At 71.4% G+C, this 55,127-nt stretch carries 54 protein-coding genes (2 of these 54 only partly in view); 30 read left to right on the forward strand and 24 right to left on the reverse strand.

The genetic code is table 11. The annotated features are described in order from the left end of the window. The 6 genes in view from A37W_RS0117510 to A37W_RS0117535 are tightly spaced (at most 32 nt apart) and all read left to right on the forward strand, a layout consistent with a single transcriptional unit that may run on beyond the window. Positions 1 to 963, forward strand: the 3' portion of a protein-coding gene (locus tag A37W_RS0117510) for an HlyD family type I secretion periplasmic adaptor subunit (RefSeq protein WP_018304348.1). 369 nt of this gene lie to the left of the window's left edge; 963 of the gene's 1,332 nt are visible here — the last part of the coding sequence; its start codon lies off the left edge, out of view; its stop codon occupies positions 961 to 963. Positions 964 to 994: 31 nt separating this feature from the next. Beyond that, the gene (locus A37W_RS0117515) at positions 995 to 1,459 is read left to right on the forward strand and encodes a RidA family protein (RefSeq protein WP_018304349.1); all 465 of its coding nucleotides are present in this window, start codon (positions 995 to 997) and stop codon (positions 1,457 to 1,459) included. After that, complete coding sequence (locus A37W_RS0117520) at positions 1,456 to 2,220, forward strand: glycerophosphodiester phosphodiesterase family protein (RefSeq protein ID WP_018304350.1); 765 nt, start codon at positions 1,456 to 1,458, stop codon at positions 2,218 to 2,220. Before A37W_RS0117515 ends, A37W_RS0117520 begins: the two co-directional genes overlap by 4 nt. A 32-nt stretch (positions 2,221 to 2,252) precedes the next feature. Beyond that, positions 2,253 to 3,440 (forward strand): GNAT family N-acetyltransferase, encoded by a 1,188-nt coding sequence (locus tag A37W_RS0117525; RefSeq protein WP_018304351.1) that lies wholly within the window; start codon positions 2,253 to 2,255, stop codon positions 3,438 to 3,440. 12 nt (positions 3,441 to 3,452) lie between these two features. After that, positions 3,453 to 3,752: a 4a-hydroxytetrahydrobiopterin dehydratase gene (locus A37W_RS0117530; RefSeq protein ID WP_018304352.1), complete on the forward strand. Its 300-nt coding sequence runs from the start codon at positions 3,453 to 3,455 to the stop codon at positions 3,750 to 3,752. After that, positions 3,752 to 4,702 (forward strand): mechanosensitive ion channel family protein, encoded by a 951-nt coding sequence (locus A37W_RS0117535; protein ID WP_018304353.1) that lies wholly within the window; start codon positions 3,752 to 3,754, stop codon positions 4,700 to 4,702. Before A37W_RS0117530 ends, A37W_RS0117535 begins: the two co-directional genes overlap by 1 nt. On the opposite strand, the gene rsmD is transcribed toward A37W_RS0117535, so the two are convergent. Continuing rightward, on the reverse strand, positions 4,699 to 5,262 hold the full coding sequence (rsmD, locus tag A37W_RS0117540) for a 16S rRNA (guanine(966)-N(2))-methyltransferase RsmD (RefSeq protein ID WP_018304354.1): 564 nt from the start codon (positions 5,260 to 5,262) through the stop codon (positions 4,699 to 4,701). The two genes, A37W_RS0117535 and rsmD, sit on opposite strands and share 4 nt — an antisense overlap. Before the next feature lie 5 nt (positions 5,263 to 5,267). Further along, positions 5,268 to 6,485, reverse strand: a complete 1,218-nt coding sequence (locus tag A37W_RS0117545; RefSeq protein WP_018304355.1) for an NAD(P)/FAD-dependent oxidoreductase — start codon at positions 6,483 to 6,485, stop codon at positions 5,268 to 5,270. Positions 6,486 to 6,566: 81 nt separating this feature from the next. On the opposite strand from A37W_RS0117545, the gene A37W_RS0117550 reads away from it, so the two are divergent. Next, positions 6,567 to 7,055: a peroxiredoxin gene (locus A37W_RS0117550; RefSeq protein ID WP_018304356.1), complete on the forward strand. Its 489-nt coding sequence runs from the start codon at positions 6,567 to 6,569 to the stop codon at positions 7,053 to 7,055. A gap of 34 nt (positions 7,056 to 7,089) precedes the next feature. On the opposite strand, the gene map is transcribed toward A37W_RS0117550, so the two are convergent. Continuing rightward, the gene (gene map / locus A37W_RS0117555; protein ID WP_018304357.1) at positions 7,090 to 7,920 is read right to left on the reverse strand and encodes a type I methionyl aminopeptidase; all 831 of its coding nucleotides are present in this window, start codon (positions 7,918 to 7,920) and stop codon (positions 7,090 to 7,092) included. Positions 7,921 to 7,999: 79 nt separating this feature from the next. Continuing rightward, entirely contained in the window at positions 8,000 to 8,704 is a 705-nt protein-coding gene (gene sfsA, locus A37W_RS0117560) for a DNA/RNA nuclease SfsA (protein ID WP_018304358.1), read from the reverse strand. Positions 8,705 to 9,126: 422 nt separating this feature from the next. On the opposite strand from sfsA, the gene A37W_RS0117565 reads away from it, so the two are divergent. From A37W_RS0117565 to A37W_RS22365, 5 genes are all read left to right on the forward strand, one after another. Beyond that, positions 9,127 to 9,858 (forward strand): competence/damage-inducible protein A, encoded by a 732-nt coding sequence (locus A37W_RS0117565; RefSeq protein ID WP_018304359.1) that lies wholly within the window; start codon positions 9,127 to 9,129, stop codon positions 9,856 to 9,858. Beyond that, positions 9,845 to 10,573, forward strand: a complete 729-nt coding sequence (locus A37W_RS0117570) for a GNAT family N-acetyltransferase (protein WP_018304360.1) — start codon at positions 9,845 to 9,847, stop codon at positions 10,571 to 10,573. Before A37W_RS0117565 ends, A37W_RS0117570 begins: the two co-directional genes overlap by 14 nt. Next, positions 10,570 to 11,136, forward strand: a complete 567-nt coding sequence (locus A37W_RS0117575) for a peroxidase-related enzyme (protein ID WP_018304361.1) — start codon at positions 10,570 to 10,572, stop codon at positions 11,134 to 11,136. Before A37W_RS0117570 ends, A37W_RS0117575 begins: the two co-directional genes overlap by 4 nt. Next, entirely contained in the window at positions 11,133 to 12,068 is a 936-nt protein-coding gene (locus tag A37W_RS0117580) for an OmpA family protein (RefSeq protein ID WP_018304362.1), read from the forward strand. The genes A37W_RS0117575 and A37W_RS0117580 overlap by 4 nt, the downstream gene beginning before the upstream one ends. Before the next feature lie 170 nt (positions 12,069 to 12,238). Then, entirely contained in the window at positions 12,239 to 12,649 is a 411-nt protein-coding gene (locus A37W_RS22365; protein WP_018304363.1) for a DUF4168 domain-containing protein, read from the forward strand. Between the two features lie 19 nt (positions 12,650 to 12,668). Here the strand turns inward: A37W_RS22365 and A37W_RS0117590 are convergent, their stop codons facing one another. The 6 genes from A37W_RS0117590 to A37W_RS0117615 form a co-directional block, all read right to left on the reverse strand. Further along, on the reverse strand, positions 12,669 to 13,574 hold the full coding sequence (locus A37W_RS0117590) for a LysR family transcriptional regulator (protein WP_018304364.1): 906 nt from the start codon (positions 13,572 to 13,574) through the stop codon (positions 12,669 to 12,671). Between the two features lie 122 nt (positions 13,575 to 13,696). After that, a complete protein-coding gene (locus A37W_RS0117595; protein WP_018304365.1) occupies positions 13,697 to 14,407 on the reverse strand; it encodes an SGNH/GDSL hydrolase family protein in 711 nt (236 codons plus the stop codon). Beyond that, positions 14,404 to 16,419: an FAD-dependent oxidoreductase gene (locus A37W_RS0117600; RefSeq protein ID WP_018304366.1), complete on the reverse strand. Its 2,016-nt coding sequence runs from the start codon at positions 16,417 to 16,419 to the stop codon at positions 14,404 to 14,406. Before A37W_RS0117600 ends, A37W_RS0117595 begins: the two co-directional genes overlap by 4 nt. A gap of 159 nt (positions 16,420 to 16,578) precedes the next feature. Then, positions 16,579 to 16,746, reverse strand: a complete 168-nt coding sequence (locus tag A37W_RS23470) for a YdcH family protein (protein ID WP_018304367.1) — start codon at positions 16,744 to 16,746, stop codon at positions 16,579 to 16,581. A 120-nt stretch (positions 16,747 to 16,866) separates the two neighbouring features. Beyond that, positions 16,867 to 17,652 carry a tRNA1(Val) (adenine(37)-N6)-methyltransferase gene (locus tag A37W_RS0117610; protein ID WP_018304368.1) on the reverse strand — a complete coding sequence of 262 codons (786 nt, stop codon included), beginning with the start codon at positions 17,650 to 17,652 and terminating at the stop codon, positions 16,867 to 16,869. Then, entirely contained in the window at positions 17,630 to 17,845 is a 216-nt protein-coding gene (locus tag A37W_RS0117615) for a putative signal transducing protein (RefSeq protein ID WP_026198576.1), read from the reverse strand. Before A37W_RS0117615 ends, A37W_RS0117610 begins: the two co-directional genes overlap by 23 nt. A gap of 48 nt (positions 17,846 to 17,893) precedes the next feature. Here A37W_RS0117615 and A37W_RS0117620 point away from each other — a divergent pair, with 48 nt between their 5' ends. After that, on the forward strand, positions 17,894 to 18,892 hold the full coding sequence (locus tag A37W_RS0117620; RefSeq protein ID WP_018304370.1) for a polyprenyl synthetase family protein: 999 nt from the start codon (positions 17,894 to 17,896) through the stop codon (positions 18,890 to 18,892). A 21-nt stretch (positions 18,893 to 18,913) separates the two neighbouring features. Here the strand turns inward: A37W_RS0117620 and A37W_RS0117625 are convergent, their stop codons facing one another. From A37W_RS0117625 to A37W_RS0117635, 3 genes are all read right to left on the reverse strand, one after another. Further along, complete coding sequence (locus tag A37W_RS0117625) at positions 18,914 to 19,768, reverse strand: 4-(cytidine 5'-diphospho)-2-C-methyl-D-erythritol kinase (protein WP_373286032.1); 855 nt, start codon at positions 19,766 to 19,768, stop codon at positions 18,914 to 18,916. 12 nt (positions 19,769 to 19,780) lie between these two features. Next, positions 19,781 to 21,478, reverse strand: coding sequence for a tetratricopeptide repeat protein (locus tag A37W_RS0117630; protein ID WP_229665985.1), 1,698 nt, complete (start codon positions 21,476 to 21,478; stop codon positions 19,781 to 19,783). A 176-nt stretch (positions 21,479 to 21,654) separates the two neighbouring features. After that, positions 21,655 to 23,298 carry an electron transfer flavoprotein-ubiquinone oxidoreductase gene (locus A37W_RS0117635; protein ID WP_018304373.1) on the reverse strand — a complete coding sequence of 548 codons (1,644 nt, stop codon included), beginning with the start codon at positions 23,296 to 23,298 and terminating at the stop codon, positions 21,655 to 21,657. Positions 23,299 to 23,463: 165 nt separating this feature from the next. On the opposite strand from A37W_RS0117635, the gene greA reads away from it, so the two are divergent. Together greA and A37W_RS0117645 are read left to right on the forward strand one after the other, a co-directional pair. Continuing rightward, positions 23,464 to 23,934 carry a transcription elongation factor GreA gene (greA, locus tag A37W_RS0117640; RefSeq protein ID WP_018304374.1) on the forward strand — a complete coding sequence of 157 codons (471 nt, stop codon included), beginning with the start codon at positions 23,464 to 23,466 and terminating at the stop codon, positions 23,932 to 23,934. Positions 23,935 to 23,981: 47 nt separating this feature from the next. Next, positions 23,982 to 25,025: a hypothetical protein gene (locus A37W_RS0117645; RefSeq protein ID WP_018304375.1), complete on the forward strand. Its 1,044-nt coding sequence runs from the start codon at positions 23,982 to 23,984 to the stop codon at positions 25,023 to 25,025. Positions 25,026 to 25,246: 221 nt separating this feature from the next. Here the strand turns inward: A37W_RS0117645 and A37W_RS0117650 are convergent, their stop codons facing one another. Genes A37W_RS0117650 through A37W_RS0117660 form a run of 3 tightly spaced genes read right to left on the reverse strand, consistent with a single transcriptional unit; the run spans position 25,247 to position 28,491 of the window. Next, positions 25,247 to 26,338, reverse strand: coding sequence for a Gfo/Idh/MocA family protein (locus tag A37W_RS0117650; RefSeq protein WP_018304376.1), 1,092 nt, complete (start codon positions 26,336 to 26,338; stop codon positions 25,247 to 25,249). A 17-nt stretch (positions 26,339 to 26,355) separates the two neighbouring features. Next, on the reverse strand, positions 26,356 to 27,417 hold the full coding sequence (locus A37W_RS0117655) for a sugar phosphate isomerase/epimerase family protein (RefSeq protein WP_018304377.1): 1,062 nt from the start codon (positions 27,415 to 27,417) through the stop codon (positions 26,356 to 26,358). 27 nt (positions 27,418 to 27,444) lie between these two features. Further along, positions 27,445 to 28,491 (reverse strand): LacI family transcriptional regulator, encoded by a 1,047-nt coding sequence (locus A37W_RS0117660; RefSeq protein ID WP_018304378.1) that lies wholly within the window; start codon positions 28,489 to 28,491, stop codon positions 27,445 to 27,447. Positions 28,492 to 28,659: 168 nt separating this feature from the next. Between A37W_RS0117660 and A37W_RS0117665 the strand changes: the two genes are divergently transcribed. The 7 genes from A37W_RS0117665 (at position 28,660) to A37W_RS0117695 (ending at position 37,312) form a co-directional block, all read left to right on the forward strand. Next, complete coding sequence (locus A37W_RS0117665; protein ID WP_018304379.1) at positions 28,660 to 29,889, forward strand: ABC transporter substrate-binding protein; 1,230 nt, start codon at positions 28,660 to 28,662, stop codon at positions 29,887 to 29,889. A gap of 124 nt (positions 29,890 to 30,013) precedes the next feature. After that, the gene (locus tag A37W_RS0117670) at positions 30,014 to 30,949 is read left to right on the forward strand and encodes a carbohydrate ABC transporter permease (RefSeq protein ID WP_018304380.1); all 936 of its coding nucleotides are present in this window, start codon (positions 30,014 to 30,016) and stop codon (positions 30,947 to 30,949) included. Between the two features lie 7 nt (positions 30,950 to 30,956). Beyond that, on the forward strand, positions 30,957 to 31,901 hold the full coding sequence (locus A37W_RS0117675) for a carbohydrate ABC transporter permease (protein ID WP_018304381.1): 945 nt from the start codon (positions 30,957 to 30,959) through the stop codon (positions 31,899 to 31,901). Between the two features lie 4 nt (positions 31,902 to 31,905). Further along, on the forward strand, positions 31,906 to 33,039 hold the full coding sequence (locus A37W_RS0117680; RefSeq protein WP_018304382.1) for an ABC transporter ATP-binding protein: 1,134 nt from the start codon (positions 31,906 to 31,908) through the stop codon (positions 33,037 to 33,039). Beyond that, entirely contained in the window at positions 33,036 to 35,438 is a 2,403-nt protein-coding gene (locus A37W_RS22370) for a glycoside hydrolase family 2 protein (protein WP_018304383.1), read from the forward strand. Before A37W_RS0117680 ends, A37W_RS22370 begins: the two co-directional genes overlap by 4 nt. Next, a complete protein-coding gene (locus A37W_RS0117690; RefSeq protein WP_018304384.1) occupies positions 35,435 to 36,166 on the forward strand; it encodes a sugar phosphate isomerase/epimerase family protein in 732 nt (243 codons plus the stop codon). The genes A37W_RS22370 and A37W_RS0117690 overlap by 4 nt, the downstream gene beginning before the upstream one ends. A gap of 12 nt (positions 36,167 to 36,178) precedes the next feature. Then, on the forward strand, positions 36,179 to 37,312 hold the full coding sequence (locus A37W_RS0117695; RefSeq protein ID WP_018304385.1) for a Gfo/Idh/MocA family protein: 1,134 nt from the start codon (positions 36,179 to 36,181) through the stop codon (positions 37,310 to 37,312). 19 nt (positions 37,313 to 37,331) lie between these two features. Here A37W_RS0117695 and A37W_RS0117700 read toward each other — a convergent pair whose 3' ends face one another. From A37W_RS0117700 to A37W_RS0117720, 5 genes are all read right to left on the reverse strand, one after another. Next, on the reverse strand, positions 37,332 to 37,547 hold the full coding sequence (locus A37W_RS0117700) for a hypervirulence associated TUDOR domain-containing protein (RefSeq protein WP_018304386.1): 216 nt from the start codon (positions 37,545 to 37,547) through the stop codon (positions 37,332 to 37,334). Positions 37,548 to 37,622: 75 nt separating this feature from the next. Continuing rightward, on the reverse strand, positions 37,623 to 38,405 hold the full coding sequence (locus tag A37W_RS0117705; protein ID WP_018304387.1) for a hypothetical protein: 783 nt from the start codon (positions 38,403 to 38,405) through the stop codon (positions 37,623 to 37,625). Positions 38,406 to 38,467: 62 nt separating this feature from the next. Continuing rightward, a complete protein-coding gene (rlmN, locus tag A37W_RS0117710) occupies positions 38,468 to 39,649 on the reverse strand; it encodes a dual-specificity RNA methyltransferase RlmN (RefSeq protein ID WP_018304388.1) in 1,182 nt (393 codons plus the stop codon). A gap of 472 nt (positions 39,650 to 40,121) precedes the next feature. Beyond that, on the reverse strand, positions 40,122 to 40,613 hold the full coding sequence (locus A37W_RS0117715) for an invasion associated locus B family protein (protein ID WP_157236504.1): 492 nt from the start codon (positions 40,611 to 40,613) through the stop codon (positions 40,122 to 40,124). Beyond that, positions 40,610 to 41,149, reverse strand: coding sequence for an invasion associated locus B family protein (locus tag A37W_RS0117720; RefSeq protein ID WP_018304390.1), 540 nt, complete (start codon positions 41,147 to 41,149; stop codon positions 40,610 to 40,612). Before A37W_RS0117720 ends, A37W_RS0117715 begins: the two co-directional genes overlap by 4 nt. A gap of 161 nt (positions 41,150 to 41,310) precedes the next feature. On the opposite strand from A37W_RS0117720, the gene A37W_RS0117725 reads away from it, so the two are divergent. Further along, positions 41,311 to 42,309, forward strand: a complete 999-nt coding sequence (locus A37W_RS0117725; protein ID WP_026198582.1) for an asparaginase — start codon at positions 41,311 to 41,313, stop codon at positions 42,307 to 42,309. Between the two features lie 37 nt (positions 42,310 to 42,346). Here the strand turns inward: A37W_RS0117725 and A37W_RS0117730 are convergent, their stop codons facing one another. Both A37W_RS0117730 and A37W_RS0117735 read right to left on the reverse strand, forming a co-directional pair. Beyond that, positions 42,347 to 43,678 (reverse strand): M16 family metallopeptidase, encoded by a 1,332-nt coding sequence (locus A37W_RS0117730; protein ID WP_018304392.1) that lies wholly within the window; start codon positions 43,676 to 43,678, stop codon positions 42,347 to 42,349. After that, complete coding sequence (locus A37W_RS0117735; protein ID WP_018304393.1) at positions 43,675 to 45,144, reverse strand: M16 family metallopeptidase; 1,470 nt, start codon at positions 45,142 to 45,144, stop codon at positions 43,675 to 43,677. The genes A37W_RS0117730 and A37W_RS0117735 overlap by 4 nt, the downstream gene beginning before the upstream one ends. A gap of 286 nt (positions 45,145 to 45,430) precedes the next feature. Between A37W_RS0117735 and A37W_RS0117740 the strand changes: the two genes are divergently transcribed. From A37W_RS0117740 to A37W_RS0117760, 5 genes are all read left to right on the forward strand, one after another. Continuing rightward, positions 45,431 to 46,225: a uracil-DNA glycosylase gene (locus tag A37W_RS0117740; protein WP_018304394.1), complete on the forward strand. Its 795-nt coding sequence runs from the start codon at positions 45,431 to 45,433 to the stop codon at positions 46,223 to 46,225. Next, positions 46,222 to 46,839, forward strand: coding sequence for a LysE family translocator (locus A37W_RS0117745; RefSeq protein WP_018304395.1), 618 nt, complete (start codon positions 46,222 to 46,224; stop codon positions 46,837 to 46,839). The genes A37W_RS0117740 and A37W_RS0117745 overlap by 4 nt, the downstream gene beginning before the upstream one ends. Continuing rightward, complete coding sequence (gene moaB / locus A37W_RS0117750) at positions 46,836 to 47,366, forward strand: molybdenum cofactor biosynthesis protein B (protein ID WP_018304396.1); 531 nt, start codon at positions 46,836 to 46,838, stop codon at positions 47,364 to 47,366. Before A37W_RS0117745 ends, moaB begins: the two co-directional genes overlap by 4 nt. Positions 47,367 to 47,830: 464 nt before the next feature. Beyond that, on the forward strand, positions 47,831 to 49,297 hold the full coding sequence (locus A37W_RS0117755; protein WP_018304397.1) for an efflux RND transporter periplasmic adaptor subunit: 1,467 nt from the start codon (positions 47,831 to 47,833) through the stop codon (positions 49,295 to 49,297). Positions 49,298 to 49,300: 3 nt separating this feature from the next. After that, complete coding sequence (locus A37W_RS0117760) at positions 49,301 to 52,681, forward strand: efflux RND transporter permease subunit (RefSeq protein ID WP_018304398.1); 3,381 nt, start codon at positions 49,301 to 49,303, stop codon at positions 52,679 to 52,681. A gap of 150 nt (positions 52,682 to 52,831) precedes the next feature. On the opposite strand, the gene A37W_RS0117765 is transcribed toward A37W_RS0117760, so the two are convergent. Beyond that, positions 52,832 to 53,620, reverse strand: coding sequence for a protein-disulfide reductase DsbD domain-containing protein (locus A37W_RS0117765; RefSeq protein ID WP_018304399.1), 789 nt, complete (start codon positions 53,618 to 53,620; stop codon positions 52,832 to 52,834). Between the two features lie 97 nt (positions 53,621 to 53,717). On the opposite strand from A37W_RS0117765, the gene A37W_RS0117770 reads away from it, so the two are divergent. Then, positions 53,718 to 54,287, forward strand: coding sequence for a YqgE/AlgH family protein (locus tag A37W_RS0117770; protein ID WP_018304400.1), 570 nt, complete (start codon positions 53,718 to 53,720; stop codon positions 54,285 to 54,287). Positions 54,288 to 54,728: 441 nt separating this feature from the next. After that, positions 54,729 to 55,127: the start of an acyltransferase family protein gene (locus A37W_RS0117775; RefSeq protein ID WP_018304401.1), read on the forward strand. The gene runs 1,707 nt beyond the window's last position; only the first 399 of its 2,106 coding nucleotides appear in the window; it begins with the start codon at positions 54,729 to 54,731; its stop codon lies beyond the right edge, outside the window.

Genomic DNA, 55,127 nt, shown 5'->3' on the forward strand with positions numbered 1-55,127 from the left:
CGGGACGATGCCGAAAGCATCACGTTCGACGAGCTTCTTCTCGAGACCGACAATCCGGTCGCGGCCGAGCTGATGGAGGGGCAGGCCCGCCTGTTCGAGGCCCGCCGCGACACCTATGCCTCCCAGGCCGAGCAGCTGACCCGGCGGCGCGAACAGATCGATTCGCAGATCGAGGGGATCCGCGCGCAGCAGGCGGCCCTGAACGAGCAGCTCTCCCTCATCGACGAGGAACTGACGGACCAGCAGGGGCTTCTCGACCGCGGCCTCGCCCAGGCGAGCCGCGTCCTGGCCCTGCGGCGCGAGGCCGCCAGCCTCGCCGGCCGCGTCGGCGAGCTGACCGCCGCCATCGCGCAGGCCGAGGGGCGGATCACCGAGACCGACATCGAGATCATCCGTCTCGGCGTCGATCGCCGGGAGGAGTCGATCACCCGCCTCCGCGACCTGCAGTTCAACCAGATCGAGCTGAGCGAGCGGCGCCGCACCCTCACCCGGCAGCTCGAGCGGCTGGAAATCCGCGCGCCCGTGGCGGGTACGGTGTACGGCCTGCAGGTGTTCGGGCCGGGCGCTGTCATCCGTCCGGCCGAGCCGATCCTGTCCATCGTGCCGTCCGACCGCCCGCTGATCATCGCGTCTCAGGTTTCGCCCAACGACATCGACCAGGTGTTCCCCGGCCAGCAGGTGCTGCTGCGCTTCCCCGCGCTCGACAGCCGCCGCACGCCGGAGCTGTTCGGCGAGCTGATCCGCGTCTCGCCCGACGCCTTCACCGACGAGGCGTCGCGCCGGTCCTACTACCGCGCCGAAATCTCTCTCAGCGAGGGCGAGCTCGACAAGCTGCCTGAGGACATCAACCTGATCCCGGGCATGCCGGTCGAGGCCTTCCTCGCCACCGCGAACCGCTCGCCGCTCGATTTCATCATGAAGCCGATGTACGACTACTTCGCGAAAGCGTTCCGCGAGAGCTGAGCGCGCGTGTATCGACGGCGAAGGGGACGGCATGGCCGACACGATCGAAGACAGGCTGGGCGCGATGGGGCTGTCGCTGCCGGACGCTCCGGCGCCGGCGGCGAATTACGTGCCGTTCGTCGTCACCGGCGACCTGGTGTGGGTGTCGGGCCAGATCTCGGCCGGGCCGGAGGGGCCGCTGCGCGGCAAGCTTGGCGCCGACATGGACGTGGCGGCCGGCGCGGACGCGGCGCGCAGCTGTGCGCTGTCGCTGCTGGCGCAGGTGCGCCGGGCCTGCGAGGGCGACCTGTCGCGGCTGAAGCGGGTGGTGAAGCTGACCGGCTTCGTCAATTCCACCGCCGACTTCACCGACCAGCCCAAGGTGGTGAACGGCGCCTCGGACCTGCTGGTCGAGCTGCTGGGCGACGCCGGCCGGCACGCCCGGTCCGCCGTCTCGGCCGCCTCGCTGCCGCTCGGCGTCGCGGTCGAGATCGAGGGCGTGTTCCAGATCGCATGAGCCGCGTGCCCCTGCCGCAGGCGTTCCTGCGGCGTCCGATCGCGCACCGCGCGTACCATGACCGCGCCGCCGGCCGGCCCGAAAACTCGGCCGAGGCGATCCGCGCGGCGGTGGAGGCGGGCTACGGGATCGAGGTGGACGTGCAACTGACCGAAGACGGCGCGGCGGTGGTGTTCCACGATGACGACCTGAAGCGCCTGACCGGCGTCGCCGGACCCGTCCGGGGCAGGACCGCGAGCGCGCTCGCGGATCTGCCCCTGCTCGGCGGCACGACGGGGGCGCCGACGCTGGTCGAGGCCCTGGGCCTCGTGCAGGGTCGGGTGCCGCTGCTGGTCGAGATCAAGGACCAGGACGGCGCCATGAGCGCGGGAGGCGTCGGTCCGCTGGAGGAGGCGACGGCGCGGGCGCTGCACGGCTACGAGGGCGAGGTGGCTGTCATGTCGTTCAATCCGCACAGCGTCGCCGCGATGGCCGACCTTGCGCCGGACGTTCCCCGCGGCCTGACCACCTCCGCCTACGACCCGGACGGCTGGCCGACGCTGCCGGCGGGGGTGCGGGACCGTCTCCGCGGCATACCGGACTACGACGGCACCGGCGCCTCCTTCATCAGCCACGAGGCCGCCGACCTGTCCCGCCCGCGGGTGGCGGAGCTGAAGGCGGCGGGCGCCGCGATCCTCACCTGGACCATCCGCTCGGCCGCGGCGGAGCGGGCGGCGCGGGCGGTCGCGGACAATGTCACGTTCGAGGGATACCCCGCTTGACCCCGCGCCGTGGCGGGCCACCCTTGGCCGCCATGGATCAGCCCGTGATCGAGATCACCGCCCATTCGAGCCTCGCCGAAATCGGCCCCGCCGACTGGGACGCCTGCGCCTGCCCCGAGGCGGCGGACGGCGGCCGGCCGCGCGATCCGTTCACGACCTACCGCTTCCTGTCGGCGCTGGAGGACAGCGGATCCGTCGGGACCGGGACCGGCTGGCAGCCGCGCTACCTCGCCGCGCGCACCACCGAGGGCGAGACGATCGCCGTCGCGCCGCTGTACGCCAAGGCGCACAGCCAGGGCGAATACATGTTCGACCACAACTGGGCGCACGCCTACGAGCAGGCGGGCGGGCGCTATTACCCCAAGCTGCAGATCGCGGTGCCCTTCACCCCCGCCACCGGCCGCCGGTTCCTCACCCGGCCGGGCCACGAGGCGGACGGGATGGCGGCGCTGGTCCAAGGCGCAGTTCAGATCGCCGCGGACAACCGGCTGAGCAGCGTCCACGCGACCTTCTGCACCGAGGCCGAGGCGCTGGCGGGTGCGCAGATGGGCCTGCTGCACCGCACCTCGCAGCAGTTCCACTGGGAGAACCGGGGCTACGCGACCTTCGACGACTTCCTCGGGCAGCTCTCGTCCCGCAAGCGCAAGGCGATCCGGCGCGAGCGGCGGGACGCGCAGGCCTTCGGGGGCGAGATCGTCAGCCTCACCGGCGACGACATCCGCGAAGAGCACTGGGACGCGTTCTGGCGATTCTACCAGGACACCGGCGCGCGCAAATGGGGATCGCCCTACCTGACCCGCCGCTTCTTCCACCTCGCGCATGAACGGCTGCGGGACGACCTGCTGCTGGTCCTCGCGATCCGCGACGGCCGCCCGGTCGCCGGCGCGCTGAACGCCATCGGCCGCGACACCCTGTTCGGCCGCTACTGGGGCTGCACCGAGCATCATCCGTTCCTGCATTTCGAGCTGTGCTACTACCAGGCGATCGACTTCGCGATCGCCCACGGCCTCAGGGTCGAGGCCGGCGCGCAGGGCGAGCACAAGCTGGCGCGGGGCTACATGCCCCACGTCACCCATTCGCTGCACTGGATCGGCGACCCCGGCTTCCGCGACGCGGTGGAACGGTATCTGCAGGCCGAGCGCGAGGCGGTGACCGAGGAGATCGGCATCCTCGCCAGCTATGGCCCGTTCAAGCGGATGACGATCGAGGAACAGGACTGACGGAGACCCGACATGGCCGACCTGCTGCCCGAGTCCGAGCGCGACGCCGCGCTCGCCCCCCTTCTGGAGTCCGGCTGGACCGTCGCGGACGGCCGCGACGCGCTGACCCGGTCGTACCAGTTCCGCAACTTCATCGACGCATTCGGCTTCATGACGCGGGCGGCGATCTGGGCCGAGAAGTGGAAGCACCACCCCGAGTGGTCCAACGTCTACAACCGTGTGGACGTGACCCTGACGACCCATGACGCGGGTGGACTGACCGAGCTCGACGTGAAACTCGCGAAGAAGATGAACCAACTGGCAGACGACTGATGCAGAACCTCCTCGACACCGCCATCTGGAACGGACGGACCCTCGGCGACCTCCTGACGCTGGAATTCCTGATCTCGATCTTCGGCAACCTCGTCGCCGCGATCCTGATCCTGATCGCCGGCTTCATCCTGGCCAGCTGGATCAAGAACCGGATCCAGGGCCTCGCCGAGAAGCACGCCCGTCTGGACCAGACGCTGTTCGACTTCCTCGGAAACGTCGCGCGCTACGTGGTGATCGGGTTCGCGTTCCTGTTCGTGCTGAACACGTTCGGGGTGCAGACGACGTCGCTGATCGCGGTGATCGGTGCCGCCGGCCTCGCCATCGGCCTCGCCCTGCAGGGGACGCTGTCGAACGTGGCGGCCGGGATCATGATCATCTTCTTCCGGCCCTTCAAGCTGGGCGACTTCGTCGACCTGAACGGCAAGCTGGGAACCGTGAAGTCGATCAACCTCAACTTCACCGAGCTCGCCTCGATCGGGAACGTGCAGATCATCGTGCCGAACGCCGAGATCTGGGGGAACACGATGCAGAACTACTCCGCCTACCCGCTGCGCCGGGCGGAGTGGACGTTCGGCGTCGGCTACGGCGCCAACCTGGCCGAGGCGGAGCGGGTGATCCGCGAGACGATCATGGCCGACGAGCGCTCTCTGGCGGAGCCGGAGCCGTTCCTGCAGGTGAACGAGCTGAACGCCAGCTCGGTCGATTTCCTGTGCCGGGTCTGGGTGCCGAGCGCGGACTTCTTCCAGTACCAGGCCGACATGAAGCGCAAGGTGAAGGAGGCGCTGGACGCGAACGGCGTGCCGATCCCGTTCCCGACCCGGACGCTGCACATCGCGCGCGACGAGGACGACGACGAGGAGGGCGGCACGGACATGGCCGCCCCCGGCTTCGAGAGCGCGCCGCAGCCCCGCCCCGCCGGGCGCGACGCCGCGGGCGACGTCGCGGGCTAGCCGTCCGCCGCCATCAGCGCGACCCAGCTGTCGCCGTAGCGCCGCGCGTCCAGACGGGCGAAGCCCGGCGGCGGCGGCGGCTCTGCCGCCTCCTCCCAGACGATCACGGCGCCGGGGGCGATCCAGCCGCCGGCCAGCGCGGCGGCGAGGGCGGGGGCGCCGAGGTTCCGACTATAGGGCGGGTCGAGGAAGACCAGCGACGCAGGCTCGCCGGGGTTCGGCCCGATCCGGGCCGCGGGGCGGGCGATCAGGGCGGCGTCGTCCTGCCGCCGGGCGCGGGACAGGTTCTCGCGGATCAGCTTTCCCGCCGGGCGGCCGTCGTCGACGAAGGTGGCGAAGGCGGCGCCGCGGGACAGCGCCTCCAGCCCCAGCGCGCCGGTGCCGGCGAAGAGGTCGAGGACGCGGGCGTCCGTCACCGGATCGCCGAAGCGGCCGCCCTGCAGCAGGTTGAAGATCGCCTCGCGCACCCGGTCCGTCGTCGGCCGCAGGTGGGCGCCTGGATCGCCCTTGCCGACGCCCGCCAGCGCCAGTCCCCGGTGCGCGCCGCCGACGATCCGCATGTCCCTCAGCCCCTCAGCAGCGCCTTGAGGTCCGTCGCCGGATCGGTCGCGACCGCCGGATCGGGAGACCGGCCCGCCTCGATCAGCCGCTTGCCGACCATGTAGGCGCGGCTGTCGTTCATCGCGTCGACGGCGATGAGTGCGCCGTCCGCGTAGTACCAATGCGAGGCGGACCGCTCGCCCGCGCCGGGGCGGACATGGACGTCGGTCCAGCCGCGGTTGAGGCCGGCGATCTGCAGGTGCACGTCGTACTGGTCGGACCAGAACCACGGGCGCGGGTGATACTCGGTCTCGCGCCCGAGGATGTTCAGCGCCGCCGCCTCGGCCATGTCGATGGCACCGCCGACGCTTTCCAGCCGGATCCGCTCGCCCCGGTACAGGTGCGAGGCGCAGTCGCCGGCGGCCCAGATGTGCGGATCGGACGTGCGGCAGTGCAGGTCGGTGGCGATGCCGTTGTCGATGGCCAGACCGGCCGTGTCGGCGAGGATCGTCGCGGGCTGGATGCCGACGCCGACGATGGCGAGGTCGATCTCCAGCTCGGTTCCGTCTTTGAGACGGGCGCCGGTGACGCGGTCGTCGGCGTCGCCGATCAGCGTCTCCAGCCCCACGCCCTCGCGGATATCGACGCCGTGGGCGCTATGCAGGGCACGGAACCAGTCGGAGGTGACGGGCGCCGCGATGCGCTGCAGGATGCGTTCCGCCGCCTCGACCAGCGTCACCTGCAGGCCGGACTTCGCCGCGACCGCCGCCGCCTCCAGCCCGATGTAGCCCCCGCCGACCACCAGCACGCGCCGCCCCTTCACCAGCTCGGGGCGCAGCGTGTCGGCGTCGCGCAGGTCGCGCATGGTGAAGACGCCGTCCAGGTGCCCGCCCACCGCCTCGGGCAGGGTCCGGGGGTAGGAGCCGGTGCAGAGGGCGAGCGCGTCGTAGGGCAGCGCCTCGTCGCCCTCCAGCGTCACGACCTTCGCCGCCGGGTCGAGGGCGACGGCGCGGGTGCCGAGGCGCAGGGTCACGTCCTGCTCGCCGTACCAGGCGGCGGGGCGGAGGTAGAGCCGCTCCTCCTCCATCTCGCCAAGCAGGTACGCCTTGGACAGCGGCGGGCGCTGGTAGGGCGGCACCGGCTCGGCCCCGACCAGCGTGATCGGGCCGTCGAAGCCCTCTGCCCGGAGCTTGCCGATGAGGCTCGCGGCGGCCTGCCCGGCCCCGATCACGACGACATGCATCTCTCACTTCCCTCGTGGCCGGCCCGACGCCGGCACCCTATATCGCCGGCGAGCGAGAACAACCAAGACAACGGAGACCACATGACCATCGACGTCGGAGACCGCCTGCCCGAGGCGACGTTTCTGAAGATCGGGCCCGAAGGGCCGCAGCAGGTGACGCTGGCCGACCTGATCGGCACCGGCAAGGCGGTGATCTTCGGCCTGCCCGGCGCCTATACCGGCACCTGCACCACCGCCCACGTGCCGAGCTTCATCCGCACGATGGGCCGCTTTCAGGAGAAGGGCGTCGACAAGGTGATCTGCGTCGCTGTCAACGACCCGTTCGTGATGAACGCCTGGGCCAACGAGACGGGCGCCAAGGCGGCGGGGATCGAGATGGCGGCGGATGCGTCGGGCGAGTTCACCAGGGCGATCGGCATGGACTTCACCGCTCCGCCGGCGGGCTTCTACGGGCGGTCGCGGCGGTACTCGATGTATGTCGAGAACAGGACGGTCCGCATCCTGAATGCCGAGGAAAGCCCCGGCATGTGCGAGACGTCGGCGGGCGAGACGCTGGTGGAGCAGCTCTGACAGTGCGCGGGGCGGGCGGTGGCCCGCCCCCGCTTCAGAAGCTGTCGCCCTGCCCCGTCGCCCAGGTCGGGTGGAAGCGGTTGCCGGGCGAGAGGGTGAAGACCTCGCAGCCTTGGTCGGTGATGCCGATGGAATGCTCGAACTGCGCCGACAGCGACTTGTCGCGGGTCACGGCGGTCCAGTCGTCGGCGAGGACCTTGGTCTCGGGCCGGCCGAGATTCACCATCGGCTCGATGGTGAAGAACATGCCCGGCTCCAGCCGCGGGCCGGTGCCGGGGCGGCCGTAATGCAGCACGTTCGGCGGGGCATGGAACACGCGGCCGAGGCCGTGGCCGCAGAAGTCGCGCACGACGCTCATCCGCTGGCCCTCGACGTAGGTCTGGATGGCGTGGCCGATATCGCCGAAGGTGTTGCCGGGCCGCGCGGCCTCCACCCCCAGCATCAACGCGTCATGGGTGACCTGCATCAGCCGCTCCGCCTTGCGGGAGGGCTTGCCGGCCACGTACATCCGGCTGGTGTCGCCGTACCAGCCATCGACGATCACGGTGACGTCGATGTTGAGGATGTCGCCGTCCTTGAGCTTCTTGTCGCCCGGGATGCCGTGGCAGACGACGTGGTTCACGCTGATGCAGCTGGCGTGCTGGTAGCCCTTGTAGCCGATGGTGGCGCTGGTCGCGCCGGCGGCCTTCACCCACTCCTCGATCAACTGGTCCAGCCGGCCGGTGGTCTGGCCGGGCACGACGTGGTCCGCGATGTCGTCGAGGATCTGCGCGGCAAGACGGCCCGCCCGCTCCATCCCCGCGAAGTCGGCGGGGTGGTACAGGCGGATGCCGTCGCGTGTCAGGTGCGTCTTGGTGTCGTCCATGGCGGAACGTCCTGAAAAACTTGCGCCACAGGTAGTCCGAAAAGGGCGGAGATTCCAGCCCCGCGGGCGTCCGGCGCCGTCACGCGACCGGCAACGGGCCGGTCAGGCGGATCGCGTCCCGGCCGATCGCGGTCGCGTGTGCCATCACCTCGACCCCCGCGTCGCGGGCCGCGGCGAAGGCGCGGGCATAGCCCGGGTCGAGATCGGCGGCGATGGACAGGCGCGTGCAGTCGGTGCGCTGGACCACGAAGAAGAGGACGGCGCGGCCCCCGGACTGCGCGACCGAGGCCAGCTCGCGCAGGTGCTTCGTCCCGCGCAGCGTCACGCAGTCGGGGAACTCGCACAGGTCTCCGGTGCGGCGCAGGTGGGCGTTCTTGACCTCGACGTGGGCATCCGGCTCGGCGCCGCCGGCGAGGTGGAAGTCGACGCGGCTGTTCTCCTGCCCGTAGCGGACCTCGGGGCGGTGGACCCTGTAGCCCGCGAGCGCCGGAATGCGCCCCTCGACCAGCGCCTCGGCGACGAGGCGGTTGGGCAGGCCGGTGTCAATGCCGGCGAAGTGCCCTCCCGGCAGTTCCACCAGCCGCCAGCCGAAGGGCAGCTTGCGCGTCGGGCCGGGCGTCGGCTCCAGCCACACGCGGGCGCCGGGGGTGTCGAGGCCGAGCATCGCGCCGGGGTTGGGGCAGTGGACGGTGACCTCGGTGCCGTCGTCCAGCGCCACGTCTGCAAGGAAGCGCTTGTAGCGGCGCAGGAGGGTCGCGGGGACGAGGGGGCGGGCGAAGTGCATGGCGGCGGGGTCGGTCAGGCAACGCGCGGTGTCAATCTTGGAGTGCGACAGGAGGGCAGCGTCTGGCCGCGGTCAGACGCTCCGATGCCGCGGTAGGGGCGATCTATATTGGCTTCATCGGACGACCCCGATCGTCTCGCAGGTGGCGAGGAAGCGTCTGGCCGGGGGCCGGCCAGACGCTGCCCGGGCCGCTTGCGCGGCTGATTCCGGGCGGGTGCGGGGAAGCGGGGCCATTCGCACCGGGTCGGATTGGAAATCCCGCGGCGGCGGTTTAGCCTCCGCGGCGAAGGAAGGGCGCACCCCCGGCGCGACCGACAAGCGCCAGGGAGCGCGACGACAGCGCGCGCCTCCGGCGCGATCAGAGGGCGCGCCTCCGGCGCGATCAGAGGGCGCGCCTCCGGCGCGACGAGGAGGCCAGAGCCATGCCCAACCCCACCGCCGCGATGCTGGTAATCGGCGACGAGATCCTGTCGGGACGGACCCGCGACGCCAACATGCACCACCTCGCCGGCGCCCTTGCGAAGGCCGGGATCGACCTCGTCGAGGTGCGCGTCCTGCCGGACCGCCCCGACCGCCTCGTCCCCGCGATCCGCGAGATGGCGGCGGCGCACGACCACCTCTTCACCTCGGGCGGAATCGGGCCGACCCACGACGACATCACCGCGGATTGCGTGGCCGAGGCGATGGGCGCGCCGATCGACGTCCGCGACGATGCCCGCGCGATCCTGCAGGCGCACTACGACCGCTCGGGGCAGGAGCTGAACGCGGCGCGCCTCAGGATGGCGCGGGTCCCGGACGGGGCGGAGCTGATCGACAACCCGATCAGCGCGGCGCCGGGCTTTTCCTTGCGCAATGTCCACGTCATGGCGGGCGTGCCGACGATCTTCGAGGCGATGGTGGCGAGCCTGCTGCCGCGCCTCACCGGCGGCACGCCGCTGCTGTCCCAGTCCCTGCGGATCGAGCGGGGCGAGGGCGACATCGCCGGGCCGCTGGCGGAGCTGGCGGCGGAGTACCAAGACCTCTCCTTCGGCTCCTACCCGTTCAACCGCGACGGCATCTACGGCGCCAACGTGGTCGTCCGGGGCAGCGATGCCGCCCGCGTCGACGCCGCGCTGGTGCGCCTGTCCGAGCTGTTTCCCGATGCCGTCGCCTGACGCGGCCGCCTGGGCTGCGGCGGCCGAGGCGACGTGGCCTGCGGCGGCGACCGCGCGCGTCGGGATCTGGACGATCCGCGAGGGGCGCGGCGGCGGCAGCCGGGTCAGTTCGGCGACGACCGACACGGACCCGACGGCGGCCGACCTCGCGACGGGCGTGGCGGCGATGGAGGCCCTCGGCCAGATCCCGCAGGTGATGGTGAAGGCCGGGCAGGACGCGCTCGACCGGCTGCTGGAGGCGGAGGGCTGGGCGGTGAAGGACCCGGTGGCCGTCCTCGCCGCGCCGGTGGAGGCGCTGACGACAGAGCGGCCGCCCCCGGTCACGGTGATCGAGGTCTGGCCGCCGCTGGCGATCCAGCGCGAAATTTGGGCCGCCGGAGGCATCGGCCCCGCCCGCCTCGCCGTGATGGAGCGGGCGCCGGAGCCGAAGACCACCCTGCTCGGCCGCGTCGACGACCGCCCGGCCGCGACGGCCTACGTCGGCGTCCACGACGGCCTCGCCGTCCTGCACGCGCTGGAGACCGCCGCCCGATTCCGCCGCCGCGGCCTCGCCCGGCACATGATGCGGGGCGCCGCCTTCTGGGCGCGGGAGAACGGCGCTACGCACCTCGCCGTCCTCGTCACCCGCGCCAACGGCGCCGCCAACGCGCTGTACGCGGGCCTCGGCATGGCGGAGGCCGCGCACTACCATTACCGCATCCGCGAGGCCCCATGACCGACAGCCCCACCGCCCTGAACCTGCCGCCCGTCGACCCGCTGCCGGAGGAGACCGCCCGCTACTTCGCGATCTGCGAGGAGAAGCTGGGCATGGTGCCGAACGTACTGCGGGCCTACGCCTTCGACATCGCCAAGCTGAACGCCTTCACCGCGCTCTACAACGACCTGATGCTGGGCGAGAGCGGCCTGACCGAGCTGGAGCGCGAGATGATCGCGGTCGCCGTCTCTTCGGTGAACATGTGCTTCTACTGCCTCGTCGCCCATGGCGCGGCGGTGCGGCAGCTGTCGGGCGACCCGGTGCTCGGCGAGCGGATGGTGATGAACTGGCGCACCGCCGATCTGGACGCGCGGCAGACCGCGATGCTGGCCTTCGCCGAGAAGGTGACGGTCGAAAGCCACAAGGTGACGGAGACCGACCGCGACGCGCTGCGGGAGGTCGGGTTCTCCGACCGCGACATCTGGGACATCGCGAGCGTGGCCGGCTTCTTCGCGATGTCGAACCGCGTCGCGTCGGCCACCGGCATGCGGCCGAACCCCGAATACCACGCGCAGGCGCGATGAAGGCTGCCGCCGCGCTGCTCGGGCTGGCGCTCGCCTCCGGCGCGGCGGCGCAGTCGCTGGACCTGCCCGGCAACGCGGTGCGGGTGAGCGAGGAAGCCGCCGATCCCGGCACGGCGGAAATCGCCATCGGGCCCTACGCCGAGGGGCGTCTGCCATCGCTGACGGTCGACGGGCGGGTGGCGCGGTCGGTCTGGCGCATCGCTTCGGCCGGGCTGACGACGGCGCAGATCATGGCGCGGCTGGGGGCCCAGCTCGGGCCGGCGGGGTTCGAGACGGTCTACGCCTGCGACACCGACGCCTGCGGCGGCTTCGACTTCCGCTTCGCCCTCGACGTCGCGGACCCGCCGGACATGCATGTGGACCTGTCGGACTTCCGCTACCTCGCCGCGCGCCGGCCGGAGGACGACGCGCTGCTGTCGATCCTCGTCTCGCGCTCGGCGCTGGCAGGGTTCGTCCAGATCACCCGCGCCGGCGGCGAGGGCGCGGCGCCGGTGGCCGAGGCGACGGACGATGCCTTGACGGGCGAGGCGGCGGCGCCGGTCGTCCCGCCAGCGGCGGGAGAGGTGGGCGCCCAGCTGGAGGCGGCGGGGCACGCGGTGCTGGGCGATCTTTCCTTCGCGACGGGGTCCTCGACGCTGGACGAGGGGAGCTACCCGGCCCTTGCGGACCTCGCCGCGTGGATGGCGGCCCATCCCGGGCAGGCCGTCGCCCTGGTCGGCCATACCGACGCCGAGGGTTCGCTCGACGCCAACATCGCGCTGAGCCGCCGCCGGGCCGCGTCGGTTCTGGAGCGGCTCGTGGACAGCCACGGAGTGGACCGTGCGCGACTGTCGGCCGAGGGGATGGGCTGGCTCGCGCCCCTCGCCTCGAATCTCAGCGCCGAGGGACGCGAGGCGAACCGGCGGGTCGAGGCAGTGCTGCTGCCCGAGTGATCCGCGGATCGATCCACCGAAGGGGATAAGGTCTGCGTGAGGACGGCGGACCCGCGCCGACGGAAGCCGGCATATCGGGCGGGCCCTCGCCGCCCGTCGCGGCGCCCCTCGCGCCGGCTGACGGCTCCGCATAGCTCGGGTGTCCGACACACAGTCCAACGGAGTGATCCATGACCCGACTGACCGCCCTTCTCGCCGCCGCCGCGCTCGGCGCCGCCCCGATGGCCGCCCTCGCGCAGGACACGAGCACCGACGCCCCCGCGGCGACCGAGACCGCGCCCATGACGTTCGACGATGCGACGCTTACCGCATTCGTCGATGCCGTCGTGGCGATCGAGGAAGTTCGCGGCGACTACGAACCGCGCGTCCAGGCCGCGGCCGAGGCGGACCGCCCGGCGCTGATCGAGGAGGCCAACATGGCGATGGTCGCCGCGATCGAGTCGACGGAGGGCCTGACGCTGGACGACTACATGGCCGTCAGCCAGGCCGCCTCGGCCGACGAGGACCTCGCCGCGCGCATCGTCGCGATGCTGCCGGCCGACATGCAGCCGCAGCAGTCGGGCGAGACGCCCGAAGGCTGATGTGCGAACGGCCCCGGCGTCACCATGCGTCGGGGCCCTTCTCCGCGAAGGCGTTCACGAGGAAGTCGATGAACGCCCGCACCTTGGGCTGTGTGAACCGGCCCGGGGGATAGACGGCGTAGATGCCCTGCACTTCCACCGGCAGGCCGGGAATCGCCTCTTCCACCAGCCCCTTCTGCATCGCGTCGGCGTACAGGAACGACGGCAGGTAGGCGATGCCGAGGCCGCTGATGCAGGCGTTCAGCAGCGACTGTCCGTCGTTCACCGTCAGCCAGCCGGCGGTGCGCACCTGCCGCTTCTCGCCCGAGGGCGCGGTGATCTTCCAGACCGCGCCGTTCGACTGGTTGGAATAGTGCAGGAGCTTGTGCTCGTTCAGGTCGTCGATCTTCTGCGGGCGGCCGTACTGCTGGAAGTACGAGGGCGAGGCGATCATCCGCTTGGCCGTCTCGGTCAGCTTGCGGGCGCGGAGCGTGGAATCCTCCAGCTCGCCGATCCGGATCGCCATGTCGAAGCCTTCGGAGATCAGCTCCACGTAGCGGTTGTTCAGGACCATGTTCACGGTGATGTCGGGAAACTCCTGCAGGAAGTTGCCCAACACCGGCGAAAGGTGATTCACCCCGAAATCTGTGGCGACGGAAATCCGCAAGAGGCCCGACGGCGCCGACTGCATCGACGTGACGAGGGCGTCGGCCTCGCCGGCGTCGTTCAGGACGCGGCGCGCGCGGTCGTAGTAGGCCAGCCCGATTTCGGTCGGAGAGACGCGGCGGGTGGTGCGGTTGAGCAGGCGCGCGCCGAGGCGCGCCTCGAGCGACGAGACGTGCTTGGAGACGGCGGACTTGGAGATGCCCATCTTCTTGGCCGCGTCGGTGAAGCCGCCCTGGTCGACGACCGTGGCGAACGCTTCCATTTCCGTCAGGCGATCCATCCTCGTTCCTTACGTGCCGTTCCCCCGCTGCCGGCAGGAGTGATGGCGAATTCGGGCACAAAAGCGGCTCGGCCCTGACAATACGGGGGTAAGTCCCGAACTGGTCGCAGGGCGGAAACGCGTCAGCGGGACGGTGGGGTCGCGATGACGTCCGCGACCAGCCGGCCGAGACGCGCGGCGCCCTCAGGCGACGGGTGGATCAGGTCGGGCTCGTAGAGGTCCGTCTGCCCCCGCGCGATGACCGTTCCGGCGTCGATCACGCGTATACCGGGATCGGCGGCCGCCAGGGCGTCCAGCCGCTCGCGGTAGGCGTCGAGGAGGGGCAGGCAGGCGTCGAAGCCGGTCCCCGGCCCGCCGGGCGGGGCGTAGAGGACGACGGCGAGGCCGGCGCCGGTCCCGCGCACGTCGGCCGCGAGGTCGGGCACGAGGCCGTGGGTCCCGTCCTCGGAGATCAGCCGGCCCAGCACCCGGCCGCAGCCGATGAGGCAGCCGCACCCCAGCGCGATGTCGTTCGCGCCCCCCGACAGCAGGACCCAGTCCCAGTCGCCGCCGATCCACTGGGTGCCGATCACCGCCTCGTCCGGCAGCGCGATCGGCAGCGCGCCGAAGACGGTGCCGCTGACGGCGCGGTTCTCCACCTCCATCCCAAGCTCGGAGGCGACCACGTCGGGGACCGAGGCGCCCGCCTCGGCATGGATCGACAGCAGCGAGTCGCCGATGGCGAGGAGGCCGTCGGCACGGGCCGGGCCGGCGCATGACAGGCCCAGGAACGCGGCGGCGAGCCGCGCCGCGCCCGCCCACGCCGGCCGGGTCCGAGAAGCCGCCGTCCTCACAGCCGCGCCGCCAGCCGCGTGCCCTGGGCGATGGCCCGCTTGGCGTCGAGTTCGGCGGCAATGTCGGCGCCGCCGATGACGTGCACCGACCGGCCCGCCGCGATCAGCGCGTCGGCGAGGCTGCGCTCCGGCTCCTGCCCGGCGCAGAGGACGATCGTGTCGGCCGGGATCAGCCGCGCGCCGGCGTCGTCGCGGACGTGCAGGCCGTCCGCGTCGATCCGCTCGTAGGTGACGCCGCCGACGAACTCGACCGCCTTCATCTGCAGGCCGGCGCGGTGGATCCAGCCGGTGGTCTTGCCGAGGCGCTTGCCGTGCTTCTCGGCCTTGCGCTGCAGCAGCGTGACCTGCCGCGCCGGCGGCGTCGGGCGCGGCCCCTCGGGCGCGAGGCCGCCCGGCGCCTCCTCCGGGTCGGTCACGCCCCATTCGCGCAACCAAGCGTCCAGGTCCTCGGTCGGGCTTTCTCCGCCGAGCACCAGGAACTCGGAGACGTCGAAGCCGATGCCGCCGGCGCCGACCACGGCCACCCGCGCGCCGACGTCCGCGCCGCGGAGGGTTTCGGCGTAGCCCCGGACGTTCGGCCCGTCCTGGCCCGGGATGGCCGGGTCCCTCGGCACGACGCCGGTCGCGACGATGACCTCGTCGAAACCCTCCAGCGCCGCGGCGTCCGCCGTCGTCCCCAGCCGCACCTCGACGCCGCGCTCATCCAGCATCGTGGCGAACCACTCGACGAGACCGTCGAACTCCTCCTTGCCCGGGATCCGCCGGGCGAGGTTCAGCTGGCCGCCGATCTCGCCCGTTTTTTCGAACAGCGTCACCCGGTGCCCCCGCTCCGCCGCCGTCAGCGCGGCGGATAGGCCGGCGGGGCCGGCGCCGACGACGGCGATCCGCTTCGGCTCGGCCGCCGGCTCCACGACCAGCTCGGTCTCGTGGCAGGCGCGGGGATTGACGAGACAGGTGCTGATCTTGCCCGCGAAGGTGTGGTCGAGGCAGGCCTGGTTGCAGGCGATACAGGGCGCGATGGTGGCCGCGCGTCCCGCCCTGGCCTTGGCGACGAAGTCGGGGTCGGCGAGGAACGGGCGCGCCATCGACACCATGTCGGCGCAGCCCTCGGCGAGCACCGCCTCGGCCACCTCGGCCGTGTTGATCCGGTTCGAGGTGATGACGGGGATCGACACCTCGCCCATCAGCTTTTTCGTGACCCAGGCGAAGCCGCGGCGCGGCACGCTGGTGGCGATCGTCGGGATGCGCGCCTCATGCCAGCCGATCCCGGTGTTGAGGATGGACGCGCCCGCCGCCTCGATTTCCCTTGCGAGGGCCACCACATCCGGCCAGGCCTGCCCGCCCGGGACGAGGTCGATCAGCGAGATCCGGTAGATCAGGATGAAGTCGTCGCCCACCGCCTCGCGGACCCGGCGCACCACCTCGACCGGGAGGCGGCGGCGGTTCCCGGGCGAGCCGCCCCAGCGGTCGGTGCGGCGGTTGGTGCGCTCGGCGAGGAATTCGTTGAGGAAGTACCCCTCGGACCCCATCACCTCGACGCCGTCATAGCCAGCCTCGCGCGCCCGCGCGGCCGCGGTGACGATGTCTACGATCTGTTTCTCGATCCCCGCCTCGTCCAGCTCCTTCGGGGGGAAGGGCGAGATCGGCGATTTCAGGGCCGAGGGGGCGACGCAGTCGGGACCGTAGGCGTAGCGTCCGGCATGGAGGATCTGCATCGCGATCCGGCCGCCGTCGCCGTGGACGCGGTCGGTGACGCGCCGGTGGTTGGCGATATCGTCGGGCGTGAACAGCCCCGCGGCGCCCGGAAAGACCCCGCCCTCGCGGTTCGGCGCCATGCCGCCCGTCACCATCAGTCCGACGCCGCCCCGCGCCCGGGCGGCGTAGAAGGCGGCGACCCGGTCCCAGTCCTTCGTCTCCTCGAGCCCGGTATGCATCGACCCCATCAGCGCGCGGTTCGGCAGCGTCACATGGCCGAGGTCGAGCGGCGCCAGGAGATGCGGATATCGGCTCATGGGTCCCTCCCCGAACGGCGGGGCCCATTGCCGCACCGGCGCGACCTGCGCCGGATCACCGTCGGGGTGGTTCCTATCATCCGGCGGCCCGACCGTCACGGGCCCGGGCCCCGGATCGCCGGCGCCGGACCCGGGGGTCCGGCGGCCGGCGCGTGTTCCCTAGTTGGCGGTCAGCCGGCCGATCTCCTCCTTGAGAAGGAGTTTCTGCTTCTTCATCTTCGCGATTTCGAGGTCGTCTGTCGCCGGGTTGCGGTGCGCCTCCTCCACCCGTTCGGACAGGACCTGGTGCTTCTTGCGCAACTCCTCGACATGCGAACTGACGCTCATGGGGGTCCTCCTTTGAATGTGTGGGTGCCTTGAGTGCACCACGGAACGGGGGCGCCTGTCACGCGGCATGGCAGATCGCCGCCCTCCCGGCAGTCTGCCGCCGAAAATGTTGCCGCAAGGTTAAGCTTTGCGGCGCGTCGCCGGGCCGGGCGCCCACGGGAACGTCGCTCCCTCCCGCAGGATCGCCCGTGCGGCGGCGCCGTAATCCTCCGAATCGTCCCGGTGCCGCGGCCCGTCGTGCAGCACGAAGGGCGGGTGCAGGACGAAGGCTCCCCGCCCACCCTTGCGGGCCGTCAGCAGGAAGCGTCCCGGCTGCCGCCCGGCGCGGCCCGCCAGCGGCGCCACCTCGACCGACCCCAGCCGGCCGTCCAGCGCCACCATCGCCTCGGGCAGGCGGTCGATCCGCTGGATCAGCGTCAGCCGCCCGCCCGGCGCCAGCCGGCGCGAGGCGACCGCGATCCACTCCGCCAGCGGTGGCCCTCCGCCATGAGCCGCCTCGCGCCCCGCATGACCCGATGCCCGCGAGGCGCGGCGGTCGTAGTAGGGCGGATTCATCATCACCTGCGCGAAGCGCCGCGACGTGACGCCGCCCGGCAGCGCCGACACGTCCGCCTCGACCACCTCGAACGGCCGTCCCTCGGCGTTCACCCGCGCCAGCGCCGCCATTGCGGGATGCAGCTCGACCCCCGTCACCTCCAGCCCCGGCACCCGCGCCATGAGGCACAGGGCCGCCACGCCGACTCCGCAGCCCAGCTCCAGCACCGTGTCGCCCGGAACGGCCCGCACGGCGGAGGCGAGGAACACCGCGTCCACCCCGGCGCGGTAGCCGGCCCGGGGCTGCAGCGCCGTCACCCGGCCGCCGAGGAACGCGTCGCAGGTGGTCTCAGCGTCCGAGGTCGATGTCATTGTCGCGCATCGCCCGCTCGGCGCGCGTCAGATCCTCGTCTCGGACCATGAGGCGGCGCGGCAGGATCCCGATCGACCCTTCCAGCACGCTCATGTTTACGTCCAGCGGGAAGCAATCTATACCCTCGCCTTCGAGCAGGGCCGTGGCGAAGGCGAGCACCGTGGGGTCGTTCGTGCGCAGGAGCTCTCTCATGCCAACCGCTTACATGCCCGCGCCGTGCAGAGACAAGACACCCCGCCGATGAGCCTCGACGACGCCAGCCACAAGCCGCACGAGCGTCTGGCCATTCTGCTGGCCGACGACCTGACCCGCGTGGGCGACACGATCCGCGCCCGCATGGCGTCCGAGCATGCGCCCCGCATCCCCGAGGTGACGGCCCACCTGATCGAGGCGGGCGGCAAGCGCCTGCGGCCGATGCTGACGCTCGCCGCGGCCCGACTCATGGGCTACGCCGGCGACGACCACGTCCGCCTCGCCGCGACGGTGGAGTTCATCCACACCGCGACGCTGCTGCACGACGACGTCGTGGACGAGAGCGCACAGCGCCGCGGGCGGCCGACGGCGAACCTGCTGTGGGACAACAAGTCGAGCGTGCTGGTCGGCGACTACCTCTTCGCCCGCTCGTTCCAGCTGATGGTCGAGACCGGCTCGCTGCGCGTCATGGACATCCTGTCGAACGCCGCCGCAACGATCGCCGAGGGCGAGGTGCTGCAGCTGACCGCCGCCCGCAACCTCGCCACCACCGAGGAGACCTACATCCAGATCGTCCGCGGCAAGACCGCGGCCCTCTTCTCGGCCGCGACCGAGGTGGGCGGCGTCGTGGCCGGCGGCTCGGACACGCAGGTGCGGGCGCTGTTCGACTACGGCGACGCGCTGGGGATCGCCTTCCAGATCGCCGACGACCTTCTCGACTACGGCGCCGGCGGCGCGATCGGCAAGAACACCGGCGACGACCTGCGCGAGGGCAAGCTGACCCTGCCGGTCATCCGCGCCATCGCGGCGGCGGACGCGGACGAGCGGGCGTTCTGGGAACGCACCATCGGCAAGGGCCGGGTCGAGGACGGGGACTACGAGACGGCGCTGGAGCTTTTCGCGCGGCACGGGACGCTGGACGGCACCCGGGCGGACGCGCTCGCCTGGTCGGCGAAGGCGCGCGCGGCGCTGGAGGCTCTGCCCGAGGGCGAGATCCGCGACATCCTGTCCGACCTCGCCGACTACGTGGTCGCGCGGCTCGTCTGAGCCGGGGCCACCGGCTCGCCTTCAGTTGAGGATCGGCGCCGGCACGACCCACCAGCTCTGTTCCGACAGCTGCAGCACACGCGCCGCCTGACGCGCAGCGCCGACGTCCTTGGTGATCCCGACGCAGGTCGCCCCCGAGCCGGTCATCTGCGCGGCGAGGATGCCGGGCTGGCGCCGCAGCCGCTCCAGCACGCGGCCGATCTCGGGCGCCAGGGCCTGCGCCGGCGGGGCCAGGTCGTTGCGCTGGGCCGCGACCCACTCGGCGAACGCCGCGGGCGCGCGATCGGCGGGCAACTCCGTCAGCGGCGGGTTCGACGATCGCTCCAGCCGGGCGAAGACGTCGCCCGTCGGTACGGCGACGTTCGGGTTCACCAGCACCAGCCCGACCCCCGGAAGCGGCCCCGCGGGCGCCAGACGCTCGCCGATCCCGGTCATCCACTGTGCGCCGGGCGCGGCGAGGCAGACCGGCACGTCGGCGCCGAGGGCGACCACCTCGGGATCGTCCGGCGCGAAGGGCGTGACGTTCCACAGGCCGGCCAGCAGCCGGATCGCCGCCGCCGCGTCGGACGACGCGCTGCCGAGGCCGGCGGCGTGGGGCAGCGTCTTGGTCAGCTTCAGCCGCGCGCCGACGCGCACCCCGCGCGCCTGCGCGAGCGCCCGCGCGGCGCGCATGACGCTGTTCGTGCCGTCGGTCGGGACGCCGGCCGAGAACGGTCCCTCGACCGTCAGCGACAGGTCCGGCGCCGCGACCGCGGACAGCTGATCGCCGATCCCCGCGAACACGACGAGGCTGTCCAGCTCGTGATAGCCCCCCGCGCGCCGCCCGGTGACGTGCAGCGCGAGGTTCACCTTGGCCGGGGCGAAGCCGGAGGGCAGCGGCGGCATGGCTCAGCCGCCCTGCGCCAGGTCCAGCGGATCGCGGTTCTCCTCGACCAGGACGACGTCGAGGCCGACCTGCAGCTTGCGCCGGATCCGCTGGGCCGCGTCCGGCTCGGGCCCGAAGGACAGCGCGCGCTGCCACTGGAAACGCGCCTCGCGCTCCCGGCCCACGGCCCAGTAGGCGTCGCCCAGGTGATCGTTCACCACCGCGTCCACCGGCTCCAGCTCGGCCGCGCGCTCCATCTCCTCCACCGCGCGCCCGTAGTCGCCGAGGGTGAAGTGCGCCCAGCCCAGGCTGTCGACGATGGAGCCGTTCTCGGGCTGCCGTTCGGCCGCCGCCTCGATCATGGCGAGCGCCTCGTCCAGCTTCTCGCCCCGCTCGACCAGGGAGTAGCCGAGGTAGTTCAGGACCTGCGGCTGGTCCGGGTCGATGTCTAGCGCGGCGCGGAAGTCGGACTCCGCCCCGTCCCAGCGGTCGATCCGGTGCCGCGCGATGCCGCGCGTGTAATGGATCAGCCAGAGGCCCTGATCCTCGGGGTCGCTGAGGTCGATCGCGCGGGTGTAGGCGGCCTCGGCCTCGCCGTAAGCGCCGGTCCGGCGCAGCATGTCGGCGAAGGCGGCCTGCACCACCGGCATCTCGCCGTGGCTGCGGGTCAGCTGGCGCAGCACCTCCACCGCGGCGTCGGGCTGACCGGCGGAATAGAGGGCGTCGGCGCGGCCCATCTCGGCCGCGTGGAAGAACGGGCTGTCCTGAGGAACCGTCCCGTAGGTCCGCACGGCGAGGCCGTACTGCTCCAGCTTGTCCAGCAGGGCGGCGGACATCAGCGTCGCCTGCACCAGCGACGGGTCCAGCGCCTCGGCGAGGCGGGCGTAGATCAGCGTGACCGACGGGCTGGCCTCGTTGGTCAGGATCGAGGCGACGTCGAAGTAGACCTCCGCCATGCCTTCGGTGGCGTCGGCGGCGACGTCGTAGGGGACGGCCTCCCCCGCCCGCAGGCGGTCGCGCAGCTCGGCGAGGTCGGGCTCCGGCCGGGCGCCGAAGGTCGCGTCGATCAGCGCCGCGCCCTCCTCGCCGCGGCCGAGCTGGCCGAGGATCAGCGCGTGCGCCACGACCCCGCGCCGCGTCCGCTCCAGCCCGCCGCTCCGGTCCTGCGCCAGCAGCGGCTCGGCCGCCTCGAAGTCCCCCGCCGCCGCGAGGGCCAGCGCCTTGTGGAACGCGCCGAAGGGGCGCAGACCCTCGCTCTCGATCATCTCGTCGAAGGCGGCGAGCGCGGCGCCCATGTCGCCCTCGCCCACATGCGCCCAGCCGCGCGCCAGGCCGTCGACCAGCGGGCTGACGGTCTGCCCCGTCTGCAGCGCGGACAGGATGCCGTCCCAGTCGCCGTCCTCGAACCGCTGCGCCTGCAGGACGAGGGCGGACATCGTGCTCTCCACGCCGCCGTCGGCGAGGGCCGCCGCGTAGGGCGCGGCGTCCAGCGGCTGGCCGAGGCCGACATGGGCGGCGATGGTATATTGCAGCAGGGCGGCGTTCGCCGGGTCGGCCTGCAGCGCGCGAGTGAAGAACTCGACGCCCGCTGCGTAGTCGTTGACCAGCCCCGCCTGCCGTCCGGCGAGGTACGATCCCGAATCCTGCGCCGCCAGCGGCGTTCCCAACAGCAGGGCGGCCATAGCCGCCCGCATGGCCGCGGCCATGCTTCCCCGTTCCATTTTCATGGTTCCCTGCCCCTTGTCTGCCTCGGGGTCCACGCTAAGCGGCGGCCCCTCACGGCGCAATCGCGGGGGCGGCGCAAGCGGCGGGGCTGTGCGGAATCTCGCGGACTTGTGTGCGGTCCTGCGGCGGCGCCGCCCGAGATCGCGACAGGGCGCGAACGGGCGCCGGCCGGTCACATGTTCGGGTAGTTCGGCCCGTCGCCACCCTGCGGCGTCGTCCAGACGATGTTCTGCGGCGGGTCCTTGATGTCGCAGGTCTTGCAGTGGACGCAGTTCTGGAAGTTGATCTGGAACCGCACGTCGTCGCCCTCGCCCACGAACTCGTAGACGCCCGCCGGGCAGTAGCGCGTGGACGGGCCGGCGTACTCCTTCCAGTCCACCTCCACCGGGACGGACGGGTCCTTGAGCTTGAGGTGCGCCGGCTGGCTTTCCTCGTGGTTGGTGAAGCTGAAGGCGACGTTGGTCAGCCGGTCGAACGACAGCGTGCCGTCCGGCTTGGGGTAATCGATCTTCTTGTGCTTCGACGCCTTCTGGGTCGCCTCCGCGTCGCTCTTGCCGTGCTTCATCGTGCCGAGGACCGAAAAGCCAAGCGTGTTGGTCCACATGTCCAGCCCGCCGAGGCCCATCGAGACCGTCAGGCCGTAGCGCGACCACAACGGCTTCACGTTGCGCACCTTCTTGAGGTCGCGGCCGATGGCCCCGCCCCGGACGGCGGCGTCGTACTCGGTCAGCGTGTCGCCGGACCGTCCCGCAGCGATGGCGGCGTGCGCCGCCTCGGCCGCCTCGATGCCGGACAGCATGGCGTTGTGGTTGCCCTTGATGCGGGGGACGTTGACCATCCCCGCGGCGCAGCCCAGCAGCACCCCGCCCGGGAAGGCGGTCTGCGGCAGCGACTGCCAGCCGCCCTCGGTGATGGCGCGGGCGCCGTACGCGATGCGCTTCCCGCCCTTCAGCAGCTCGGCCACCATCGGGTGATGCTTGAACTGCTGGAATTCCATGTACGGGAACACGTACGGGTTCTCGTATCCGAGGTGGACGACGAAGCCGACATAGACCTGATTGTTGTCCAGGTGGTAGATGAACGATCCGCCGCCGGCGTTGCTGCCCAGCGGCCAGCCCATCGTGTGGGTGACGGTGCCCTCGCGGTGCTTGGCGGGGTCGATCTCCCACAGCTCCTTCATGCCGAGGCCGTACTTCTGCGGCTCGCGCCCGTCGGACAGGCCGTACTTCGCGATCACCTGCTTGGACAGCGAGCCGCGCACGCCCTCGCCCAGCATCACGTACTTGCCCCGCAGCTCCATCCCCGGCTCGTAGGAGGGGCCGGGCGTGCCGTCCGCCGCCAGCCCCATCTCGCCCGCGACGACGCCGGCGACCCGCTCGCCGTCCATGACGAGGGCGCTGCAGGCCATGCCGGGGAAGACCTCGACGCCCAGCTCTTCCGCCTGCTCGGCCAGCCAGCGGCAGACGTTGCCCATCGAGACGATGTAGTTGCCGTGGTTGGTCATCAGCGGCGGCATCAGGGCGTTCGGGATCCGCAGCTTCCCGCCCTCGCCGAGGAGGTAGAAGTTGTCCTTGCGGACCGGCACCGTGACCGGCGCGCCCCTGTCCCGCCAGTCCGGGATCAGCCGGTCGAGGCCGACCGGGTCCAGCACCGCGCCGGACAGGATGTGGGCGCCGACCTCGGAGCCCTTCTCGAGCACCACGACCGAGAGATCCGCATCCAGCTGCTTGAGCCGGATCGCCGCCGACAGGCCCGCCGGCCCGGCCCCGACGATCGCCACGTCGTAGTCCATCGATTCGCGCACCGTCTCGGCCATCGTGCTGATCCCTCACGTCAACTCGCCCCGAGGTATCGTGCGCGAGCCGTCCGCGCAATTGCGACGGGACGTCCCGGCCGGTCCCTCCGCCGTCACCGAGGCTTGACTTCCGGCCCCACGGCCACGTTATGAATGCCGTCCTCACGGTGAGGCACGAGGCGAGACATGGACAAGATTCCGCTGACCCGGGCCGGGTACCAGAAGCTCGAGGCCGAGCTGAAGCACCTCAAGAGCGTCGAGCGGCCGGCGATCATCGCCGCCATCGCCGAGGCGCGCGCCCATGGTGACCTGTCCGAGAACGCCGAGTACCACTCCGCCAAGGAGAAGCAGTCCTTCATCGAGGGCCGCATCAAGGAGCTGGAGGGCGTCATCGGCCTTGCCGACGTCATCGACCCCTCGCAATTCACCGGCCCGATCAAGTTCGGCGCCACGGTGGAGCTGGTGGACGAGGACACCGACGAGGAGCGGACCTACCAGATCGTCGGCGAGTACGAGGCCGACATCGAGAACGGGCGGCTGAACATGAAATCGCCGCTCGCCCGGGCGCTCATCGGCAAGGAAGAGGGCGACAGCGTCGAGGTGCACACGCCCGGCGGTGACAAGGGCTACGAAATCCTCAAGATCTCCTACAAGTGACCGGGCCCGCCGCGGCGTCGCCCGGCGAACCAGGCGCGGAGGCCCCGATGGCCGATACCGACTTTTCCGCCGAGGGCCGGACCGGCCTCGGCCCCGCGCATGACGGTCCGCGGGCGCGGCTGACCGGTGCCGAGATGGCCGCCGCCGGCCTGTCTGTCCTGTGGCTGCTGGCCTGCGCGGCCCTGTTCCTCGGATCGCCCGACGAGGGCGCGCCGCAGTCGGGCCTCCTCGGGACCGTTCTCACCTTGATGGCCGTGGTCCTGCCCGTGGCGCTGGTCTGGGTGGCCGCCGCCGCCGCCCGGTCCGCGCGGCTGGTCCGCGACGAGGCGCGGCGCCTGCAGGCCGCGGTGGAGGCGCTGCGCCAGACCTATGTCGCCGACCGCCAGCGCGGCGGCGCCGGCGGCACCCCCGGCGAGGTGGAGCGCAAGCTGGCCGAGATCGCCCGCGCGACGAAGCAGGCCGAGGCGATGCTGGCGACCTTCTCCAGCACCCGGGCGGCCACCGATCCCGCGCCGCGGCCCGCACCCCGGCGCACCGCAGGCCAGCCCGTCGCCCGCGCCGCCGTCCAGTCGGAGCAGCCGGCTCTCGCCCTGCCGTCGGTCCCCGGCGACGACGCCCCGCCGCTGGAGCGGGCCGAGCTGGTGCGCGCCCTCAACTTCCCCGACAGCGAGGCCGACGAAGCGGGGTTCGCCGCCCTGCGGACTGCGCTGAAGCACCGGCAGGCGCGGCAGCTGATCCAGGCGAGCCAGGACGTCCTGACGCTGCTGTCGCAGGACGGCATCTACATGGACGACCTGCGCCCCGACCGCGCCCGCCCCGAAATCTGGCGCCGCTTCGCCAAGGGCGAGCGCGGCCGCGCCGTGGCGGCCCTCGGCGGCGTCCGCGACCGCTCGTCCCTGGCGCTGGGCGCCGGCCGGATGCGCGAGGATCTCGTCTTCCGCGACGCGGTCCACCACTTCCTGCGGCTCTACGACAAGATGCTGGTGGAGTTCGAGGCGGACGCCAGCGACGAGGAACTGGCGCAGCTCGCCGAGACGCGGACGGCCCGGGCGTTCATGCTCATGGGACGCGTGGGCGGGATCTTCGACTGAGGATCGTCCCGCCGCCGGCCTGAACCTGGGGCGCCGACGGGGCCGGCGTGCCCCTGCCGTTCGGGGCCCCTGCCTACCGAAACCATATCGTTGTGCGGGTGTCGGCCGCGGTTACGCTGCGGCGGCTGCAGACCGCGCCGGGCGGCGGGCCGGTGATCCCGGGGGTCCGGGGGCAGCGCCCCCGGCCGGGNCGCCGCCGCGAGGCGGNGNCCCGATTGCGCCTACCGCGCCACCCAGGCCCCGTCGTCGGCCGACGACCGCTGGCAGGCGTCGATGAACCACATCCCGTCGAGGCCGTCCTCGAGTCCGGGCAGCAGCGTACCGTCGCCTTGCCCGAGGATCAGGTCCGCCGCGTCGGTGTAGACGTTGGCGAAGCCCTCGAGGTAGCCCTCCGGATGCCCCGGCGGGATGCGCGTCCAGTCGCCCGCGCCGCCGCCGAGGCCGGCGCCGCCACGGGTGATGATCCGCTTCGGCTCTCCGAACGGGGTGAAGGTCATCACGTTGGGGTTCTCCTGCCCCCACTCGATCCCGCCCTTCGTGCCGTAGATGCGCAGGCGCAGCCCGTTCTCGCAGCCGACCGCGACCTGGCTGGCCCACAGCGTGCCGCGGGCGCCGCCATTGAATCGCAGCCAGATGTGGGCGTTGTCGTCCACCTGCCGCCCGGCCGCGAACGAGTGCAGCTCGGCCGCCAGCGCCTCGGGCCGCAGGCCCGACACGAACAGCGCCAGGTTGAAGGCGTGGGTGCCGATGTCGCCGATCGCCCCGGCGCCGGCGCGGGCCGGGTCGGTGCGCCACTCGGCCTGCTTGTTGCCGGTTGTCTCGGTCGCCTCGGTCAGCCAGTCCTGCGCGTACTCCGCCTGCACCAGCCGCAGCTCGCCCAGGTCGCCGTTCGCGACCATCGCCTTCGCCTGCCGGATCAGCGGATAGCCGGTGTAGTTGTGCGTCAGCACGAACTTCGCCTTCGACGCCTTCACCGCATCCGCGATCGCCTGCGCCTGCTCCTGCGTCGCCGCCAGCGGCTTGTCGCAGATCACGTTGATCCCGGCCTCCAGGAACGCGATGGCCGGTTTGGCGTGCATGTGGTTCGGGGTGACGATGCTGACCGCCTCGATCCCGTCCTCGCGCGCCGCCTCTGCCTTCGCCATCTCGCGGAAGTCGGAATAGCTGCGCGCGATGCCCAGTTCCTTGGCCGAGGCCTCGGCCCGGGCGGCGTCCGAGGACAGCGCCCCGGCCACCAGCTCGAACCGGTCGTCGATGCGGCTGGCGATGCGGTGCACGGCGCCGATGAAGGCCCCCTGACCGCCGCCGACCATGCCCAGTCTCACGCGTCTCACAGTCCCAGCATCCTCTTGATGGCGGCTTCGTCCTTCTCGCCCCCGGCGAAATCGTCGAAGGCGGATTTCGGCGTCTCGATCAGATGCGCGGCGATGAACGGCGCACCCTCGGCGGCGCCCTGCTCGGCCGACTTGATGCAGCACTCCCATTCGAGCACCGCCCAGCTGTCATAGCCGTACTGCGTCATCTTCGAGAAGATCGCCGGGAAGTCGACCTGCCCGTCGCCGAGCGAGCGGAAGCGGCCGGCCCGGTTCACCCAGCCCTGGTAGCCCGAATAGACGCCCTGCCGGCCGTCCGGATTGAACTCGGCGTCCTTCACGTGGAACGCGGTGATCCGGTCGTGGTAGATGTCGATGAAGGCGAGGTAGTCCATCTGCTGCAGCAGGAAGTGGCTGGGATCGTAGTTGATCGTCGCCGCCACGTGCCCGCCGACCGCGTCGAGGAACATCTCGTAGGTCGCTCCGTCGAAGATGTCCTCGCCGGGATGGATCTCGTAGCCGTAATCCTGCCCGTGCTCGGCATAATGGTCGAGGATCGGCTTCCAGCGGCGGCCCAGTTCGGCGAACGCCTCCTCGATCAGGCCCTGCGGCCGCTGCGGCCAGGGGTAGAGGTAGGGAAAGGCGAGCGAGCCGGAGAAGCCGACGGTATGGCTGAGACCGAGGTTGGCCGAGGCGACGGCGGCCTTCTTCACCTGATCGACGGCCCATTCCTGCCGCGCCTTGGGGTTCTTGTGCACCTCCGGCGGGGCGAAGGCGTCGAACGACTCGTCGTAGGCCGGGTTCACCGCGACCAGCTGGCCCTGCAGGTGCGAGGACAGCTCGGTGATCTCCACGCCCTTCTCGGCGCAGATGCCCTTCACCTCGTCGCAGTAGTCCTTCGACTCCGCCGCCTTGGCGAGGTCGAACAGCCGCGCGTCCCAGGTCGGGATCTGGATCCCCTTGTAGCCGAGGCCCGCCGCCCATTCGGCGATCGACGGCAGCGAGTTGAAGGGCGCCGCGTCCCCCGCGAACTGCGCGAGGAACAGGGCCGGGCCCTTGATCTGTGTCTCTGGCATCATGCCTCCCTTGGTCTTTCCGGCCGGACCCTATCGCCAGTGGTCCGGCACTTCGAGATGTTGCATCGGCGGCTCCTTCGGCTCGCGCACCGCGCGGATCGCGGCCCGGGCGAGGAAGGCGCCGGTGGTCCTGACGTCCTCGTCCACGACGAGGATGCGGTCGCGGAAAAACTTGAGGAACGCCATCGCCTCCTTGGCGACGATGTCGATGTCGGTGCCGACGTCGAACCCCTCGGCCTCCATGCCCGCCACCGCGGCGAGGGTGGCGTTGGTCGAGCCGATGATCAACCCGTCGATCGACGGATCGGCCGCGACGGCAGCGGCGGTCCAGCCGCGGACGTCGGCGTTGGGCGAATCGCTGGTGACCCCGTCCGCCACCCGAAGCGTGGCGCCCACCCCGGCCGCCCGCGCCCGGGCGCCGCCGATCATCGCCTGCGCATAGGTCTGCGTCGCCGGCGGCGCGATCAGCACGAGGTTGTGCCGCCGGCGCGAGACCAGCGCCTCGACGCCCACCCGACCGAAGGCCTCGTTGTCGAAGTCCGCCCAGGGGTGCCGATCCGCCCAGACCGACCGGCCGTGCGTCGCGAAGGGGAAGCCCCGCTCCATCAGGAAGGCGACCCGCGGATCCTCGGGCTCGATCTGGTTGAAGATCATCGCGTCGGCCGACCCCGTCTCGACGATGTAGCGGATCGGGCGCATCCGGTCCTCGTCGGGCGCGAACGGCGTCATGATCATGTGGTAGGGGGTGCCCGTCAGCTCGGCCGCGATGGACGAGATGAGGCGCGCGGTGTGGTTCATCTGGTCGTGCTCGGTCGACAGGACCAGGCTGATCACGTTCGTCCGCCCGGTGCGCAGGCGCACCCCCGCGCGGTTCGGCACGTAGCCGATCTCGGCGGCGATCCGGCGCACCCGCGCCTTGGTCTCGGCGCCGATGTCAGGGGCGTCGTTGAGGGCACGGCTGACGGTGGGAACGGCGAGACCCGCGATCTCGGAAATCGTGCGCAGGGTCGGCTTGGCGCGCGGCCCGGAGGCGGCCGGCGGTGCGCCGTCCGCTGGTGTGGGCCTGTCCCCCCTCACGCTGTCCTCGCTTCCTCCGGGCGCCCGCGGCCGGGGCCACGGACCGCCGATGCCCGCACGTCTGCCGGCGTCCTCACAAGCGGGACATATGGAAGATTCCAACTTGCGGGGTCAATCTAAATCGTTATAGGCATAGCGCTAACGATTTAGCCAGGGAGGAAGAAAATCGTGAAACTCACCACGAAACTGCTGGGCCTGACCGCGCTCGTCGGCGCGACGCAGGCGCAGGCGGTCGAGATGGAAGTCATGCACTGGTGGACGTCCGGCGGGGAGGCCGCGGCCGTCGCCAAGTTCGCCGAAGCGCTTAACAACAACACCGAGCACACCTGGGTCGACGGCGCGATCGCCGGCGGCGGCGACGTCGCCCGCCCGGTCATGGTGTCGCGCATCATCGGTGGCGACCCGCCGGCGGCGTTCCAGTTCAACCACGGCCGCCAGGCCGAGGAGTTGATCGAAGCCGGCCTGCTGCTCGACCTCACCGACGTGGCCGAGGCCGAGGGCTGGGAAGACATCGTCAACCCGCCGTCGCTGCTCGACGCCTGCACCGTCGACGGCCGCGTCTACTGCGCGCCGGTCAACATCCACTCCTGGCAGTGGCTGTGGCTCTCGAACGACGCCTACGAACAGGCCGGCGTCGAGGTCCCGACCAACTGGGAGGAGTTCGTCGCTGCGGCGCCCGCGCTGCGCGAGGCCGGGATCACCCCGCTCGCCATGGGCGGCCAGTCCTGGCAGCAGTCCGGCGCCTTCGGCGTGATGGCGATCGCGCTGGCCGGCGAGGAAGCCTGGCTCGCGGTGAACCAGGACAAGGACGCCGAAGTCGCCCGGGGCGAGGACTACACCCGCGTCTTCCAGGCCTTCGCCGACGCGCGTGACCTGGCCGACGGCCTCGACGTGCAGGACTGGAACCAGGCGACCAACGCCGTGATCGAGGGCACCGCCGGTGGCCAGATCATGGGCGACTGGGCGCAGGGCGAGTTCGCCGTCGCCGGCATGACCGCCGGCGAGGACTACACCTGCCTGCCGGGCCTCGGGAACACCGCGGTGCTCTCGACCGGTGGCGACGCCTTCTACTTCCCGGTCACCGGCGACCCGGAGATCGAGGCGGCGCAGAAGGAGCTGGCGGCGCTACTGCTGTCTCCCGAAGTGCAGGTGGCGTTCAACTCCGCCAAGGGCTCGCTGCCGATCCGCGGCGACGTCGACCTGACCACGGTCAACGACTGCACCACCCGCGGTCTGGAACTGCTGGCCGGCGACAACGTCCTGCCCGACGGCAACCTGCTGCTGACCCAGGACACGATCACCCAGACCAACGACCTGATGACCGAGTTCTTCAACTCCGACATGTCCGTCGAGGACGTGCAGGAGCAGTACGCGCAGATCATCGAAAACGCGAACTGATCGCGTTCGAAAATTGCGGATGGGCCCCTTTCGAGGGGCCCATTCCGTCTGATCCGTGGCACAGTGGGGACAACCGGTGCGCGGATCGAGAGGGGTCCGCCATCCGGCGGTGAGGGAGGAGACGATGGCGATAGCCGAAGACGCCGGCGCGCGCGCCGCGCCCCGCGAACAGACGGTGCGGCGACCGAACCGCCTGCTGCGCAACCTGTGGCCCAAGTTCGCCCTGCTGCCGATGATCGCGACCGCCGTCGTGGTCTTCCTCGGCGGGACGCTCTGGACGGTGGTCTATTCGTTCACCTCGTCGGGCCTCCTGCCCCGGCGGAACTGGGTCGGGCTCGACCAGTACGACCGGCTCTGGTCCACCACGAAATGGATCGTCTCGATCCAGAACCTCGCCCTTTACGGCGTGTTCAGCCTCGTCTTCACGCTGGTGATCGGCTTCACCCTCGCCGCCCTGCTCGACCGAAAGGTCCGGGGCGAGGACGTGTTCCGCACCATCTTCCTCTACCCGTTCGCGCTGTCCTTCATCGTCACCGGCCTCGTGTGGCAGTGGATCCTGAACCCCGACTTCGGCATCCAGGGCGTCGTGCGCGAATGGGGCTGGGAAAGCTTCACCTTCAACCCGCTGAACGACCCCGACATCGTCATGTTCGGCCTGCTGATCGCGGGCCTGTGGCAGGGCACGGGCCTCATCATGTGCATCATGCTGGCCGGTCTGCGGGGCATCGACGACGACATCTGGAAGGCGACCCGCGTCGACGGCATCCCGACCTGGAAGACCTACGTGCAGGTCATCATCCCGATGATGCGGCCGGTCTTCGTCACCGCCGTCGTCCTCATCGCGTCCGGCATCATCAAGCTGTACGACCTCGTCGTCGCGCAGACCTCCGGCGGCCCCGGCATCAGCTCGGAAGTGCCGGCCAAGTACGTCATGGTGTCGATGTTCGGCGCCCAGAACCTCGGCCAGGGCTTCGCCGCGTCCACCATGATGCTGCTCAGCGTGGTCATCATCCTGATCCCATGGGCCTATCTCGAATTCGGAGGGCGCCGCCGTGTCTGACATCGGTATGCTGAACACCGTCAAGGCGGCCGAAGACCCCGTCCGGCGGGTGCTGGACGGCCCCCGCGGCGCCCGGCCGAAGAGGACCTTCAGCCGCACGAACATCTTCCTCTACGGCACGCTGATCGTGGTGGCGCTGTACTACCTGCTGCCGCTCTACGTGATGCTGGTGACGTCGGTGAAGGGAATGCCCGAGATCCGGGCCGGCAACGTCTTTGCCCCGCCGCTCGAGATCACGTTCCAGCCCTGGGTGAAGGCCTGGGCCGAGGCGTGCACCGGCGTGAACTGCGAGGGCCTGAGCCGCGGCTTCTGGAACTCGGTCCGGATCCTGATCCCGTCCGTGCTGCTGTCGATCAGCATCGCTCTCGTCTCGGGCTACACGCTGTCGAAGTGGAAGTTCAAAGGGTCGGAGGTGTTCTTCACCATCCTGATCGTCGGCGCCTTCATCCCCTACCAGGTGATGCTCTACCCGATCGTCATCATCCTGCGGGACGTCGGCAACTTCCTCGGCGTGCAGCTCTTCGGCTCGCTGACCGGCCTCGTCCTCGTCCACTCGGTCTTCGGGATGCCGATCCTGACGCTGCTGTTCCGCAACTACTTCGCCTCGATCCCGGAGGAGCTGTTCAAGGCCGCCCGCGTCGACGGCGCCGGGTTCTGGGGCATCCTGTTCCGGATCATGCTGCCGATGTCGCTGCCGATCCTCGTCGTGGCGATCATCCTGCAGGTCACGGGCATCTGGAACGACTTCCTGTTCGGGGTCGTCTACACCCGCGCCGACAGCTACCCGATGACGGTCCAGCTCAACAACATCGTCAACTCGGTGCAGGGCATCAAGGAATACAACGTCAACATGGCGGCGACGCTGCTCACCGGCCTCGTCCCCCTCTTCGTCTACTTCGTTTCCGGCAAACTGTTCGTGCGCGGCATCGCCGCGGGCGCGGTGAAAGGCTGACCCCATGACCATGACCGCCGACCCCCAGTCCCGACCCGCCGACCGCACCGCCGCTTCCGGCGGCCACTCGGTCGAGATCCGGGACCTCGACCTGCAGTTCGGCGCCGTAAAGGTGCTGCAGAAGCTGAACCTCGACGTCCACGAGGGCGAGTTCCTGGTCCTTCTCGGCTCGTCCGGCTGCGGCAAGTCCACGCTGCTGAATTGCATCGCGGGCCTCTTGGAGCCGACCGACGGCCAGATCTTCATCAAGGGGCGGAACGTCACCTGGGAAGAGCCGTCGAACCGCGGCATCGGCATGGTGTTCCAGTCCTACGCGCTGTACCCGCAGATGAGCGTGCGCGGGAACCTGTCCTTCGGCCTCAAGAACGCCCGGTTCTCCAGGGACGAGATCGAGCGCCGCGTCTCCCGCGCGGCCGAGATCCTGCAGATCCAGCCCCTCCTCGACCGCAAGCCGGGCGCCCTGTCGGGCGGCCAGCGCCAGCGCGTCGCGATCGGCCGGGCGCTGGTGCGCGACGTGGACGTCTTCCTGTTCGACGAGCCGCTGTCCAACCTCGACGCCAAGCTCCGCGCCGACCTGCGGGTGGAGCTGAAGCGCCTGCACAGCCGGCTGCGGAACACGATGATCTACGTCACCCACGACCAGGTCGAGGCTATGACCCTGGCGGACCGGATCGCGATCATGAAGGGCGGCGAGATCATGCAGCTCGCCTCGCCGGACGAGATCTACAACCGGCCCAAGAACCGCTACGTCGCCGACTTCATCGGCTCGCCGTCGATGAACTTCCTCGAAGGCCAGCTGCAGGGCGAGACGTTCCGCAAGGACGACCTGTCGCTGCCGATGGTCGGCTACGACTGGGCCAGCCGGCCGCAGGGCGAGCGTGGCGCGATCGTCGGCATCCGGCCCGAGCACGTCATCACCGGCGAGCTGGTCGCCGGCGCGCCGGTCAGGGCCGAGGTGGTCGCCGACGTGGTGGAGCCGATGGGCTCGGACACTCTCGTCTGGGGCACCCTGGGGGGCGAGGCGTTCCGCATCCGCATGGACGGCAACGCCCGCGTCAAGGAGGGCGACCGCCTGCCGATCGGCATCGACCCGTCGCGGGCCTCGCTGTTCGACTCGCGCACGGAGCTGCGTCTGTGACATCGCTTTCGGGGCCCTGGGCCCTGGCGGACGAGGACGGCGCCCACGGGTGCGAGATTCGCCTGCCGGGAGAGGACGGGATCACGGCGCTGCACCGCGCCGGCCTGATCCCTGACCCGTACTGGGGCCGGAACGAATACGAGTGCCGCTGGGTGTGCGAGCGCGACTGGGTCGCGCGGCGGACCTTCGAGCATGACGGGACGCCCGCCGACCTCGTCATGGACGAGGTCGACACGGTCGCCGAGGTGCGGATCAACGGGCAGGTGGTGGCCGAGACGCGGAGCGCGTTCCGCAGCTACCGCGTGCCGGTGGGCGACGCGCTGAAGGCGGGCGGGAACGAGATCGAGATCACCTTCCGCTCGCCCGTCCGCGAGGGGGCGAAGATCGCGGCCGATCTGCCGTTCCCGGTGCCGCAGACCTACAACTGCCCGATCCCGCACGGGAACCTGCTGCGCAAGCAGCATTGCGACTTCGGCTGGGACTGGAACATCGCGCTGGCGCAGTTCGGCGTCCACGGCGCATTGCGGCTGGAGCCGTCGGACGCGCCGCGGATCGAGCGGCTGCGCGTCTGGCAGGATCACGCCCCCGGCCGCGTCCGCCTGACCGTCGCCGCCGACTACACCGGACCGGCACAGGAGGCCGAGCTGAGCATCGCCGGCGCCACCGCGACCGCCCGGTTCGAGAACGGCCGCCTGCGGGCCGAGCTGGAGATCGAGGACCCGGTTCTCTGGTGGCCCGCCGGCCACGGCGAACCCGTGCTGCACGACCTGACCGTCACCGCCGGCGACCTGACCGAAGCCCGCCGCATCGGCCTCCGCCAGATCGACCTCGTCTCCGAGCCGGACGAAGCCGGCCGCTCCTTCGGCCTGCGCGTCAACGGCCGCGACGTGTTCGCCAAGGGCGCCAACTGGATCCCCGCCGACGCCCTGAACGGGCGCATCAGCCGGGACGGCGTGCGCGACCTGCTGCAATCGGCCGTGGACGCCAACATGAACATGCTCCGCGTCTGGGGCGGCGGCCGGTACGAGCCGGACTGGTTCTACGACCTGTGCGACGAGATGGGCCTGATGGTCTGGCAGGACTTCATGTTCGCCTGCTCGCTCTACCCCTCGACCGAGGAGTTCCTCGCCGAGGTCGCCGCCGAGGCCGAGGAGCAGGCCGCGCGCCTGCAGCACCACGCCTGCCTCGCCCTCTGGTGCGGCGACAACGAACTGGTCGGCGCCCTCACCTGGTATCCCGAGAGCCGGGCCGACCGCGACCGCTACCTCGTCAGCTACGACCGCCTGAACCGCACCGTCGAGCAGGGGCTGAAGCGGGCGGACCCCGCCGCCAACTGGTGGCCGTCCTCGCCCTCGCCGGGTCCGCTGTCCTTCGGCGACGCCTGGCACGACGATTCCTCCGGCGACATGCACTTCTGGTCGGTCTGGCACGAATCGAAGGACTTCGAGCATTACCGCGACGTCCGCCCCCGCTTCTGCAGCGAGTTCGGCTTCCAGTCCTACCCGTCGATGGACGTGATCCGGACGTTCGCCGATCCGGCCGACTGGAACATCGCCAACCCGATCTTCGAGAGCCACCAGAAGAACGTCGGCGGCAACGAGCGGATCGCGGGCACGATGTTCCGCTACTTCCGCTGGCCGCAGAGGTTCGAGGATTTCGTCTGGGTCAGCCAGCTGCAGCAGGCCCTCGCCATCAAGACCGCCGTCACCTCGTGGCGGAGCCTCAGGCCGCACTGCATGGGCACGCTCTACTGGCAGCTGAACGACACTTGGCCCGTCTGCTCGTGGTCGTCGCTGGACTACGGCGGCGGGTGGAAGCTGCTGCACCACTTCGCCCGCGACTTCTACCGCCCGGTCACCGTCGTCGCGGTGCCGGAGGGCGACACGTTGCGCCTGATCGGCGTGAACGACACGGCCGAGGCGGTGGAACTCTCCGTCACGGTTTACGCCACCGCGCTGGACGGCGCCGCGCGCGAGATCGACAAGGGCAGCGCCAGCGTCGGCGGCACCGCCGCCCCGCTCGCCGAGATCGACCTCGCGCAGGTCGGCGCGAACGAGGTGGTGACGTTCGGCTGGACCGCATCCAACGGCGACAAGGCCGGCGACATCTTCAACCCCCGCCCGTGGAAAGCCTACGACCTGCCCGACCCCAAGGCCCGCTTCGACGTCCGGCAGGACGGCGAGAGCTGGACCCTCACCCTGTCCGTCGATGCGATGGCGTTCTTCCTGACGGCCGAGGCGGACGTGCCCGGTCGCTGGGACCGCGCCGGGGTCCATCTCGGGCCTGGCCACACCACCGACCTGACCTTCACGCCGCGCGACGGCGGGGCTATCCCCCGCTTCACGCTGCGCCATCTTCACTCGGCCACGATGGCCGCCCCCGAAGGAGTACCCGCATGACCATCGCCTACCAGCTCTACTGCTCGCGCAACTGGCCGCTGGCCGACACCATGAAGATGCTGGGCGACGCCGGCTATGAGGCGGTCGAGGGCTATGGCGGCGTGTTCGAGGATACCGGCGCGACCAAGGCGCTGATGGAAGAGAACGGCCTCTCCATGCCCTCTGGCCACTTCGCCCTCGACCTGGTCGAGAGCGATCCGGGCAAGGCCCTCGGCATCGCCAAGGCGCTCGGCGTCACCAAGATCTACGTCCCCTTCGTCATGCCCGACGCCCGCCCGACCGACCGCGCCGGGTGGGAGGCGTTCGCCAAGCGCCTCGCCGAGGCGGGCAAGCCGGTGCGTGATGCGGGCCTCGGCTACGGCTGGCACAACCACGATTTCGAGCTCGCCGACCTCGGCGGCGTCACCCCGCTCGAGCTGATCGCCGACGCGGGCACGGACCTGGAGCTCGACCTCGGCTGGGTGCTGCGCGCGGGCAAGGACCCGGCGGAGTGGCTGAACAAATTCGCCGGCAAGGTGACCGCCGCGCACGTGAAGGACATCGCCCCGGCGGGCGAGGCGACGGACGAGGACGGCTGGGCCGATGTCGGCCACGGCGTGCAGGACTGGGGTGCGATCAGGGCCGCGCTCGACGCGCAGGGCGTCGATCACCTCGTCATCGAACACGACAAACCGAACGACCACGCGCGCTTCGCCCGGCGCTCGATCGAGACGGTCAAGGGCTGGTAAGGAAGACGGATCATGAGCAAGCTCGGCGTCGGCATCATCGGATGCGGCAACATCTCCACCACGTACCTGCGCTATGCGCCGCTGTTCCGCGCGCTGGACCTCAAGGCGGTCGCTGACATCGACCCGAAGGCGGCCGAGGCGCGGGCCCACGAATACGGCGTCCGCGCCGAAAGCGTCGAGGACCTCCTCGCCGCGCCGGACATCGACATGGTCGTGAACCTGACGATCCCGGCGGCGCACTTCGACGTGACGCGGCGCATCCTCGAGGCGGGCAAGCACGCCTACTCGGAAAAGCCGCTGGTCCTGACCCTCGAGGAGGGCAAGACGCTGCGGGACATCGCGGAATCCAAGAACCTGCGCATCGGCTCGGCCCCCGACACGTTCCTCGGCGGGGCGCACCAGCTGGCCCGCGCGCTGATCGACGAGGGCGCCCTCGGGCGCGTCATCGGCGGCTCGGCCCACGTGATGAACCACGGGATGGAGCACTGGCATCCGAATCCGGACTTCTTCTTCAAGCCCGGCGCCGGCCCGGTCCTCGACCTCGGCCCCTACTACATCACCAACCTGATCCAGCTGATCGGCCCGGTGACGCAGGTGACCGGCGTCGCCAACTCCAGCTTCGCAACCCGCACCATCGCCAACGGCGCCCGCCACGGCGAGGAGCTGCAGGTCGAGACGCCGACCAACATCCACTCGGTCCTGGAATTCGCCAACGGCGCCGTCGTGACCCTGTCGGCCAGCTGGGACATCTGGGCCCACGATCACCGCAACATGGAGATCTACGGCGAGGACGGCACGATGTTCGTCCCCGACCCGAACTTCTTCGGCGGCGACGTGACCTTCGTCGATCCCAGGGGACGGCGCGAGGTCGTCGAGACGCGCAAGCATCCGTTCGGTATCGCGAACCAGATCCACGGCGATCTGGCGCGGGCGAACTACCGCTGCGCGGGCCTCGCCGACATGGCCTCGGCCATCGACGAGGGGCGGCAGCATCGCTGCAACATCGACCTCGCGGTGCACGCGGTGGACGTGATGACCGGCATCCTGAAAGCGGGCGAGACCCGGTCCTTCGTCAAGATGTCCACGACCTGCGAGCGGCCGGACGCGCTGTCGCCCGAAGAGGCTCGCGCCCTGCTGGCAGACTGATGGCGCGGGTGCGGAGGGCTCAGGCCTTCCGCACCTCGCTGTGCGACTTCAGCACCTCGTCGCCGTCCTCCTGCTCGATCCGGTAGGCCGGCTCGTCCTCGCTGGCGTGGCGCGTGATCTCGCTGCCCTTGATCGTCAGCGTCGTCTTGCTGGTATAGACCTTCACGATCTTGCCCGACGCGGTGCTTCCGCTCCAGTTCCAGCGGACCTTGTCGCCTTCGTTGTAGCCGGCCATTCGCCGATCCTCCCGTCTGCGGGGGCGGCGCCCCCTCGTCGGGCGGGCAACCGCCGCCCGGACGGGCCGGTTCCGTCACGCCTTCGCGTCGGCCTTGGCCTTGGGATGCAGGACGGACCATTCCCGCGCGGTGCGGGCGAATTCGCTGCGGATGCCGGTCGCCGGATCGGCGCCCTCCTTCGCGGCCGCCTCGACCGCCGGGCGCAGCTCCTTCAGGCGCTCGGCCAGCGCGAGGCTGCGGATGCCATGCGCCGCCTTGCCGCCGGCGGGCAGCAGCATCAGCGGCTCGAAGTTCGCCATCTCGGGCTTGTCTGCGACCAGCTTCTCCATCGCCGCCTCGTCCACGTTCGAGGTGAGCGCGCGGAACGCCACCCGGCCGGGGACGAAGAAGTAGGCCGACAGATTGCGCGAGGCGCTGTGCAGGCGCACGACCGAGAAGTCGGTGGTCATCCGCAGGCGGTAGTCGGCGATGCCGTTCAGCGGCTCGAACGTCTTGAGCGGCAGGCCGACGCGGGGCAGCGGCACGACCTTGGACAGGGCGCGCAGCAGGTCGATCACCGTCCTGGCGCTCACCGCCTCGAGGAACCGCTCCTGCTGCTTGGCCGCGGTGCGGGGGTTGTTCGCCACCACGCCGTTCGCGTCCGTGCGCGGCACGAAGAACGTGATCGCGTTGCCGAGCGGCACGACGCCCCGGTCCAGCAGGCGGATCAGCGGCTTGCCCTTGCCCTCCGCCCGGTCCCACTCCCAGACCTCGCGCACCGCACCCTGGCGGATCAGCGGCTCGGCCAGCACGGCCTCGCGCAGGGCGCCCGGCACCGGCTCTATGTCGAACTCGATCTTGTTGATGGTCAGGCGCATCGGCCCCTCCTCACCCGTTTGGCAAGGCGTCTAGCAAGCCCCGGCCGCGAAAGCCACGGGGCTCAGAGCCCGGCCTCGGCGGCGATCTCCGCCCGGCTGCGGCGCGCCCGCTCGGTCGCCGATTTCAGCTGTCCGCAGGCGGCCATGATGTCCTCCCCCCGGGGGGTGCGGATCGGCGCGGCGTAGCCGGCGTTCATCAGGATCGTCGCGAAGGCGCGGATGCGGTTGTTGGACGATCGCCTGTAGGGCGCGCCGGGCCATTCGTTGAACGGGATCAGGTTCACCTTGGCCGGGATCCCCTCCAGCAGCGCGACCAGCCGCCAGGCGTCGTCGTCGCTGTCGTTCACGCCGTCCAGCATCACGTACTCGAACGTGATCCGCTCGGAGTTGCTGGCCTTGGGATAAGCCTTGAGCGCCGCGAGCAGCGTCTCGATGTTCCAGCGCTTGTTGATCGGCACCAGGCGGTCGCGGGTCTCGTCCGTCGTCGCGTGGAACGACACGGCCAGCAGGCAGCCGATCTCCTGCGCGGTCCGCGCGATCTCGGGCACCACGCCACTGGTCGACAGCGTGATCCGCCGCCGGGACAGCGACAGCCCCTCGCCGTCCATCGCGATCTTCATCGCGTCGCGCACGTTCTCGAAGTTGTAGAGCGGCTCGCCCATGCCCATCAGCACGATGTTCGACAGCAGCCGGGTCTCGTCCTTGGGCGCACCGGGCCGCGGCCACTCGCCGAGGTCGTCGCGGGCGAGCATGACCTGCCCCACGATCTCGGCCGCGGTCAGGTTGCGGACCAGCTTCTGCGTGCCGGTATGGCAGAACGAGCAGGTGAGCGTGCAGCCGACCTGCGACGAGATGCAGAGCGTCCCGCGATCCTCCTCGGGGATGTACACCACCTCGACCTTGTGGCCGCCATTGATGCGGACGAGGTACTTGCGGGTGCCGTCCTCGGACACCTGCCGCGTCACGATCTCGGGCAGGCGGATCTCGAAATTGTCGGCGAGGAGGGCGCGGTAGTCCTTGGCGAGGTTGGTCATCGCCGCGAACTCGCGGACGCCCCAGTGATAGATCCACTGCCACACCTGGTTGGTGCGCATCTTCGCCTGCTTCTCGGGCGTGCCCGCGGCGACCAGCGCGTCCTGCAGGGCGTCGCGGGTGAGGCCGACGAGGTTCTTCCGCGCGCCCTCCTCCGCCTTGCGCGGGAGGGTCAGGACGTCCTGGGTGATCGGGGCGATCGGGTCGGTCATGGCGCGGATCCTGGCGGAGCGGAAGTGGGCTACATATAGGACAAAGCGGCGCGGCCCAAGAGGGGTGGTCGAAGGGTTGCGGAGCCCGTTCCAGGCCGGTTGCCGCTCTCCGGCTTCAAAAGAACCCGGCCCGGGCCTGCCCCGGGGCCCCGCGCGAATGGAGCGCACGGCCGGTCGCGGTCCCGGGTCGAGCCCGGGACGAGGTGCGTCCCCCGCCCGGAATCAGCCGCGCGAGCGGCCCGGGCAGCGTCTGGCCGCCCCCCGGCCAGGCGCTTCCGTGCCACCTGCGAGACGGTCGAGGTCGTGCGGCGGTGGCGAGATAAAGGGCAACTACCGCAGCATCGGAGCGTCCGTCCGCGGCCAGACGCTGCCCTTCCGGGTTCAGGACCACCCGCCCCGGGCCCGACCCGGGGCCTGGATGGAAGGGCCCGGCCGGTCGAGGTCCCGGGTCAGGCCCGGGACGTCTCGCGACCTAGCCCTCGCAGCGCTGCGCCGCCTCGTCCACGGCCGCGCCGAAGCCCACCATCGAGAACGTGTCGCGAGTCGTGGTCCCGCGTGCCGAGACGCCGACGAGGTCCACCTCGGCGATGCCGCGAAGCGCGGAGATCAGCACGTCGTCCGCCTCTTCCGAGGACGGCCAGGCCCACTCGCCGTCGACCGCGAGGTCGAACGTCTGGCCCCCGGCCTCGAGCGCGACGGTGCTCTCGGGGTCGAACGGATAGCCGCCGGTGAAGCTCACCTGCCCCTCGACACCCTCGGCCGGACGCCAGGCGACGACGAGCCGGGTCACGCCGCGGCTGACCTCGACCTCCTCGCCGTTGCGCGTGTTCACGCTGCCGGTCGGGGCCGAGACCGCATAGCAGGCCGCGTCGTCGTCGACGAACACCGTCCAGGCCGGCTCAACCGCGTCCTGCGCCAGCGCGGGCGCGGCGACGAAGGCGGCGGCGACCGCGAGACGCCTCATCCGGCGCACCGGCGTTCCGCCTCTTCCACCGCCGCGGTGAAGCCCAGCAGCGAGAAGGTGTCGCGCGTGACGGTGCCGCGGCCGGACTGGCCGGTCAGGATCGCGTCGGTGCCGGCCTTCATCGCCGCCACGATGCGCGCGTCGTCCTGCGGCGTCGCAGGCCAGGCCCACTCGCCTTCGGTGAACAGCTGGAACGAGTTGCCCGCGATCTCCAGCGTCACGGTCGAGCCGCTGGCGAAGGGATAGCCGCCGGTGAAGGTCACCTGCCCGTTCACGTTCTCGCTCGGCCGGTAGAACACGAACAGCAGCGTCTCGCCGCGGTTCACCTGCACCGGGCTGCCGTCGCGGGTGTTGAGGCTCTCCTTGGGGGCGGAGACGCCGAAGCACTCGCTCGGGTTCGATTCCTGGAACACGCTCCAGTCGGTCGCCGCGGCGACCCGGTTCGTGGTCTCGTCCTGCGCCAGCGCCGGCAGCGCCGGCAGGGTCGCCAGCGCGAGGGCGAGGGCGCCCGCGATCTGCGTTGCCCGTCTCGTCATCTCCGTCAGCCTCCAGTCAGTCCTTGCCGCTCCGCCGCCCCGGGCCGCCTCTGTCGGGCGGTTCCCTGTGGCGGGCCCCATCGGATCGCCATAGGGATAGCAATATTGCGGCAGGGGGCGAAAGCCCCGACGGGTCACGGTTTTGCGCGGAGAATCGCTGAATGACGGATGTGGGTCAGGGTGACGTGGGACTGGTCGAGGTCTGGCGCGGCGGGCGGCTGGAGTGCCTGCACCGCGGCCACGCCGTCGTGGTGGACCGCGCGGGAGAGATCGTCGCCGCCTGGGGCGACCCGGACCTGGTGACCTACCCCCGCTCGTCGTCCAAGCCGATCCAGGCCCTGCCGCTGGTCGAGAGCGGGGCGGCCGACGCCGCCGGTCTCGGCCCCGCGCAGCTGGCGCTCGCCTGCGCGAGCCACCAGGCGGCGGCGATCCACACCGACCGCGTGGCGGCCTGGCTGTCCGGCCTCGGCCTCGGCGACGACGACCTGCGCTGCGGCCCGCAGGAGCCGCGCGACCGTGCCGCTAGGGACGCGATGATCCGGGGCGGCGGGACGCCCTGCCAGATCCACAACAACTGCTCGGGCAAGCATGCCGGCTTCCTGACGCTGAACCGCCACCTCGGCGGCGGGGCGGACTACGTGGACCCGGACCATCCCGTGCAGCAAGCCGTCCGCGCGGCGTGGGAGGAGGTGTGCGGCGAGGAGAGCCCGAACTACGGCATCGACGGCTGCTCGGCCCCGAACTTCGCCACGTCCCTCATCGGCACCGCCCGGGCGATGGCCTCCTTCGCGACTGCCCGTGGCCGCTCCGGCACCCGCGCCGAGGCGCAGGCACGGCTGATGGAGGCGATGCTGGCCCACCCCGAGCTGATCCACGGCGAGGGCGGCGCCTGCACCCGGATCATGCGCGCGGCCGAGCGCAGGGCCGCGGTGAAGGGCGGCGCCGAAGGGTTCTACGTCGCGATGCTGCCGGAGGCGGGCCTCGGCGTCGCGCTGAAGATCACGGACGGCGGCGACCGCGCCAAGGACGTGGCGATCGCGGCGATCCTGCACCGCCTCGGCGCCCTGCCGGACGGCGCCTCGGCCCTGTGGGACCGGACCATCAGCAACTGGGCCGGGATCGAGACAGGGCGCATCAACGCCGTGGACGGTCTGGCCTGAGCGAAGGGCGGGCGGCGTCTCCGCCGCCCGCGGGGCGTCAGTCCGTGCTCTCCAGACCCTCGGGCTGACCCACCACCACGAAGCGCAGCGCGTCCGGGTCCATCCATTCGCGCGCGGCCCGGTTCACGTCCTCCAGCGTCACCGCCTCGACGAAGCCGTTGCGCTCGGTCACGTATTCCGGCCCGAGGCCGATATACTGCATCCCCGCGAGGATCCCGGCGATCGTGCCGTTGCCGTCGAACCGCAGCGGATATTCCCCGGTGATGTAGGTCTTGGCCGCGTCCAGCTCCTCCTGCGTGACGCCGTTCTGCGCCACTTCGGCCCAGACGCCGCGCGTCACCTCGACCGCCTCGGCGATCGTCGCGTTGCCGCTGGCGACCGAACCGATCCACAGGTCGGTCTGGTCGCGGTTCACGATGCTCGTGCCGATCCCGTAGGTCAGGCCGCGCTTCTCGCGCACCTCGTCCATCAGCCGGCTTTCGAAGCCGCCGCCGCCGAGGATGTGGTTCAGCACGTAGACCGCAAAGAAGTCGTCGCTGTCCCGCTCGGGCGCGGCCTGCGCGAAGATGGCCACCGATTGCGGCGTCTCGAACGGCACCACGGTCACGCCGCCGGCAAGATCGTATGGTGCCTCCGGCGTCAGCTCGGGCGCCTCTTCCGGCAGGTCGCCGAGGAGGTCGTCCAGCAACGGGCCCAACTCGTCCGCCGTGATGTCGCCGACGGCGCCGACCGCGATCCGCTCGCGGGTCAGCACGGCCTGCCGCACCTGCTCCAGATCCTCGGGCGTCAGCGCGTTCACCGTCTCCACCGTGCCGTCCATGTCCGAGCCGTAGGGGTGGTCCGGGTAGGCCATGGACCAGAACGTCTCGCCCGCGATGCTGTTCGGCCGCACCGCGTCGCTGGCGATCCCGGCGAGGACCTGCCCCCGCACCCGGTCCACCGCGACCTGGTCGAAGGTCGGCTCCAGGATCGACTGCCGCAGCAGCGCCAGCGCCTCGTCGCGGTTCTCGGTCAGGACGCGGGCCGACACGCTGACGCTGTCGTCGTAGGCGTCGTAGCCGAAGTCCGCGGCCAGCCCCTCGCGGGCGGCCTGGAACGCGCGGGCGTCCATGTCGCCGGAGCCTTCCTCGAGCGTCGCCATCATCAGGTTGGTCGCGCCGCGGATCTCCGCCGGCTCCAGGTTGGCGCCGCCCTTGAAGATGATGTCGAGCGCGAGGAACGGCAGCGAATGTTCCTCGACCAGCCAGAACTCGATGCCGCCGGGCGAGGTGTGGGTCTGGATCTCGATCTCCGCCCGCGCGGGGGCGACGAAGGAGACGAGGGCCGCGAAGGTCGCGGCAACGAAGGTCAGGGCCGGGGCGCGCATCATTCGGTCTCCTCCTCGGCGTCGGTCACGATGCCGGCCTCGCCGGCGGTCTCGGGCGGCGGCGCGGCGGCCTCGTCCGCGCTGCCGGTCTCGGCGGCCTGCTCGGCCTCGGCCTCGTCGGTCGGCACCATCGGCGGCTCCGCCGTCAGCACCGCGCGGTCGGGCAGGACGTAGGCCGTCACCGCGCTGTCGCGGTCCAGCACCATCCGCGCCGCCGCCATCACGTCCTCCGCCGTCACGGCATCGAGCACGTCGGGCCACGCCTGCACGTCCTCGACCGTGAGGCCGGAGGTCAGTGCGCTGCCGTAGCGCCGCGCCAGCCCCTCGACGTTGTCCTGCGCGTAGATCGTGGAGGCGCGGATCTGCGTCCTGATCCGCTCCATCTGCTCTTCGTCCACGCCCTCTTCGAGGAACTCCGCCAGCACCCGGTCGAGCGCGGCCTCCGCCTGCGGCAGCGTCACGTCCGGCAGCGGCGCGATCGAGACGCTGAACGTCGTGTCGTCGAGGCTGGTCCCGTCGTAGTAGGCCCCCGCGAACAGCGCGACCGGATCCTCGAACACCAGATCCTCGGCGAAGACCGAGGTGAAGCTGGACCCGCCGAGGATCTCGGCGAGGTAGGTCAGCGCGGCCGCGGTTTCCTGCTCCCCCTCGTCCCGCTCGGGCGCGAGGTAGGTGCGGCGGACGTAGGGCTGCGCGATCCGCGGATCGTCGAAGATCACCCGCCGCTCGGCCCGTTGCGGCGGCTCCTCGGGGCGGAACCGCTCGGGCAGGTCGGGCTCGGCCGGGATCGGGCCGTAGTGCTGCTCGGCGAGCGCCAGCACCTCGTCCGGCTCGACGTCGCCCGCGACCACGAGGATCGCGTTGTTGGGGCTGTAGTACAGGTCGTACCAGGCCTGCGCGTCTCCTTGCGTCAGCGCCTCCATCTCGTGCATCCAGCCGATGACGGGGCTGCCGTAGCGGTGGTTCAGGTACTGCGCCGCCGCGATCTGCTCCTGCGCCAGCGCGCCGGCGTTGTTCTCGACCCGCTGGTTCCGCTCCTCGAGGATGACGTTCCGCTCGGTGTCGGTGTCGCTCTCGGAGAGGAGGAGGCCGGTCATCCGGTCCGCCTCCATCTCCATCATCAGCGGCAGCCGGTCGGCAGCGACGCGCTGGTAGTAGGCGGTGTAGTCGTAGGAGGTGAAGGCGTTGTCGTTGCCGCCGTTGATCGCGACGGTCGCGCTGAACTCGCCGGCCTCCAGATCGTCGGTCGCCTTGAACATCAGGTGTTCCAGGTAGTGGGCGACGCCCGACACGCCGGGCGGCTCGTCGGCGCTGCCGGCGCGGTACCAGACCATGTGGACGACGACGGGCGCGCGGTGATCCTCGATCACCACCACGTCCATCCCGTTGTCCAGCGTGTAGGTCGTCACCTCCTCGGCCAGCGCCGGCGCGGCGAGGACGAGGGCGGCGGCGGTCGTGCGGATCAGCATGGGGGACCTCTGCTTGGCTCGGGGGCAACCTATCCGTGGCGACCGCCGCCGCAAAGGCGGGGCTACGCCCTCGTGATGTCGCGTGGGCGGATGGAGAGCGGGCGAGGGCGGGAGCATTTGTGTCGCGGCCTGAATGCAGAAGACCTCGTGCGGCAGGTGTCCCGCGGATCCAGAGGGCTGATTCGCCGCCCGGATCCGGCCCCGACCCGTCGGCTCCTTTCCCCCTTCTCCCGAAGCGCACACCCGGCCCCTCAACATTCCCCCCGCGCCCCGCTAGTGTGCCGCCATGCTCGACCAGGCCGACCCGCGCACCCTTCTCGCCCTGCTCGACTGGCAGGTGGAGCTGGGCGCCGACGAGGCGATTCTTGACGCCCCGGTCGACCGCTACGCCCTCGCCGAGGCCGAGGAGCGTCGGCCCGCCGCCGCGCCGCCGCTTGCGCGCCCCGCCGCCCCGCCACCCCCCGCGGCCGCGCCCGAGGTGGACGCCGTCGCCGCCGCCACAGAGGCGGCGGAGCGGGCCGACAGTCTCGAGGCGCTCGCCGCGGCGATGGCCGCGTTCCCGCATTGCGAGCTGAGGAAGGGCGCCCGGAACTTCGTCTTCGCCGACGGCCGGCCCGAGGCCCGGGTCATGGTCGTGGGGGAGGCGCCGGGGCGCGAGGAGGACCTGGAAGGGCGGCCCTTCGTCGGCCGCGCGGGGCAGATGCTGGACCGGATGTTCGGCGCCATCGGCCTCGGCCGCGACCGGCCCGACCCGGGCGCCGCCCTCTACATCACCAACGTCCTGCCGTGGCGCCCCCCCGGCAACCGCGCGCCCGATCCGGCCGAGATCGCGATGCTGCTGCCGTTCCTGACGCGGCACGTCCAGCTGGCGCAGCCCGATGTCCTCGTCCTGATGGGCAACACGCCCTGCCAGGCGCTCCTCGGCCGCGCCGGCATCCTGCGGCTGCGCGGCCAGTGGACCGAGGCGCTGGGCCGCCCCGCCCTGCCGATGACGCATCCGTCGTACCTGCTGCGCACGCCCGAGGCGAAGCGCGAGGCGTGGGCGGACCTGCTGTCCCTCAAGGCGCGGCTGGCGGGATGATCCTCGATCCGCTCGCGCTGCTCGCGTTCCTGCCGGCGGGGCTGGCGCTGAACCTCACGCACGGGGCGGACATGATGTTCTGCCTGGGCCAGGGCCTGCGCGGCGGGCCGCGCCCGGCGCTGGCGGCCGCGGCCGGCATCTCCACCGGCGCGATGGTGCACGTCACCCTCGCCGCGCTGGGCCTCGGCGCGCTGGTCGCCGCGCACCCGGGCGCGTTCGACGTCATCCGCTGGGTCGGCGTCGCCTACCTCGTGTGGCTGGCCGTCCAGACCCTGCACCACGGCGTCGCCCGCGACGTGCCGCCGGTCTCGCCCCGGCGGGCGTTCCGCGACGGGCTGCTGGTGAACCTCACCAACCCCAAGGTGATCCTCTTCGTCCTCGCCTTCCTGCCGCAATTCACAGATCCGTCGCGGGCGCTGCTGCCGCAGTTCCTGGTCCTCGGCGCTTTGCTGGCGCTGGGAGGCATGTCGGTGAACGGGGCGGTGGGGGTCTTCGCCGGTGGTGCGGGACGGCGGCTCGCGGGGTCCGCCGCCGTGGGCCGCTGGCTGGGCCGCGTCTCGGCGCTGATCTTCCTCGGGCTCGCCGCCCGCCTCGCCTTCGGGAGACCCTCATGACCGACCGCGCCTTCGTCCCCGTCCGGATCGCCGTCCTCACCGTCAGCGACACCCGCACCGCCGCCGACGATCGCTCCGGCGACACGCTGGTGGAGCGGCTGGAGACGGCGGGCCACGTCCTCTCCGCCCGTGCCCTCCTGCCCGACGACCGGGAGGCGATCGCCGCGAAGCTGCGGGAGTGGTGCGCGGACGAGCGGGTCGACGTCGTCATCTCCACCGGGGGCACCGGCCTCACCGGGCGGGACGTCACGGTCGAGGCGCATCGCGACGTCTACGAGAAGGAGATCGACGCCTTCGGCACGATCTTCGCCATCGTGTCGATGCAGAAGATCGGCACCTCCGCCGTGCAGTCCCGCGCGACCGGAGGGGTGGCGAACGGCACCTACCTCTTCGCGCTGCCGGGGTCCCCGTCCGCCTGCCGCGACGCCTGGGACGGCCTCCTCGGCCCCCAGCTCGACTACCGGCACAAGCCCTGCAACTTCGTCGAGATCATGCCCCGGCTGGACGAGCATCTGCGGCGGAAGTAGCGGGGGGCGGCTCCGCGGGCAGAGGAAGGCAGAAGACATTTCCTTTCGGATCAGCCCGTCCCGGGCTTGACCCGGGACCTCCGTGCGGTGCTCACCGCGCGAAGCGGGCAGGACCCGGGGCGAGTGCCGGATGTCCTGACGGAGGGCAGGGTCAGGCCGCGGTCGGACGCTGCAACTCCGCGGTAAAGGCGGTATCTCGCCACCCCCGCACGACTCCGGTCGTCGCGCAGGGGGCGAGGAAGCGTCTGGCCGGGGGGCGGGCAGACGCTGCCCGGGCCGCTTCTCGGCCGAGTCCGGGCGGGGGCCAACTGCCGACGAGGCGGAACCGGCTCGCCGCCCCTCCCGCCGACTTTTCTCCACCCGCCGCGACGGATCCGCGCCGACGCATCGTTGAACCCACCGTGACTGGATTTTCCCGTCCATTCACGCACATGCTGCGGCAGGTTCCCTGAAGCGGACAACGAATGCGGTTTCTTCGCCGGACACTGGTCGGCATCTTCCTGATGTCGCTGACCCTCGCACTGCTGATCTACGCCGGCCAGACCGTCTGGTCGGCCGTCGAGTCGCGCATGAACGCCGAGCCGCGCGCCTTCCCGCAGCGCGAGAGGGTGGCGACCGTGGTCACCACCACGATCGAGCCCGAGACGCTGTCGCCGACGCTCACCGTCTTCGGCGAGCTGCGCTCGCGCCGGACGCTGGCCCTGCGCACGCCGGTCGGCGGCACGCTGGACTCGCTGTCCGACAGCGTCGTCGAGGGCGGGCAGGTCGCGGAAGGCGAGACGCTCCTCAGGATCGACCCGGCCGAGGCCGAGGACCAGCTGGCCCGCGCCCGCGCCGACCTGTCCGACGCCGAGGCCGAGCGGCGCGACGCCGAGCGCGCCCGCCGCCTCGCCGACGACGTCCTCGCCGCGGCCGAGGCGCAGGCGGCGCTGCGCGAGACCGCGCTCGCCCGGCAGCGCGACCTGCAGTCCCGCGGCATCGGCACCGCGCCCGATCTCGAGGCGGCCGAGCTCGCCGCCTCCGCCGCCGCGCAGTCCGTCCTGTCCGCCCGCGAATCGATTGCGACCGCCGAGGCGCGGATCGACGGCGCCGCGACCTCGGTCGCCCGCGCCGGGATCGCGGTGGCCGAGGCCGAGCGCGCGGTCGAGGGGACCGAGATCGTCGCGCCCTTCGCCGGCCGCCTCGCCGATGTCGCCGTCAGCCCCGGCTCCCGCGTCACCGCGAACGAGCAGATCGCCACACTGGTCGATCCCGCGGCGCTCGAGGTCGCGTTCCGCGTCTCGGCCGCCCAGTATGCCCGCCTGATCGAGGAGGGCGACCTGATCTCCGCCCCGGTCCGCGTGATGCTGGACGTCGACGGCCTCGACCTCGTCGCCGAGGGCCGGATCACCCGGGAGGCGGCGACGGTGGGCGAGGGCCAGACCGGCCGCCTGATCTTCGCCCGGGTGGAGCGCGCGCCGGGCTTCCGCCCCGGCGACTTCGTCACCGTTCTGATCGAGGAGCCGCAGATCGAGAACGTCGCCCGCCTGCCCGGCGCCGCGGTCGGCGCCGACGGCACGGTCCTCGTGATCGGAGAGGACCAGCGCCTCGTCAGCGCCCCGGTGGAGCTTCTGCGGCGGCAGGGCGACGACGTCCTGGTCCGCGCGGACGACCTCGCGGGGGCGACCATCGTGGCGGAGCGCTCCCCGCTCCTCGGCCCCGGGCTGAGGGTCGAGGCGGCGACGACGGCCGGCGAGGAGGTCGCGGCCTCCGCCCCCGTCCTGCCCGACCTGATCGAGCTGGACGAGGACCGCCGCGCCCGCCTCGTCAGCTTCGTCGAGGACAGCGAGGGACTGCCCGAGGAGGCGCGCAGCCGCCTCCTCGCCCAGCTGGCCGAGCCGCAGGTGCCGGCCGAGGTGGTTGCCCGCCTCGAAGACCGGATGGGAGGCTAGGGCGTGGGGGGGCGCGAGACACGGGGCGGCGGCCTCCTCGCCTATTTCACCCGGCACAGGACCGCGGCGAACCTCATCCTCGTCCTGATGATCGCCGCCGGCGTCGCCGCGATCCCCCGGATGCGCGCCCAGTTCTTTCCCGACATCGTCTCGGACACCGTCACCGTCAGCGTGCGCTGGGAGGGCGCGGGCGCGCAGGACGTCGACAACGCCATCGTGCAGATCCTCGAGCCCGCCCTCCTCGCCGTCGAGGGGGTGGTCGCGTCCGACGCCCGCTCGACCGAGGGCAGCGCCCGGGTGCGGGTGGAGTTCGAACCCGGCACCGACATGGCCCGCGCGGAAGAGGACGTGCAGGCCGCGCTCGACGGGATGGGCAACCTGCCGGAGGACGCGGAGGACCCGCAGATCCAGCGGAGCCGCTGGTCCGACCGGGTGACCGACGTGGTGATCGCCGGGCCGGTCGGCGTCGATCAGCTGGCCCTCTACGCCGACGAGTTCTCGCAGATGCTGTTCCGCGCCGGCGTCACCCGCACCTCGGTCGAGGGCGTCGCCGCCCCGGCCACGGTTGTCGAGGTGCCGTCGATCTCGCTCATCCGCCACGACATCGGCCTGTCCGACATCTCCGCCGCCATCGCCCGCGAGGTCAGCGCCGACGCCGCGGGCGAGGTCGAGGGCGCCGCCCGCGTCCGCACCGGCACCGAGAAGCGCACGGCGGAGGAGATCGAGGGCATCGTCCTGCGCCGCAACACCGACGGCACGACGCTGACCGTCGGCGACGTCGCCACCGTCTCGACCCTCGGCGCCGACCGGGACTCGGCCTACTACGTCGGCCCCGACCAGGCGGTGCAGGTCCGCGTCGACCGCTCGCAGCAGGGCGACGCCATCGCCATTCAGGAGACGGTGGCCGACGTCGCCCGGCGGCTGGAGGCGACGCTGCCGGCGGGCACCACGCTCACCCTCACCAACTCCTCCGCCGAGGAGATCTCGGGCCGTCTCGCCCTGCTGATCGACAACGGGCTGATGGGCCTCGGCCTCGTCGTCCTGCTGCTGTTCCTGTTCCTGAACGCGCGCACCGCGCTGTGGGTGGCGGCCGGCATCCCGGTGTCGATGGCCGCGGCGGTGGCGCTGATGTACGCGCTCGGCCTCACCTTCAACATGATCTCGCTGTTCGCGCTGATCCTGACCCTCGGCATCGTCGTCGACGACGCCATCGTCGTGGGAGAGCACGCTGACTTCCGCGTCCGCAACCTGGGCGAGAGCGCGGTCGAGGCGGCCGGCAACGCGGCACGGCGGATGTTCACCCCCGTCTTCTCGGCCACCCTGACGACGATCATCGCCTTCTTCGGCCTCGTCGTGATCGGCGGCCGGTTCGGCACCTTCATCGCCGACATTCCCTGGACCGTGATCGCAGTCCTGACGGCAAGCCTCGTCGAATGCTTTCTCATCCTGCCCAACCACCTCGCCCACTCCATCGCCGTCGGGAAGGCGCGGCCGTGGTACGACTGGCCGTCGCGACAGGTGAATCGCGGCTTCGGCTGGATCCGTGACCGCCTGTTCCGGCCCTTCGTCGCCGGAGTGATCTGGGCGCGCTACCCGGTTCTCGCGCTGACGGTGGTCCTTCTCGCGATGCAGGCGGCGCAGCTGGTGCGCGGCGACGTGCAGTGGCGATTCTTCTCGCAGCCCGAGCAGGGATCGGTGACGGGCAACTTCTCGATGCTGCCCGCCGCCACGCGCGAGGACACGCTCGCCATGATGGCCGAAATGCAGCGCGCGACCGAGGCGCTGGGCCAGCGGCTGGAGGACGAGCACGGCACCAACCCCGTCACCTTCGCCATCGCCCAGATCGGCGGCGGCGCCGGCCGCGGCCTGTCGGGCGCCGAGACCAAGGAAAGCTGGCAGCTCGGCTCGATCACGGTGAACCTGATCGACGCGGACCTCCGGCCCTACTCGTCGGGCGAGTTCGTGCAGATGCTCCAGGACAGCGTCGTCGCGCACCCGCTGGCCGAGACGGTCAGCTTCCGCCGCTGGGGCGGCGGCCCGGGGGGCGATTCGATCGACATCCAGCTGTCCGGCGCCGACGCCGACACGCTGAAGGAGGCGGCCGAGGCGCTGAAGACCGCGCTCGCCCGCTTCCCCGAAGTGTCCGGCCTCGAGGACACGCTCGCCTACGACCGCGAGGAGCTGGTGCTGGAGCTCACGCCCCACGGCCAGGCCCTCGGCTTCACCATCGACGGCCTCGGGCGAACCCTGCGCGAGCGGCTGAACGGCATCGAGGCGGCGACCTTTCCGCTGAACGGCCGCTCCGCCGCGATCCGGGTGGAGCTGCCGGAGGACGAGCTGACCGCCGACTTCCTCGACCGCACGCAGATGCGCACGGCGAACGGCGACTATGTCCCGCTGGCCGACATCGTGACGGTGGACCGCACCTCCGGCTTCTCGTCGATCCTGCGCGAGAACGGGGTCCTGCTGATCTCGGTCCTGGGAGAGCTCGACGACGGCGACGCCGACCGCGCGGCCGAGATCCAGAAATCCATCGAGGAAGAAATCCTGCCCGCGGTCGAGAGCCGCTACGGCGTCTCGTCCGCCCTCTCGGGCCTCGCCGAGCAGGAGCAGGAGTTCCTGTCCGACGCGCAGGTCGCCCTCGTCTTCACCCTGACCGGCATCTACCTCGTCCTCGCCTGGATCTTCTCCAGCTGGACTCGGCCCCTCGTCGTGATGTCGATCATCCCGTTCGGCCTCGTCGGCGCGGTCTACGGCCACGGGCTGTGGGACGTGCCGATGTCGATGTTCTCGATCGTCGGGCTGATCGGCATGGTCGGAATCATCATCAACGATTCCATCGTGCTGGTGACGACGATCGACGAATATTCCGAAGGCCGCGGCCTCTTTCCCGCGATCATCGATGGCGCGTCCGACCGCCTGCGCCCGGTGTTCCTGACGACGGCGACCACCGTCCTCGGCCTCGCACCGCTGCTGTACGAAGGGTCGATCCAGGCGGAGTTCCTGAAGCCCACGGTCATCACCCTCGTCTACGGCCTCGGCTTCGGCATGGTCCTCGTCCTCATCGTCGTGCCCGCCCTCATCGCGGCGCAGAGCGACATCGGCCGGCAATGGCGCGCCGCCAGGCGGGCGCTGCGCGGCGGCGGCGGGCCGGCGACGGCGGTGGCGCTGCTGGGGGCGGCGGGGGCGGCGGCGCTGGGCGTGGGGCTGTTCGGCCCGGCGATGTTCGGACTGCCGCTGCCGGGGGCGCTGTCGGCGCTGGCGCCCGACGGGTTCGGCGCGGCGCTGGGACTGTTCCTCGCCGCGCTCGCGGTGTGGCTCGTCGTCCTCTACCTTGCCGGGACCGCGACCATGGCGCTCCGGCGGCGGACGAGGGCGGGGTGACGCTCCCGCGCGCCCTGCGCGCGGCCCGAGCGCGAAGAGCCGCCCCCCTCCCTCTCACCGAGCCGGAAATATCCCAGGGGGTCCGGGGGACTGGTCCCCCGGCGGCCCGCCACACGGCGCGGCGCCCGCAGTCAAGGTGCCGGGGCGAAGCTACCCCGCGGGGCACCCGTCGATCTGCACCGCCGACCCGCCGGCCAGCACCGTGATCGTCATCGCCGAGCGGTCGAGCATCGCCGCGCCGCGCACCTCGGCCTCGGCCACCAGCGCCCCGCCCTCGCGGCGCGCGTCGGGCTCGCTGACCCACGCGCCCGGATCGCCGACCTCGATCACCACGTCCTCGGCCGGCCCGACCGGCGGCAGCGCCAGCGTCGCGGTGACGTCCAGCCCCTCAGCCGACGGCCGCACGCGGCACGAATGCGCGGTCAGTCCCGCTTCGGCCCCCGAGAGCGGCCGATCGACCAGCGCCGCCACGATGGCGCCGTTGCGGGCGCCGGGTCGTGGCAGCTCGGCCGTGAAGGCCAGCTGCGCAGGCACGCAGATGTCGTGGCAGACGCCGATGTCGATCACGCCCTGCAGCCGGATCGCCTCGCCCGGCCGTGCCGGCGTCAGCTCCAGCGGCAGCACGACGTCGCCGGCGTAGCCGATGGACCGCATGCCGTTCTGCTCGAACACGTCGGGCACCGGCCAGTGCACCTCGGCCGCCGCCACGTTCGCCGACCCCGACCAGTCGAACAGCGGCGGAATGCCGGCGTCCCCCGGCGCGCGCCAGTAGGTCTTCCACCCCGGCGCCAGCCGCAGCCGCAGCGCCGCCATGTGCGTCCCCTCCGCCGTGTCCCACCCCGGCAGCACCTCGAGCCGGACCAGCTCCTCCGGCGTCAGGGCCGGGGCGGCATGGGCGGACAGCGACAGGAGGGCGGCGAGGGGGATCAGGCGGCGCATGGCGGAGTGATGGCCGCGCCCCCCTGAAATGGGAAGTCAAATAAGAGCGATGGGCCGCTCCCTTGAACCCGCCGTGTCCCGGCCCCATCATCCCGTCATGGACATTCCGGAGGCCGATCTCGCCGGCCAGCTCCTGATTGCGATGCCCGGCACCGGCGACAGCCGCTTCGCCCACAGCGTCGTCTACCTGTGCGCCCACTCCGACGACGGCGCGCTCGGCCTGATCGTGAACAAGCCGACGCCCGAGATCCGCTTTCGCGACCTGCTCGACCAGATCGGGATCGAGGTGCCGGGAATGCTGCGCGACATCCGCGTGCATTTCGGCGGCCCGGTGGAGCAGGCCCGCGGATTCGTGCTGCATTCGCCGGACTACTCCGCCGGCGACGCGACGCTGGAGGTGACGGGCGAAATCTCGTTGACCGCCAGCCTCGAGGTGCTGCAGGCGATCGCCCGCGGCGAGGGCCCCGCGAACTCGATGATGGCGCTCGGCTATGCCGGCTGGGGCCCCGGACAGCTGGAGAGCGAGATCGCCCGGAACGGCTGGCTCACCGCGCCGGCCCGCTCCGACATCGTCTTCGGCCGCGCCAACGAGCACAAGTGGACGGCGGCGCTCAAGACGCTGGGCATCGACCCGCTGACGCTGTCCCCCGACGCGGGCCACGCCTGAAGGCGGTCCGGGATCGGCACGGCGACGGTAGCCAGGGCACCCGACGCAAGGACAGCGGATGGCCGCAGTCAGCCCTCCGACGGTCGGGGTCCGCGCTTCATCCCTCCTCTCCGCCCGACCTCGCCGTCGCGCCCCGAACCCAGCGAAGCGGCCGGCCAGCCGCTGCCCGGGCCGCTGGCGCAGCCGACTCCGGGCGGGGAGTAGCGGCACCGGGAGACCCACGAACACCCGCCCCGGCCCCCGAGCCGGGGCCCCGCAGGACAGTCGCGCCCGGTCCAGCGGGGCCCCGGGTCGAGCCCGGGGCGGGCAGACACGGGTGCCGGCGTCGGGGAGCCTCGCCCGACCTCCGCATCCCGACCCGATTCCCGACCCGGCAAATTTCCGTCGCATTCTGCCGCGACAAGGGGCATGCTCCGCGGCAATCCCGCAAGGACAGACGGGGTGAGGCAGATACCGAGCGACCCAGACCCGAGTGCGGCCCCCGCGCCGCACCTGCCCTACCGACCCGAGATCGACGGTCTCCGGGCGATCGCGGTGCTGTCGGTCGTGCTCTACCATTTCGGCGTCCCCGGCCTGACCGGCGGCTTCGTCGGCGTCGACGTCTTCTTCGTCATCTCGGGCTTCCTCATCGGCGGCCTCCTGTGGAAGGAGCTGGCCGAGACCGGGCGCCTGCGGATCGGCCGCTTCTACCTGCGCCGCATCCGCCGCCTCGCCCCCGCGTTCTTCGCCATGGCGCTGGCGAGCGCCGTCGTCGCCGCCCTCGTCCTCCTGCCGTTCGAGTTCCGGGAGTTCGGCAAGGAGCTGATCGCCGCAACGCTGTGGCTGTCCAACGTCCTGTTC

Source organism: Wenxinia marina DSM 24838 (genome assembly GCF_000379485.1).
GTDB classification, from domain to species: Bacteria; Pseudomonadota; Alphaproteobacteria; order Rhodobacterales; family Rhodobacteraceae; genus Wenxinia; species Wenxinia marina.

Bases quoted from the DNA above. Each gene is read 5' to 3' on its own strand.
- A37W_RS0117600 (WP_018304366.1), bottom strand. From the start codon at position 16,419: ATGAGCCGATATCCGCATCTCCTGGCGCCGCTCGACCTCGGCCATGTG.
- A37W_RS0117565 (WP_018304359.1), top strand. From the start codon at position 9,127: ATGCCCAACCCCACCGCCGCGATGCTGGTAATCGGCGACGAGATCCTG.
- A37W_RS0117580 (WP_018304362.1), top strand. From the start codon at position 11,133: ATGAAGGCTGCCGCCGCGCTGCTCGGGCTGGCGCTCGCCTCCGGCGCG.
- A37W_RS0117520 (WP_018304350.1), top strand. From the start codon at position 1,456: ATGAGCCGCGTGCCCCTGCCGCAGGCGTTCCTGCGGCGTCCGATCGCG.
- A37W_RS0117675 (WP_018304381.1), top strand. From the start codon at position 30,957: ATGCTGAACACCGTCAAGGCGGCCGAAGACCCCGTCCGGCGGGTGCTG.
- A37W_RS0117575 (WP_018304361.1), top strand. From the start codon at position 10,570: ATGACCGACAGCCCCACCGCCCTGAACCTGCCGCCCGTCGACCCGCTG.
- A37W_RS0117620 (WP_018304370.1), top strand. From the start codon at position 17,894: ATGAGCCTCGACGACGCCAGCCACAAGCCGCACGAGCGTCTGGCCATT.
- A37W_RS0117755 (WP_018304397.1), top strand. From the start codon at position 47,831: ATGCGGTTTCTTCGCCGGACACTGGTCGGCATCTTCCTGATGTCGCTG.
- A37W_RS0117670 (WP_018304380.1), top strand. From the start codon at position 30,014: ATGGCGATAGCCGAAGACGCCGGCGCGCGCGCCGCGCCCCGCGAACAG.
- A37W_RS0117590 (WP_018304364.1), bottom strand. From the start codon at position 13,574: ATGGATCGCCTGACGGAAATGGAAGCGTTCGCCACGGTCGTCGACCAG.
- A37W_RS0117770 (WP_018304400.1), top strand. From the start codon at position 53,718: ATGGACATTCCGGAGGCCGATCTCGCCGGCCAGCTCCTGATTGCGATG.
- A37W_RS0117525 (WP_018304351.1), top strand. From the start codon at position 2,253: ATGGATCAGCCCGTGATCGAGATCACCGCCCATTCGAGCCTCGCCGAA.
- A37W_RS0117695 (WP_018304385.1), top strand. From the start codon at position 36,179: ATGAGCAAGCTCGGCGTCGGCATCATCGGATGCGGCAACATCTCCACC.
- A37W_RS0117630 (WP_229665985.1), bottom strand. From the start codon at position 21,478: ATGGAACGGGGAAGCATGGCCGCGGCCATGCGGGCGGCTATGGCCGCC.
- A37W_RS0117650 (WP_018304376.1), bottom strand. From the start codon at position 26,338: ATGGTCGGCGGCGGTCAGGGGGCCTTCATCGGCGCCGTGCACCGCATC.
- A37W_RS0117635 (WP_018304373.1), bottom strand. From the start codon at position 23,298: ATGGCCGAGACGGTGCGCGAATCGATGGACTACGACGTGGCGATCGTC.
- A37W_RS22365 (WP_018304363.1), top strand. From the start codon at position 12,239: ATGACCCGACTGACCGCCCTTCTCGCCGCCGCCGCGCTCGGCGCCGCC.
- A37W_RS0117715 (WP_157236504.1), bottom strand. From the start codon at position 40,613: ATGAGGCGTCTCGCGGTCGCCGCCGCCTTCGTCGCCGCGCCCGCGCTG.
- A37W_RS23470 (WP_018304367.1), bottom strand. From the start codon at position 16,746: ATGAGCGTCAGTTCGCATGTCGAGGAGTTGCGCAAGAAGCACCAGGTC.
- A37W_RS0117645 (WP_018304375.1), top strand. From the start codon at position 23,982: ATGGCCGATACCGACTTTTCCGCCGAGGGCCGGACCGGCCTCGGCCCC.
- moaB (WP_018304396.1), top strand. From the start codon at position 46,836: ATGACCGACCGCGCCTTCGTCCCCGTCCGGATCGCCGTCCTCACCGTC.
- A37W_RS0117730 (WP_018304392.1), bottom strand. From the start codon at position 43,678: ATGATGCGCGCCCCGGCCCTGACCTTCGTTGCCGCGACCTTCGCGGCC.
- A37W_RS0117765 (WP_018304399.1), bottom strand. From the start codon at position 53,620: ATGCGCCGCCTGATCCCCCTCGCCGCCCTCCTGTCGCTGTCCGCCCAT.
- A37W_RS0117535 (WP_018304353.1), top strand. From the start codon at position 3,752: ATGCAGAACCTCCTCGACACCGCCATCTGGAACGGACGGACCCTCGGC.
- A37W_RS0117680 (WP_018304382.1), top strand. From the start codon at position 31,906: ATGACCATGACCGCCGACCCCCAGTCCCGACCCGCCGACCGCACCGCC.
- A37W_RS0117700 (WP_018304386.1), bottom strand. From the start codon at position 37,547: ATGGCCGGCTACAACGAAGGCGACAAGGTCCGCTGGAACTGGAGCGGA.
- rsmD (WP_018304354.1), bottom strand. From the start codon at position 5,262: ATGCGGATCGTCGGCGGCGCGCACCGGGGACTGGCGCTGGCGGGCGTC.
- A37W_RS0117745 (WP_018304395.1), top strand. From the start codon at position 46,222: ATGATCCTCGATCCGCTCGCGCTGCTCGCGTTCCTGCCGGCGGGGCTG.
- A37W_RS0117705 (WP_018304387.1), bottom strand. From the start codon at position 38,405: ATGCGCCTGACCATCAACAAGATCGAGTTCGACATAGAGCCGGTGCCG.
- sfsA (WP_018304358.1), bottom strand. From the start codon at position 8,704: ATGCACTTCGCCCGCCCCCTCGTCCCCGCGACCCTCCTGCGCCGCTAC.
- rlmN (WP_018304388.1), bottom strand. From the start codon at position 39,649: ATGACCGACCCGATCGCCCCGATCACCCAGGACGTCCTGACCCTCCCG.
- A37W_RS0117570 (WP_018304360.1), top strand. From the start codon at position 9,845: ATGCCGTCGCCTGACGCGGCCGCCTGGGCTGCGGCGGCCGAGGCGACG.
- A37W_RS0117720 (WP_018304390.1), bottom strand. From the start codon at position 41,149: ATGACGAGACGGGCAACGCAGATCGCGGGCGCCCTCGCCCTCGCGCTG.
- greA (WP_018304374.1), top strand. From the start codon at position 23,464: ATGGACAAGATTCCGCTGACCCGGGCCGGGTACCAGAAGCTCGAGGCC.
- A37W_RS0117735 (WP_018304393.1), bottom strand. From the start codon at position 45,144: ATGCTGATCCGCACGACCGCCGCCGCCCTCGTCCTCGCCGCGCCGGCG.
- A37W_RS0117655 (WP_018304377.1), bottom strand. From the start codon at position 27,417: ATGATGCCAGAGACACAGATCAAGGGCCCGGCCCTGTTCCTCGCGCAG.
- A37W_RS0117550 (WP_018304356.1), top strand. From the start codon at position 6,567: ATGACCATCGACGTCGGAGACCGCCTGCCCGAGGCGACGTTTCTGAAG.
- A37W_RS0117690 (WP_018304384.1), top strand. From the start codon at position 35,435: ATGACCATCGCCTACCAGCTCTACTGCTCGCGCAACTGGCCGCTGGCC.
- A37W_RS0117615 (WP_026198576.1), bottom strand. From the start codon at position 17,845: ATGAGAGAGCTCCTGCGCACGAACGACCCCACGGTGCTCGCCTTCGCC.
- A37W_RS0117545 (WP_018304355.1), bottom strand. From the start codon at position 6,485: ATGCATGTCGTCGTGATCGGGGCCGGGCAGGCCGCCGCGAGCCTCATC.
- A37W_RS0117530 (WP_018304352.1), top strand. From the start codon at position 3,453: ATGGCCGACCTGCTGCCCGAGTCCGAGCGCGACGCCGCGCTCGCCCCC.
- A37W_RS0117725 (WP_026198582.1), top strand. From the start codon at position 41,311: ATGACGGATGTGGGTCAGGGTGACGTGGGACTGGTCGAGGTCTGGCGC.
- A37W_RS0117610 (WP_018304368.1), bottom strand. From the start codon at position 17,652: ATGACATCGACCTCGGACGCTGAGACCACCTGCGACGCGTTCCTCGGC.
- map (WP_018304357.1), bottom strand. From the start codon at position 7,920: ATGGACGACACCAAGACGCACCTGACACGCGACGGCATCCGCCTGTAC.
- A37W_RS0117740 (WP_018304394.1), top strand. From the start codon at position 45,431: ATGCTCGACCAGGCCGACCCGCGCACCCTTCTCGCCCTGCTCGACTGG.
- A37W_RS0117515 (WP_018304349.1), top strand. From the start codon at position 995: ATGGCCGACACGATCGAAGACAGGCTGGGCGCGATGGGGCTGTCGCTG.